Here is a 53832-nt window from a genome sequence, read left to right on the forward strand (position 1 = left end):
GGGCGGATCCGAGGCGGCGGCCCAGCAGGCCTACGAGGCGGCGCGCCGCGCGATCATCCGTTGCGGCGCAAATGGATACGATCTGCCCGACGAGAGTTACGATTACTGGAGACAGGTGGAACTTGTCTTCAACCCCGAGGGGATGCGCCTGCGATGATCCGCGTGCCGCGCCCCGTCCACCTATCGACCGACGCCGCGCCCGCGGCAGGAGGCTAGCTGTGCTGAAACGTGTCGCAATCCTGATCGCCGCCGCCTTCGCGGTCGTCCCAATGCCGGCGAGCGCGCAGTCGCCCGGCCCGCTGCGCCTGGAGATCACCGAGGGCGTGATCGAGCCGCTGCCCTTCGCGTTGCCGACCTTCATCGCGGCCGACGGACCGGCGGGCGAGGTCGCGCAGGACATCACCCGCGTCATCGCCGCCGACCTGCGCGGCACCGGGCTGTTCCGGCAGATCCCGCCCGACGCCTACATCTCGAACGTCACCAGCTTCGACAGCCCGATCCAGTATGCCGACTGGCAGGCGATCAACGCGCAGGCCCTGATCACCGGCGAGGTAGAGACCCGCGGCGACCAGATCGTCGTGCGCTTCCGGCTGTTCGACGTCTTCTCGAACGCGCCCCTCGGCGAGGGCCTGCAATTCGTGGGCGACGCCGACAGCTGGCGGCGCATGGCCCACACCGTCGCCGACGAGGTCTACGAGCGGATCACGGGCGAGGCGGGCTATTTCGACACGCGCGTCGTCTTCATCCACGAGGAGGGTCCGAAGAACGCCCGCCTCAAGCGCCTCGCGATCATGGATTACGACGGCGCGAACGTGCAGTTCCTGACGGACTCGCGCGCGCTGGTGCTTGCGCCGCGCTTCAGCCCGCAGGGCGACCGCGTCCTCTACACCAGCTACGAGAGCGGCTTTCCGCAGGTCTACCTGATGGACGTGGCCACCGTGACCCGCCGGCCGCTAGAGGCGATCCCGGCGGGCAACATGACCTTCGCGCCGCGCTTCTCCCCCGATGGCGGCCGCGTGGTCTTTTCGCTGGAGCAGGGCGGGAACACCGACATCTACGTGCTCGATCTGGCCACCGGCGAGCGCACGCAGCTGACCAACGCGCCCTCGATCGAGACGGCGCCGAGCTTTTCGCCGGACGGCCGCCAGATCGTCTTCGAAAGCGACCGCACCGGGAACCAGCAGATCTACGTCATGCCCGCCAGCGGCGGAGAGGCGACGCGGATCAGCCGCGGCACGGGCCGGTACGGCACCCCCGTCTGGAGCCCGCGCGGCGACTACATCGCCTTCACCAAGCAGGAGGCAGGCCGCTTCCACATCGGCGTGATGCGCACGGACGGCTCGGAGGAACGCCTGCTGACGGCCTCATTCCTCGACGAGGGTCCGACATGGGCGCCGAATGGCCGCGTGATCATGTTCACCCGCGAGACGGCGGGCACGGATGGCGCGCCGGCGGTCTATTCCGTCGACCTGACGGGCCGGAACCTGCAGCGGGTGGCGACGCCCGGCATGGCCTCGGACCCGGCGTGGTCGCCGCTGCAATGAGCCCCGCGCGGGCCGTGGACGTGGCGGCGCTCCGCGTGATAGCTTCCTTCAAAACCTGAACCCGAGGATACCGAGCGAATGTTCAACTCCAGCATCTCGAAGACCGGCGTGATCGTGCTGTGCGCCGCGCTGGCCCTGACCGGCTGTTCCCGCGGCATGATGGCGGGCGCGGGCGGCGCCGGGGCCGGCCTCGACGGCGCGGCCTCCGATCCCACCAGCCCGGCCTACTTCAACACCGTCGTCGGCGACCGCGTCCTGTTCCTTGTCGACCAGTCCACGCTCACGCCCGCCGCGATGGCGACGCTGGACCAGCAGGCCCGCTGGCTGATGTCGAACCCCGAATACACCGCCCTCATCGAAGGCCACGCCGACGAGCAGGGCACGCGGGAATACAACCTCGCGCTGGGCGCGCGCCGCGCCTCGGCCGTGCGCGACTACCTCGTGAGCGAAGGCGTCCCCGGCACCCGCCTGAGGACGATCAGCTACGGCAAGGAACGCCCGATCGAGATCTGCTCGGACGAGACCTGCTACATGCAGAACCGCCGCGCGGTCACGGTCATCTCGGCCGGTCCGGGGGTCTGATCCCATGCGCCGTCTCGCTTCGCTGGCGCTGTGCGCGGCGCTCGTGCTTCCGGGCGCCGCGTCCGCGCAGGACCGCACCCAGACGCTTGCCGACATCCGGCAGGAGCTGTCGGTCCTGTTCGTCGAGCTGCAACGGCTGGGCCGCGAGCTGAACACGACGGGCGGCGCGGGCGGCAGCGGCGCGAGCGGCTCGGCGCTTCAGCGCATGGACGCGATCGAGGCGGAGCTTCGGCGGCTGACCGCGCTGACCGAAGAGCTTCAGATCCGCATCGACCGCGTGGTGCGCGACGGCACGACCCGTGTCGGCGACCTCGAGTTCCGGCTTTGCGAGCTGGAGTCCGACTGCGATATCGCGACCCTCGGCGAGACGTCCAACCTCGGCGGCGTGGAGCCTTCGGGCGCGGCCCCGGTCCTGCCTCAGGGACCCGTCGCCGGCGACGGCGCCCCGCAGCTCGCCGTGGCCGAACAGGACGATTTCGACCGTGCGCGCGAGGCCTTCGAGGCCGGCGATTATGCCTCCGCCGCGTCGCTTCTCGAGGCCTTCACCCAGACCTATCCGGGCGGCCCCCTGAGCGCCGAGGCGCATTATCTGCGCGGCGAGGCCGAGGGGCAGCAGGGGTCGTGGAGCCGCGCGGCGCGCGCCTACCTCGACAGCTTCAGCGCCGCGCCCGACGGCGAGCGCGCGCCCTGGGCGCTGACCAAGCTCGGCCTTTCGCTGGGACGGCTGGGCCAGCTCGAGGAGGCCTGCGTGACACTTGACGAGGTGGGCTTGCGCTATCCCGGCAGCCCCGCCGTGCAGGAGGCCGAGGCCGGTCGCTTCAACCTCGGCTGTTCGTGAACGAAGCCGCCCTGCCGGACCGCTTCGCGGCCCGCATGGGCCAGCTTCTGGGCCCCGGATTTCCCGGCAGGATCGCGCTCGCCGTCTCGGGTGGGGGCGATTCCATGGCGATGCTGGCGCTTTGCCACGGCTGGGCGCGTCACATGGGCATCGCGATGGAGGTCGTGACGGTCGATCACGGCCTCCGCGAGGGGAGCGCGGACGAGGCCGCGATGGTGGCGCGGGAATGCGCCGCGCTCGGCCATCCGCACCGGACGCTTCGCTGGCATTGGGACGGGCAGGGCAACCTGCAGGACGCGGCGCGGCGCGCCCGCCTTGGGCTGATCGGCGACTGGGCGGGCGACGCGGTGGACCATGTCCTGTTCGCTCACTCCCGCGACGACGTGGCCGAGACGCTCCTGATGCGGCTCGAGCGCGGTTCGGGCGTCGACGGACTGTCCGCCATGGCGCCCCTGCGCCGCGTAAGCGTGGGCGGCGGCAGCTTCTGGCAGGTCCGCCCGCTGCTCGACGAACGGAGGTCCGACCTGCGCCGCCATGCCGAAACGCTCGGGATGCCGATCGCCGACGATCCCTCGAACGCGGACCCCCGTTTCGGCCGGGTCCGCGTCCGCAAGGCGATGGAGGCGCTGGGGCTGGATGTCGATGCTCTGGCCGAGACGGCCGCGCGGATGACCCGCGCGCGCGCCGCGCTCGAGGCGCGCACGGACGACGTCGCGTCGCGCATCGCGCGCGAGGGAACGGCCCTCGGACTTCCCACGGGGATCGTCGAGATCGACCGTGACGGCCTCTCGCAGGTCGAGCGGGAGACGCAGCTGAGGCTGCTTGCCCGCGCCATCGGCTGGGTGGGCGGCGCGGAATACCGCCCCCGCGCCTCGGCGCTGGAGGAGGTGCTCGACCGCGCGCTCGGGGGGGCGGGCGCGACGCTTCAGGGCGCGCAGGTCATCGTGCTGCGCGACGTGCTGTGCGTCCTGCGCGAGGCGCGGGCGGTCGCGGGCCATGACTGCGTCGCGGGGCGCGGGGCCTGGGACGGGCGCTGGCACCTCCGGGGTGCGCTGATCGAGGGGTTGAGCGTGCGCGCGCTGGGCGAGGGCGGCTGGCGGCAGGTCGGCGAAAGGCCCCAGGGCGCGCCGCCCCATGCCCTCGCCCTTTCGCTTCCGGCGGTCTTCGAAGGCGACCGCCTCGTGGCGTGCCGGCATCTCGGCCACGGGCCCGCACACGAAATCCGGCTCGTGCCGCCCCGAGGCCCTTTCGTCGCAGGGCCGAATCCGCATTGAAGTCGCGGCCCTCATGTCTATCTTTACAGGCAACGCAGGCGTCGTGGCGCCCGCTCACGGTTTTTGAGGAGACTTCCCTTGGGCAACGCGAGAAACGTCGCATTCTGGGTCATCCTGTTCCTGCTGATCCTGGCGCTGTTCAACCTGTTCTCAGGCGGTCAGTCGCAGATGAGCCAGCGTTCGGTGGCCTACTCGGACTTCATCCAGCAGGTCGAGAACGGCGAGGTGATGACCGCCACGCTCGACGGCGAGCGGGTGGAGTTCTCGACGTCCAGCGGCTCATTCTCGACGGTCGCGCCCTCTGACGCGAACACGACCGAGGCGCTTCTCCAGAACGACGTCCGCATCGAGGCTCAGCCGCAGGAGCAGTCGGGCTTCCTGAGCGTTCTTTCGCTCTGGCTGCCGGTGCTGGTGCTGATCGGCATCTGGATCTTCTTCATGAACCGGATGCAGGGTGGCGGCCGCGGCGGCGCGATGGGCTTCGGCAAGTCCAAGGCGAAGCTTCTGACCGAGAAGCATGGCCGCGTCACATTCGACGACGTCGCCGGCATCGACGAGGCCAAGGAAGAGCTCGAGGAGATCGTCGAGTTCCTGCGCAATCCGCAGAAGTTCTCGCGCCTTGGCGGCAAGATCCCCAAGGGCGCGCTGCTCGTCGGCCCGCCCGGCACCGGCAAGACGCTGCTCGCGCGCGCCATCGCGGGCGAAGCGGGTGTGCCTTTCTTCACGATCTCGGGCTCGGACTTCGTCGAGATGTTCGTGGGCGTCGGCGCGAGCCGGGTCCGCGACATGTTCGAGCAGGCCAAGAAGAACGCGCCCTGCATCGTCTTCATCGACGAGATCGACGCCGTGGGCCGGTCGCGTGGCGTGGGCTATGGCGGCGGCAACGACGAGCGCGAGCAGACGCTGAACCAGCTTCTGGTCGAGATGGACGGCTTCGAGGCGAACGAGGGCATCATCATCGTCGCGGCCACCAACCGCCCCGACGTGCTTGACCCCGCGCTGCTGCGTCCCGGCCGCTTCGACCGGCAGGTGCAGGTCCCGAACCCCGACATCCGCGGCCGCGAGCGCATCCTGGGCGTCCATTCGCGCAAGGTGCCGCTTGGCCCCGACGTGGACCTGCGGATCATCGCGCGGGGAACGCCGGGCTTTTCGGGCGCGGACCTCGCCAACCTCGTGAACGAGGCGGCGCTGATGGCCGCGCGCGTCAATCGCCGCTTCGTGACGATGGACGACTTCGAGAACGCCAAGGACAAGGTCATGATGGGCTCCGAGCGGCGCTCCATGGTCATGACCGAGGAGGAGAAGAAGCTGACGGCCTACCACGAGGCGGGCCACGCCGTCGTCGGCCTCAACGTCCCGCAGCACGATCCCATCCACAAGGCGACGATCATTCCGCGCGGCCGGGCGCTTGGCCTCGTGCTGTCGCTGCCCGAACGTGACCAGCTTTCGGTGTCCTTCACCAAGTACACCTCGAAGATCGCAATGGCCATGGGTGGCCGCGTCGCCGAGGAACTCGTCTTCGGCAAGGAGAACGTGACATCCGGTGCGGCGTCGGACATCCAGCAGGTGTCCAAGATCGCACGGGCGATGGTCACGCAATTCGGCTACGCCGAAGAGCTTGGCTACATCGACTACGCCAACGAACAGCAGAGCTATCTCGGGGCCTATGGCGGCGGCACGAACCACTCCGAGGAGATGCAGAAGCGCATCGACGCCGAGGTGAAGCGCCTCGTCGACACCGGCTACGAGACGGCCAAGCGCATCCTGACCGAGAAGCGCGAGGACCTCGAGAGGCTGGCGCAGGGTCTTCTGGAATACGAGACGTTGACCGGCGTCGAGATCATGAAGGTGATCAACGGCGAGCCGCTCAACCGGGGCGACGACAGCGACGACGCCTCCAAGCCCGGCGGCCCCTCGCTGACCGCGGTTCCGAAGACGCGCAAGCCCAAGTCGGACCCCGACACCGGCGGCATGGAGCCCGAGCCCTCCGCCTGAGGCGACCGGCACGACAACAGGAACAAGGCCCCGCTTCGGCGGGGCTTTTTCTTGCCCTGCGCCGCGCTTGACGGTTTCATGAACGCGACCGTGCCGCAGGAGGCTGCCGATGGATCTTTCCGTTCTGGGCGACATCGCCGACGTCATCGCGGCGCTCGCGATCATCCTTTCGCTGGTGTTCGTCGGCTACGAACTTCACCAGAACCGGACGCAGGCCGAACTGTCGAACTGGCGCGAGATCCTGCAGACGCTGGTCGACTACAAGGGGCTGACGAACGACCCCGAATTCGCCGAATTCGTGACCCGCGCCCACGCCGACTACGGCGACCTGAGCGAGGCCGAAAGGCTGCGCTTCGGCATGTATCTGGAGCAGGGGGTGCACATCATCGGCAACTTCCTGAAACACAATCAGGCGTTGCCCAAGAAGCTGGAAGGCCTCGAGGCGGCGGTCGCGAGCATGTTCATCGACATGCTGACCACGCCTGGCGGTGCGGCGTGGTGGGCCGAAAGCCGGTCGCGCGGGCGCTTCATGCCGGCGACCTACCGGACGGTGGACGACATCCTCGAGAAGGGCCGCCCGCCCGCCCGGTAGCTGCGCCGTCAGTCGCGGGTGTAGTGCTTGCGGGCCTCGCTCATGCCCTTCTCGAGGCTCTTCCACGCATCCTGGAAGTGCTTCTGCATGTCCTGCATCGCCGACATGTTGGCGCTGTTGATCTTCTCGAGATTGGCCTGCGCTTCCTGCCGCTGCTTCTCCATCGCTTCGAGATGGGACTTGAACTGCTTCTGCCCCTCGGCCGTCATCTTCTCGGCCTCGGCCTGCATCTTCTTCAGCTCGGCATTCCACTTGTCGAGTTGCGCCTTGGCTTCCTTGACGAAATCATCCTGTGCGCTCATGGCTGCTCCTTCGCATTGCACTGTTGCGTTCGGGGCCACTCTAGCACGTCGCGGTTGCAAAGGTGGCGACGAAAGCGCGCGGGGCGGCTCGCGCTTGCGGGCACGGGCGGCCTGAGGTCAATTGCGCCCGACCCGAAGCGCGAACGGAGACGACGCAATGCCCGCCCTGATCCCAACCGACCATGTCGCCGAAGTGACCTGGCTCGGCCTGAACGCCGACCGGAAGGCGAAGCTTTGCAGCGGGCCGGTCGAGGCGCTGCGCCTGACATTCGCGGGGCCCGAGGGAGAAAGCCACGCGGGCCTTACCCGCCCCTCCGACAGCCGGGTCGTCGCGCAGTATGCCAAGGGGACGGAAATCCGGAACGTGCGCCAGATCTCGATCCTGTCCGACGAGGACATCGCCGCGATCGCGGCGGCGATGGGCCTTGCGCGGCTCGACCCCGCGTGGTTCGGCGCGACGATGATCCTGCGCGGCATTCCCGATTTCACGCTGATCCCGCCTTCCTCGCGCCTGCAGGACGAGACCAGCGGCGCGACGCTGACGGTGGACATGGAGAACCTGCCCTGCCACCTCGTCTCGCGCGAGATCGAGGCCGTGCATCCCGGCTTCGGCAATGCGTTCAAGGCGGCGGCCCGGCATCGGCGCGGCGTCACCGCCTGGGTCGAGCGCGAAGGCGGGATCGCCCTTGGCGCGCGCTTGCGCCTTCACGTCCCCGCACAGCCGGCCTGGCCGCATTCCGCGACGCGCGCATAGGCCGCGCAGGCCGGGGACCGGCATAGGGGCGTACCCCGCCCCTTCGCGCGTCAGACGAGGCTGACGAAGGCGATGGCGGCTGACATTCCCATGACGACACCCCAGAAGACGAGCAGACCTGCGGCGGTCTTTACCATTGCGCTATCCTTCCATCCCCGTGACGTGCCCAGTGGCCTGCCTTGCAGTGGCCTGCCTTTCCGTGGCCTGACGTGTGACCCGGCACCGTGTCGGATGTCCCACGGAATTCTTAACGGTAGCTTTCGAGCGCGGCGGGAGTTCCCCTTCTCCACCGAAATTCCTGTGGACGACCCGGTCTGCGTGAAGTTGACGCGTTTGACGGGAAGTCGGGGGGAAGTGTCGCAATCGATCCTGTCGCCGCGCGCTGCGGCCGGTATAGGCCAATGGACAAGCACGACCTCGCGGAGGGGAGCCGCAGACCATGGCCTTCAAGACCGACATCGAAATCGCACGCGCTGCGCGGAAGAGACCGATCCAGGAGATTGGCGCGAAGCTGGGAATTCCGGCCGACGCGCTCCTGCCCTACGGCCACGACAAGGCCAAGGTCGGCCAGGACTTCATCGCGGGCCTCGCCGGCCGTCCCGACGGCAAGCTGATCCTCGTGACGGCGATCAACCCGACCCCCGCCGGCGAAGGCAAGACCACGACGACCGTCGGGCTTGGCGACGGCCTGAACCGGATCGGCAAGAAGGCCGCGATCTGCATCCGCGAGGCCTCGCTCGGTCCGAACTTCGGGATGAAGGGCGGGGCGGCCGGGGGCGGCCATGCGCAGGTCGTGCCGATGGAGGACATGAACCTTCATTTCACCGGCGACTTCCACGCGATCACGGCAGCGCACAACCTGCTGTCGGCAATGATCGACAACCACATCTACTGGGGCAACACGCTGGAGATCGACCAGCGGCGCGTGGCCTGGCGGCGGGTGCTCGACATGAACGACCGTGCGCTGCGCGATGTCGTGACCTCGCTCGGGGGCGTTGCCAACGGCTTTCCGCGCCAGACTGGCTTCGACATCACGGTGGCCTCGGAGGTCATGGCGATCCTCTGCCTCGCCTCCGACCTCAAGGACCTCGAGCGGAGGCTGGGGGACATGATCGTGGCCTACCGGCGCGACCGATCGCCGATCTTCTGCCGCGACATCAAGGCCGACGGCGCGATGACCGTGCTTCTGAAGGACGCGATGCAGCCCAACCTCGTGCAGACGCTGGAGAACAATCCCGCCTTCGTCCATGGAGGGCCCTTTGCCAACATCGCGCATGGCTGCAACTCGGTCATCGCCACGAGGACGGCGCTGAAGCTTGCCGACTACGTCGTGACCGAGGCAGGCTTCGGCGCCGACCTCGGCGCGGAGAAGTTCATGAACATCAAGTGCCGCAAGGCGGGCCTCGCGCCCGACGCGGTGGTGATCGTGGCGACCGTGCGTGCGATGAAGATGAACGGGGGCGTCGCCAAGGCCGACCTCGGCGCGGAGAATGTGAATGCGGTGAAGGCGGGTTGCGCCAACCTTGGCCGGCACGTTGAGAACGTGAAGAAGTTCGGCGTTCCGGTGGTGGTGGGCATCAACCACTTCGCGGGCGACACCGAGGCCGAGATCGCGGCGGTGAAGGACTACGTCGCGGGCCTGGGGGCGGAGGCGATCCTGTGCAGGCACTGGGCCGAAGGCGGCGCAGGCATCGAGGAGCTGGCGCACAAGGTCGTGGAACTGGCCGAATCCGGCGTGGCGGATTTCAAGCCGCTCTACGAGGACGCGATGGGCCTGTTCGACAAGATCGAGACGGTGGCGAAGTCGATCTATCACGCGGGTGAGGTCTCGGCCGACCGGAAGGTGCGCGACCAGCTGAAGGAGTGGGAGGACCAGGGCTATGGCGGACTTCCGGTCTGCATGGCCAAGACGCAGTATTCCTTCTCGACCGATCCCAACCTGCGCGGCGCGCCCGAGGGCCACACGCTGCCCGTGCGCGAGGTGCGGCTGTCGGCGGGCGCGGGATTCGTCGTGGCGATCTGCGGAGAGATCATGACCATGCCGGGCTTGCCGAAGGTGCCGGCATCGGAGACGATCCGCCTGAACGGGGAAGGCCTTATCGAAGGCCTGTTCTGAGACATGGCGCGGCGCTTGGCGGCGCGCCTTCGGGCCGCCGTCGAAGCAGCGTATTTGAAGAAAGATGAAGGAGCCGGGAATGGCCGCGACAATCATCGACGGCAAGGCCTTTGCCGCGAAGGTACGTGGGCGGGTCGCCGAACAGGTGGCGGCGCTGAAGGCCGCCCACGGCATCGTGCCGGGGCTGGCCGTCGTGCTGGTGGGAGAGGATCCCGCGAGCGAGGTCTACGTGCGCAACAAGGGCCGGCAGACCGCCGAGGCCGGGATGGCGAGCTTCGAGCACCGCCTTGCCGCGTCGACGCCCGAGGCGGAGATCCTCGCGCTGGTCGCGCGGCTGAACGCCGATCCGGCGGTTCACGGCATCCTCGTGCAGCTTCCGTTGCCCGGCCATTGCGACGCGGCCAAGGTGATCAACGCGATCGCGCCGGAGAAGGACGTGGACGGGTTCCACGTCTCGAACGTGGGCCTGCTTGCGACGGGCCAGAAGGCGCTCGTGCCCTGCACGCCCCTTGGCTGCCTGATGATGCTGCGCGAGCATCACGGCGATCTTTCGGGGCTCGAGGCGGTGGTCGTCGGTCGATCGAACATCGTCGGCAAGCCCATGGCGCAGCTTCTTCTGGGCGACAGCTGCACGGTGACGCTGGCGCATAGCCGCACCCGCGACCTTGGCGAGGTGTGCCGCCGGGCGGATATCCTGGTGGCGGCGGTCGGCCGGCCGGAGATGATCGGCGGCGACTGGGTGAAGCCGGGCGCGACGGTGATCGACGTCGGCATCAACCGCGTTCCCCATCCCGAGGACGCCACGAGGACGCGGCTTGTGGGCGACGTGCATTTCGCCAGTGCCGCCGAGGTGGCGGGCGCGATCACGCCGGTGCCGGGCGGCGTCGGGCCGATGACGATCGCCTGTCTCCTCGCCAATACGCTGACGGCCTGCTGCCGGGTGAACGGGCTGCCCGAACCCGAGGGGCTGACCGCCTGAGGAGCGTCGTGCGGGCTGTCAGGCGGGGATCATCGTGCCCTGAAGCAGCGCGACGTCCCTGCGCAGGCCGTCCCGATCCTCGGCCATGACGGTGGCGCGGACGATGACGAGCCTTCGGCCGGGCTTCACCACCTCGCCTACCGCGACGAGGCGGGCGCCGGCGGCGGGAGCGACGAGGTTGATCTTCATTTCCACGGTCAGCACTTCGCTGCCCTCGGGCATCACGCTGAGCGCGGAATATCCCGCCGCGCTGTCGCCGAGCGCGAAGCTGGCCCCGGCATGGGCGAAGCCGTGCTGCTGGCCGACGCGCGGGGCGATCGGCATGGACAGGACGACGCGGCCGGGCGCCAGCGTCTCGATCCGCGCCTCCAGCGTGCCCATCAGGCCCTGTCGCGCGAAACTGTCGCGGATGGCTGTTGCGCGGGCGGGGCTGAGCGGGGTCTCGCGGTCCATGGCTGCATGGGGCGCGGACGCCCTTGCGATGTCAACCTCGACGGCAACGCTTGCTTCGGCTTCATTGTTCTCTAGAAATAATGTTGCAGGGGTAACGAGTTGATCTGACATGGATTGGTCTGTGCGCATTCCGTTTTCGAGGCGGCATGGCACCTGGCTCGTTTTCGGGGCCGGGTGGGCGGTGTCGTCCGTCCTGTGCGCGCTCGTCGGTCCGGCGGGCACCTTCAGCGCCATGTCGTTCGAGCATCGGCTGGTCTATTGGGGCGGGCTCATCGCCGTCGGTCTCGCGATGGGCCTGGTCATCGGAAAGCTGGTCCCGAGGGTCGTGAGGCTTGGCGCGCCGGGTACGGACCTCGTGGGGGCGGCGGCCTTGTCGCTGACGCTTGGCCCGTCCGTCTGCGTGTTCAACGACCTGCTGCTGGGCCCTCACGTGATCACGTCCATGACCTTGCTGCATCATGTCGCCGCCGTCTTCGCCGCCTCGCTTCTGGTGGTGGTCGTGCGCCATCATGCGCGCATGCATGCCCTGCGTGCCGGACCGGCGGGCGGGGAGGAGGGCGATGCGGGCGGCCAGGGCGGCGTCACGGCCGGGGCCGAGATCCTCAGCGAGGCGGCGGAGTGGATCGGCGGCGACCTGCGCTGGGTCAGCGCCGACGATCACTACCTGCGCGTCCATACCACGCAGGGCAGCAGCCGCATCCTGATGCGCTTCGGCGATGCCCTTCGCGAACTCGCCACGCTGCCCGGCCTCAGGGTGCACCGGTCGCACTGGGTCGCGCTCGACGCGGTGAGCGAGGTCCGCCCCGCGGGGAAGCGGTATGTGGCCGTGCTGCAGGACGGCACCGAGGTTCCGGTCAGCCGGTCCTATCTGCGCGACGTGCGCGCGGCGGGACTTCTTGGCGACGACGAGGCATAGGCACCGCGACCGGAGGCTGTCCCAGCAGGATGGCGCGCGCGTCGTCCAGCATCAGCGCCTGAAGCTCGGGCGCGTCGCAGTGCAGCCCTCCCGTATAGGTGCCGTAGGCCGGCATCACGATCCGCGCGCGGTCGACGAGGAAACAGCGCCGCACGATGCCCCGCCCGCGCCCGGCTAGCCGGGCCTTCGGATGGTAATGCCCCGACAACTCGCCCTGCGCACCCGTGTCGGCGATATGCCGGAAGCTGAGCGGGCCGTGGCGCAGGATGGCGAGGTGCGTCCCGCCGAGGCCGATGGGGCCGGGGTCGTGGTTGCCCTCGATCCAGATCCAGCGCCGCCCGGCCATGAGCGGCGCAAGGTGGGCCGCGGTCGCGTCGTCGAGCGCATCGGCCGCGGCGGCATCGTCGAAACTGTCGCCGAGGCAGACGACCGTCCGCGCGCCGGTGGCGGCGATGTCAGAGGCGAGGCGGGTGAGCGTGTCGATCCCCTCGTAGGGCGGCAGCATCGGCCCGCCGCGGCGCGCGGCACGCTCGGATTTGCCCAGGTGCAGGTCCGACACGACGAGCAGGCTCTCGGCCGGCCAATGCAGCGCGCCGGACGGAAGCGCGTCGAGGGTCTCGCCGCGGAAGGTGAAGGCAAGGGCCTGGAGGCTGCTGGCGTTCATGTTCCGTTCACTGCCACGCCGGTGCGCCGGTTGCAACAGGCTCAGACGGGCTCCAGCCCCGCTGTCTGCATGAGGCGCGCGGCCTCCTCCTCCATCAGGCGCTGGCTTGCGAGGCCCTCGACCGGCACGCGGCCGGGTTCGAGGAAAAGCGGCGCGGCCAGCGGCGTGACCCGCGCGAGGCGGACGTGGTCGATCCTGTCGCCGATGCGCGACAGCATCTCCTCGATCCTGCCGAAGTCCACGAGGCCCCGCATCGCCTCGGCGCGCGTGATCTCCAGCATGACATGACCGGGATCGTACTTGCGCAGCGTGTCGTACAGGATGTCGGTGGAGAACGCGGTCTGCCGCCCGGTCTTGCGCTTGCCGCCCGGCATCGACCGGTCGATCAGCCCCGCGATGACGGCCGACCCCTTGAAGGTCCGTTTCATCACCGCGTTGTCGGCGAGCCATGTCTCCATCGTCTCGACGAGGTTTTCTCGGGTGAAGAGCGGCTCGGCATCCTCGACCGCGTCGAGGCCCCAGATCAGCGTCGCGTAGTCGGTCGCGACGAAGCCCATCGGGTTCAGGCCCTGCGCCTCCATCCGCTGCGTCAGAAGGAGGCCGAGGGTCTGCTGCGCGTTCTTGCCGGCGAAGCCGTAGGCCACCAGGTGCTCGCGCCCGTCATGGGGGAAGCTTTCGACCAGCAGCCGGTCGCGTTCGGGCAGCCGGCTCACCTCGCGCTGAAGGTGCAGCCACTGGCGGGTGTGGCCGGGCAGGTCCGGCCAGTCCTCGGCGCGGAACATCGTCAGGATGCGGTCGGAAAGCTGCGTGGAGGTGGCGAACTTGGTGCCCATGAAGGTCGCGATCTTGGGTTTCTGCCACGGCGTGCGCGTGACCTCGACCACCATCTCGCGCATCCCCTCGTAGCGCACGATCTCGCCGCCGATGAGGAAGGTGTCGCCCTTGCGGAGCATCGAGGCGAAGTATTCCTCGACCTCGCCCAGCGGCCTGCCGCCGCGCGACTTGTGAAGCCGCACGGCCATCTTGTCGGCGTCAACGATGGTGCCGATGTTCATGCGAATCTTCTGCGCCGTGCGCGGGTCGCGAAGCTGCCAGAGGCCATCGGCGCGCCGCATCAGCCTTTGCCACTGGTCATAGGCCCTGAGCGCGTAGCCCCCGGTGGCCACGAAGTCGAGGCAGCGGTCGAAGGTCTCGCGGTCCAGATCGGCATAGGCGCCGGTGGTGCGGATCTCGGCATGGAGCGTGTCGGCGTCGAAGGGACCGGCGGCGGCGCGGATCAGGATGTGCTGGCAAAGCACGTCGAGGGGGCCCGGCCCGCGCGGATCGCCGTCGAGGTCGTGTTCGCGCACGGCGGCAAGTGCGGCGACGCATTCGATGACCTCGAAGCGGTTGGCTGGCACGATGAGGGCCTTTGAGGGCGCGTTGTAGCGGTGGTTCGCGCGTCCGATGCGCTGCACCAGCCGCTTGACGTTCTTGGGCGCGCCGACCTGGATCACGAGGTCCACATCGCCCCAGTCGATCCCGAGGTCGAGCGTGCCGGTGCAGACGATGGCGCGCAGCTTGCCCTCGGTCATCGCGCGCTCCACGCGCTCGCGCTGCTCGCGGGCGAGCGCGCCGTGGTGGATGCCGATGGGAAGCTGGTCCTCGTTGGCGAGCCACAGGTGGTGAAAGAAGATCTCGGCCTGCGCGCGGGTGTTGTGGAAGATCAGCGTGGTGCGGTGCTTCTTCACTTCCTCCAGCACGCGCGGGATCGCGTAGCGCCCGCCGCCGCCGGACCAGGGCGGCGGTTCCGGCGTCGTCAGCATGGCGATGTCGGGGTCGGGCCCCGGATCCGCCATGAGCACGTCGCACGGATCGGGATGGCGCGCGAGAAGGCGGGCGATGGCCTCGGGGTCCTCGACGGTGGCCGACAGGCCCACGCGGCGCAGGCCGGGCGCGAGCGCTGAGAGGCGCGACAGCGCCAGCATCAACTGGTCGCCGCGCTTGGATTCGGCGAGCGCATGGATCTCGTCCACGATGACACGTTTCAACCCGGCGAACGTGCGGCCCGCATCCTCGTAGGAGGTCAGGAGGGCGAGGCTTTCGGGCGTCGTCAGGAGGATGTGGGGCGGGTCCGCGCGCTGGCGCCGCTTGCGGCTCGAGGGGGTGTCGCCTGTTCGGTCCTCGACCCGGACAGGCAGGCCCATCTCCTCGATCGGGCCGGTGAGATTGCGCCTGATGTCGGCGGCCAGCGCCTTGAGGGGCGAGATGTAGAGCGTGTGGAGGCCCGTGTGCGCGCCATCCGCAAGCTCGGCCAGCGTGGGCAGGAAGCCTGCCATCGTCTTGCCCCCGCCCGTGGGCGCGATGAGCAGCTGGCAGGGCCTGTCCGCCGCGTCGAGCATGGCGCGCTGGTGGGGATGGATCGCCCAGCCGCGCGCCTCGAACCAGCCGTCGATTTCGGGGGGAAGAAGGGTCATGCGCCGCATATAGGGCGGCGGGACCGGCGCAGCCATGGGAAGATGGCGGCCGAAGCGCGGTGCGGGCGCCGCCCGCGCCGCACCGCGCCGTGTCAGTGCACGATCTTCTCCTCGCGGACGTAGAGGTTCTCCCAGGCGCGGTCGATCAGGTCGGGGCGCAGCTGGTAGGGGATGCCCTCGAAGTCGCAGATCGCCTTGATCTGGTCGAGCAGGAAGGGCGCGTGGTAGTTCGCGTAGACGTTCTCGACCGCCGGATACTTCTTCTTGAGAAGGTGGATCAGCGATTCCTCGTTGAGGGGGACGCCCTTCTTGCGGGCGACCATCGCGAAGATCTTCAGGAATTCGCTCTGGTTCGGGCCATCGATCTTCACCTTGAAGAAGATCCGTCGCAGCGCGGCCTGGTCGAAGATCTCGTTGGGGTGGAAGTTGGTCGAGAACACCACGAGCGTGTCGAAGGGCACCTCGAACTTCTCGCCCGATTGCAGGGCGAGGATGTCGTATCCCGCCTCCATCGGGACGATCCAGCGGTTGATCAGGGCCTGCGGCGGCTCTTCCTGGCGGCCAAGGTCGTCGACGATGAAGACGCCGCCCGTGGACTTCAGCTGAAGCGAGGCCTGGTAGGTGCGGCTGACGGCGTTGTAGTTGAGGTCGAGCATCCTGAGCATCAGCTCGCCCCCCGTCATCACGGTCGGGCGGGTGCACAGCAGGTAGCGCGTGTCATGGCGGGCGGTCGCCTTGCGCAGCGCGCTGACGCCCCCGGCCTCCGGCCCCTCGACCTTCGTGTGCACGATGGGGTCGAACATGGTGATGACCTGTCCCGCGTAGCTCAGCGCATGGGGGATGTAGATGTGGTCGCCCATCGCGGCGCGGATACCTTCGGCGATGGAGGACTTGCCGTTGCCGGGCGGGCCGTACATCAGGACCGAACGCCCCGAGGACACCGCCGGCCCGAGCTGGTCGATCAGGCCCGCGGGCAGGATCAGGTGACCCATCGACCCTTCGAGGATGTCGCGCGTGATGCGGACGTTCCTGATCGACTGGCGTTCCACCTGGACGCGGTAATCCTCGAGCGGGACCGGCATCGCGCCGTAGTATTCCGACTGCGACAGCGCATCGAGGGCGCGGGCCTTGCCGCTGTCGGTGAGCTGATAGCCCATCTCGTTGCCGGAAGTCGCGTGCAGCGTTCCGGTGGCCTGCATCAGCCCCATCTCGCGCAGCATGTCGATGAGCTCCTGCGCGAGCGGCGCGGGAAGGCTGACGGCGGCTGCGATCTCGGAGGCGTTCTCGACGTTCTTGCGGAAGACCGTCTTCAGCAGGATGTCCCGCATCATGACGATCGTGAGGCCCGTATCCTTGAGTTTGCGCAGCGCGGGCGGTGCGAAGCTTTCTGGAAGTCCGGCTTGGGTGTTCATGGCGGTCGCGTCCCCATTCATGCAGCAGGGGGGAACCTGTCCGCCGATTTGGGCGAATTCACGGCGCTGTCGCGGAGAAACCCCGGCCCAAGGGACGCGTTCTGGCCTTGCGCTCAGAGGCCCCGGGACAGCCCGAGCGCAAGGTAGATCACCAGAGCGCCTGCCAGCGCCACGCCCATCGGAAAGAGCTTCCCGGCCTCCCACGAGGCCCAGTCGGCGGTCGCGCGGCGCACCGCGGGCACGCGTCCCGCGCCCCGATGCGTGATCCACGACGCGATCAGGACCAGCGAGAACAGCATGATGAAGAACAGGTAGTCGCCCGGCGCGACGAAGGGCGCCATCGCGGCGGCGAACTTGCTGTCACCCGCCCCCGCAAGCCCGAGCGAAGTGATGATGAAGCCCGCGATCAGGACGACCACCAGCTGAAGCAGGCGAAAGCCAAGCTCGCCCAGCGGCATGACGATCAGACCCGCGCCGAGGAACACCGCGAACAGCGCCAGAACCGCCACGTTGGGGATGCGCATCGAGCGCAGATCCGTCAACGCCACCCAGACGCAGATCGGCAGGGCGAGGGGCAGGAACCAGAGCGCTTCGGTGTAGCTCAGCGACAGGGTCATCGTCGGTCAGGCCTCCTGGTCCAGCGCGCGGAGGGCCCGGACGGCGGCGTCGAAGTGCTGGGGATGGGTGTCGATCGCCTCGGCCAGAAGGTTGCGCCCGGTCGAGACCTGGCCCTGCCGGATTGCCGCCAGCGCCGCGGTATGCAGAAGTTGCGCCCGCTCGATCTGGGTCATGCGCACCAGCGGCATCTGGTAGTTGCCCTGCGCGGCGCGGGCGAGAACGAGGTTGTTCTTGGCCGTGAACAGATCGGGGTCGTAGGTGATCGCCTCGAGGAACAGGTCCTCGGCGCCATCGTGGTCGCCGCGGGTCAACCGCGAGAAGCCCCAGTTGTTCAACACGCCGGCCGGGCGCGTCGTCAGGCCCGCCGCGGTCTCATAGAAGCTTTCGGCGCGATCCCATTCGCTGTTGGAATCGGCCACCATCGCTTCCAGCCGGTAGCGTTCGTAGGTCTCCAGCGTGGGGGGGATCAGGTCGAGCTGCGCCTCGGCCGCTTCCCAGTCGCCGTTGCGGATGAGCGCGTCGGCGTAGTCGAGGCGATCCTCCTGCGTGCCGTCCGGTCCTGCCACGAGGTCGGACCAGTAGGGCAGCGCCTCGGCCGCGCGTCCGGCGCGAACGAGGCTCTTGGCCAGCCCGCGCTTTAGATCGGGGCGATCGGGCTGCTCCTGAAGCGTGCGGCGGAAATAGGACACCGCCTCGTCGGGGGAGGCGGCGCTCAGCATCACGTCGCTGAGGTTCGTTTGGTCGATGACGTTCAACGGGTCGAGGGCGCGATCGACGTCGGAGCCACGGGTCTGATCGCAGGCGGCCAGGCCGATGACGGCCAGAAACGCCGGGACAATCCGGAGTACGGGGGACATGCTCTGCCTCATATCTGCTCGTCCGCTTTCACCCTGACGCCGCGAGGAGTTCGTAGACCCCCGGACCGCGACGGATCAGGTCGAAGCGGAATTCATTATTGTCCTCAACATACACGGCATCCTCCATTCGCGCGATAGCCAGCCGCAAGTTCTCGCGGATCGCGTCCGTACGGCCACTGTCGAGCGCGAAGGCCTGCTGGAAGACGCGCCGCGCCTCGCCGTATTCACGCCGTTCCATCAGCACGACGCCAAGATTGTTGAGCGCGGGCACGAATTCCTCGTCCTCGTCGAGCGCCTGGCGCAGGAGGTCCTCGGCCTGGCCGATGCGCCCGAGCCGGAGGTTCGCCGAGCCGATCGCGGACAGGACGTCGACGTTCAGCCCCAGCGACCCGGCCGCGCGGTAATAGGCCCTGAGCGCCAGTTCGTACTCGCCCGCGTCCATGAGGCGGTGGCCCACGATCAGCCCGTCGACGGATGGCGCCTCGGGGTCGAGGCCGGGGAACACGGGATCCGTATCCGAAAGCGGCGCCTGTGGAGTGCAGGCGCCGGCAAGCAGCAGCGTGGCGACAAGGGTCGCAAGGCGGGCGGCGGCGGGCACATGCCTCATGGCACGATCGGTCCCCTCGGGTTGGCTGCTCGGGCGGGGCCGGTTCGTCCGGCCCTCGCGCAGGGGGTTTGCGTCGCCGTCACCCTAGCGCGGATCGCCCGCGCCGTCTCCCCTCAGTTGCCGAGCATTTGCGAGATGCCGTAGACCGACGGCCCGATCAGGATGATCAGAAGCGGCGGCACACAGAACATCATCGTTCCGAGCGTCAGCTTCGTCGGCAGCTTGTTGGCCTTTTCCTCGGCGCGCATGACCCGCTTGTCGCGCATCTCTTCGGCGTAGACGCGCAGCGCCTCGGCGATCGACGTGCCGAAGGTGGCGGACTGGATCAGCGTCGTGACGAAGCTGTTGATGTCCTGCACGTCCACGCGCTCGCCCATGTCACGCAAAACGCTGGTCTTTTCCTTGCCGGCCTTCATCTCGTAGGCGACGACCTGGAATTCCTCGGCCAGCGCGGGGTAGGAGGTCTCGATCTCCTTGGCGACGCGGTTGATCGCCTGGTCCAGCGACTGGCCGGCCTCGACGCAGACAAGCATCAGGTCGAGCGTGTCGGGAAAGCCCTGGATGATCTCTTCCTGGCGCACCTGCAGACGGCGCTGGACCCAGTATTTCGGCGCGTAATAGCCGACGCAGCCCGGCAGCAGGACCGCCACGATCGACGCCTGCGCCGAGCCGCCGCCCGCGATCAGGATGTAGAGCGTGCCCAGAACGAGGCCGCCGATGCCGCCCACGAGCTGGAGGAAGTGGAACATCTGCACCGCGCCCTTCGAGCGGTAGCCGGCGCGGATCATCGTCAGCTGCGAGGCCGACAGCTCGTCCTGGTCCTGCGGCTGGAGATACTGCGCGAACCTCTCAAGGCGCTGGTCCTTGCCGCCGACGCGCAGACCGCGCGCCTTGGCCTTCTTGGGCTTGCCCTGTTCCGGATCGTCGGCGTTCAGCTTGCTGAACGGATCCTTGTTGGGCTTCAGGGCGGCGGGCAGGACAACGACGATCAGAAGAACGCCGAGGAGGCCCACGACCACCATCGGTGCGAGCTCGCCGAATTGCGCGGTCAGCCATTCGTTGCCGAGCTCGAAATATGTGCGGATCATTTCCATCGTTCGTGTGCCTGCTCAGACCTTGATGTTAACCAGAATGCGCATGAAGATTATGTTCACGACCAGCATGACGGCCACGACCGCGCAGGCCGGGATGAAAGCGGGCGTGCCGACCACGTCCGCGTAATAGTCCGGCTGCATCACGTTGATGCCGACGAGACAGACGATCGGGAAGGCCGACAGGAAGGTGCCCGAGAACTTGGCCTCGGCGGTGATTGCCTTGACCTTCCGGAACAGCTTGAACCGCGCCCGGATCACGTTCGCGAGGCCCTGCAGGATCTCGGCGAGGTTGCCGCCCGAGGTCTGCTGGATGCCCACTGCGACCGCGAGGAAGCGGAGATCCTGGATGTCGAGGCGGTCGGCCATGGCGCGGATCGATTCCGAGACGTCGCGGCCGTAGGCGGCCTCGTCGGCGATGATCCCGAGCTCCGAGGCGAGCGGGTCCGACATCTCGCGCGCCACGGTATGGACGGCCGAGACGAAGGGATGGCCCACGCGCAGCGAGCGGACCATCAGCTCCACCGCGTCGGGCAGCTGCTCCTCGAGGCGGGCGATGCGTTTCTTCGCCTTCGACGCGACCCACTGGTAGACTGCGCCGACGCCCATCGCGACCGACACCAGAAGCCGGATCGGGAACGAGGCCGTGGTCAGCACGCTGAGGGCGAGGAAGATGACGACGGTCAGGACCGCCATCACGGTCATCAGCTGCTCGGGCGTGAAGGCGATGTTCGCCTTCTGCGCCTTGTCGGCGATGAGCGAGTAGAACGGCACCCGCACCTTGCCCTTGTGCTGCGACATCTCCTTGCGCAGCTGGGCCAGCACGTCCTCGCGGCTTGCGCCCTGTTCCAGCATGGACAGGCGCCGGTTCACGCGGGCGTTCAGGCTGATCGTCTTGCCGAAGACGGCGAGGTAGACACCCTCGACCAGCAGGATCACGGCGACGAAGATGCCGATGTAGATGAGCGGTTCGATCGAGAGCTGCATGTTCGCTTACTCCGCGGCGACGGGTTCGTAGATGGCCGCCGGCAGGTCGTAGCCCCACTGGCGGAAGCGCTCGGCGTAATGCGAACGGACGCCGCAGGCCGTGAAATGGCCCATGATCGTGCCGTCCGGCTTCAGGCCGGTGCGCTGGAAGCGGAAGACCTCCTGCATCGAGATCACCTCGCCCTCCATGCCGGTGACCTCGGTGATCGACACCATGCGGCGCGATCCGTCCTGCAGGCGGCTGGCCTGCACGATGAGGTTCACGGCGCTCGCGATCTGGGCGCGGACGGCCTTGATCGGCATCTCGATGCCGGACATCGCGACCATGTTCTCGAGGCGCGAGCAGGCGTCGCGGGCCGAGTTGGCGTGGATCGTGGTCATCGACCCGTCGTGGCCGGTGTTCATGGCCTGAAGCATGTCGATGACTTCCTCGCCGCGCGTCTCGCCGACGATGATGCGGTCGGGACGCATCCTGAGCGCGTTGCGCAGACAGTCCCTCTGCGTGACCGCGCCCTTGCCCTCGACGTTGGGCGGGCGGCTTTCCATCCGGCCCACGTGAACCTGCTGCAGCTGAAGTTCCGCGGTGTCCTCGATCGTGAGGATGCGTTCCTTGTTGTCGATGAAGGACGACAGCGCGTTCAGCGTGGTCGTCTTGCCCGAACCGGTGCCGCCCGAGACGATGACGTTGAGGCGCGTGGCGACGGCGGCCTGGATGTAGGCGGCCATCTCCTCGGAGAAGGCGCCGAACTTCACCAGGTCGTCGATCCCGAGCTTTTCCTTCTTGAACTTGCGGATCGAGACGAGCGACCCGTCCACGGCGACCGGAGGCACCATCGCGTTGAAGCGCGAGCCGTCCTTGAGGCGTGCGTCCACGTAGGGGTTCGATTCGTCCACGCGCCGGCCCACGGCCGACACGATCTTGTCGATGATCCGCAACAGGTGGCGTTCGTCCTTGAAACGGATCTCGGTCAGCTCCAGGCGGCCCGCACGTTCCACGAAGATGCGGTTCGGGCCGTTCACCAGGATATCGTTGACGTTGTCGTCCTTCAGAAGCGGCTCGAGCGGGCCAAGGCCCGTCACCTCGTCGAATAGCTCGACGTTGAGCATCTGGCGGTCTTCGCGGTTGAGGACCACGCCCATGTCGGCCAGCTGTTCGCTGGTGATGGCGTTGATCTCGGCGCGAAGCTCGCTCTCCTTGGCGCCCTCGAGCGCGGAGAGGTTGAGGTTGTCCAGAAGCCGGTGGTGCATCTCGGTCTTCAGCTCGTCCAGCCGGTGGCGCCGCTTGGCGTCCTTCTCGTCGCTGGCGCCGCTGAGGTCGGCCTTGGGCACCGCGGCGAGCGTCTGGGGCTTGCGCGCGACCTTGGGTGCATGCTCGGGACCCGATGCCTCGACCGCGGCCTCGGGGGGCCTGGCGGGCGCCTCCGGGGACGCGGTATCCGCCGGGTCGGGCTTGGAGCCAGGTTTGCGGTATTTCGAGAACATCTGGACTGTCTTTCCTTACTTTCGGGCCTTGGCGTCTTCGACCATGGCCTCGTGAAGGCCCTTTGCGAGCTTCGCGATCTCCTTGCGGAGCGGGTTCTTCTTTGCCGATTCGGCCAGCGTCTGGCCGTTGTCGCCGGCCTGCTGGACCGGCTTGCCGCCGTCGGGCAGGTGCGTCTTGATCTCGACCCCGAGGCTTTCGGCAAGCTTCTTGGCCCGGCCCTTGCCGGTCAGGTCCATGCCGCCGGGGGCGCGGTTGAGGACATACTGCACCTTCTCCAGCGGCAGTTCCTCGGCGCGGAGCGCCTTGATGAAGCGCATCGCGTCCTGCGCCGACCGGAGGTCCAGCTCCATCGTGGCGAAGAAGATGTCGGAACGGTTCAGGACGGCCTCGCTCCAGACCACGAGGCTGCGGGGCATGTCGACGATCACGATGTCGAAGCATTGCTTGGCGAGCGACAGGATCGCCTCGACCTCGGCGGGGCCCATGATGTCAAGCGGCAGGATTTCGGGCGGGGCGGTGAAGACCGACAGCTTTTCGCCGTAGCCCACCAGCGCCTGCCGGAAGGCGTCGGCGTCCATCGTGTGGGCGTCTTGCAGGAATTCCACCACGATCTCGCGCCGGGGCAGATCGAGATAGGTCGCGACGCTGCCGTATTGCAGGTCGAAATCCATCAGGCACACGCTCAGCGGCCGCTTCCTGTCGGCGGTGGCGAGCTCCCATGCGAGATTGACGGCCAGCGTGGTGGCGCCGGTGCCGCCCGCAAGGTTCTGGACCGCGAAGATGGCGCCGCGGCCCTCCATGGCGGGCTTCGTGTCGGGCGCTTCGGGCGCGTTGCCGGCCCCGTGCGCGCCGCTGTCGGGGCTCATGTTGCGGATCCGGTCGACCGCGTCGTGCAGCGCGCCGTCGGACAGCGGGTAGGGCAGGAAGTCGTCCGCGCCGAGCCGCAGAAGCTGGTGCAGCGTGCCGGGCGATACGCCGTCGGCCACGATGATGACGCGGATGCCGCGTGTCTTTGACGTGCGGATCACCTCGCCCAGCATCCCGACGTCGGCCTCGTCCTCGGCCGTGATCGCGAGCGCGATGAAGACGAGGTCGTCGGCCTCGGGCTGCTGCAGGAAGGCGCGCGCCTCGTCGAAGCCGAGATCGCCCCAGCCTTCGCCCAGTTCGGCCTCCATGTCCTCGATCAGAAGGTCGAAGCGGTGCACGTTGCGCGAAACGGTGCAGGCGACGATCGCCGCCGGTTCTTCGGATTGCAGGGCCAGTCCGCTACTCATTCCTCGTCATCCCAAAGCCTTGCCCGAATCGTCTCGGGGCGTGTTCTGACGGAGGCGGCGATGTCCGGCCCCCGCGGCCTATCCCTTGCCGCGGACGAGATGACGCCGACGGGCAGGGACCGTGCCACAGGCGAAGCTGACCCTCAAAAAGGGCAACAATAGGACCAAAAAACGGGATTACGTTTACGCATCACGGGTATTTCGTCGGCGTCCGGGGCGCCGCGGCGCGGGGACGGAACGAAAAAGGGCCCGACGATGCGGGCCCCTTCCGGGTCTTTCGGGGTCGTGGACGGGCCTGCCGTCCTAGCCGCCGCCGCCCGCATCGCCGGGCGCCGCGGATGTGACGTAGTTGCGCTGAACGATCCGAGCGTATTCGCCGTTCAGAACCATCGGGTGGGTCTGGACGAAGCCCGAGACCTCCGTGACCGTGCGCCGGTTCAGAGGCTCGCGTTCGGTGGTGGCGACGACGGGCTGCGTTTCACCCAGCGAGACCAGCGCCTGAAGGCGCGAACGGTCGACGCCCTGGCTCACGATGAAGTTGACGGCCGCCTGCGCGCGGCGCAGGCCGAGCCGGTAGTTGTAGGCCTGGCTTCCGACGAGGTCGGTGTGGCCGTAGACGGTGAAGCGCACTTCGGGGAAGTGGCGGATGAACGCGGCCTGCTCGGTCAGGATGGCGCGCGCCTCGGCGTCGAGCATCGCCGAGTTGAAGGCGAAGTTGATCGTCGTCGGCACCCGCTCGGCGAAGCGCTCGCCGAGGACTTCGGCATAGGTCAGCTCGCCGTTCTGGAGCATGATGTTGGACATCGTGGGGTTGCCGAAGCCGCCCTCGTCCAGTTCCGATCCGAGGTCGCGCCGGTCGTCGAAGATCTCTTCGCAGCCCGCGAGCGTGACGATGAGGCCGAGGGCCATTCCGCCCGCCGCCAGACGGCGGAGCGCCTGTCGGGCGGGGGTGGGTGCGAGACCGCTCTGTCGCTTGAGATTGGGCATCTGTCCTCTCCTCAATCCATCACGTAGCCGTAGGAGCCGGTGAAGTCCTGCTCGGCCACGTCACCTGCGGCGGTGCCCGAACGGGGTCGTCCGGCGGTCCGCCCGTGCAAGAAGAGATCGGCCTCCGTCGGGATGGCGACGCGATCCGTCGGAAGCGCCAGCGCCTCGCCCCGAACCGGGTTCACGAGATGCGCCGTGACGATGATGACAAGCTCCGTCTGCTCGCGCTGGTAGTTGGCCGAGCGGAACAGCGCGCCGAGGATCGGCAGGTCGCCAAGCCAGGGCACCTGTCCGACGCTGTCGCGGAAGTCGTCCTGCAGAAGACCCGCGATCGCGAAGCTCTCTCCGTCGCGAAGCTCGACCGTGGTGCTGGCCCTGCGGGTGTTGAGCGACGGGATTTCCGCCCCGCCGCCGAAGGCGACCGTGGGGCCGATGGACGAGACCTCGGCGTTGAGGTTGAGATTGATGATCTCGCCTTCCACGACGGTGGGCGTGAACTGCATGTTGACGCCGAAGGGCTTGAACTCGACGCCGACGCCGTTGTCGCCCTGCACCGGAACCGGGTATTCGCCGCCCGCGAGGAAGTCCGCGGACTGCCCCGACAGCGCGGTGAGGTTGGGTTCGGCAAGCGTGCGGACCATGCCGTTGCTTTCCAGCGCCTCGATCAGGATGCCGATCTGCGCAGAGCCTGCGCCGAAGGCGATCGACAGGGCGCCGGTGCGTCCGTCGACCGAAGCGGGGCCGAGGTTGGCCTCGGAGGGCGCGCCGAGCGAGCTGAGCGCGTTCGTGCCAAGGGCGGCATCGCTGCTGCTGACGCCGAGCGAGGTCGAAAGCTCCTGCCGCACGGTGCGCTGCATTTCGGCGAAGCGCACCTGAAGCAGAACCTGCTGCGTGCCGCCGACCATCATCAGGTTGGAGACGCCGCCGGGCGCGTAGCGCTCGGCCAGCTGCATGGCGCGATCGACCGCCTGCCCCGAGCTGACGGTGCCCGAAAGCACGATGCCGTCGTTGGCGGTGCGCACCTCGACGGGTTCGCCGGGAAGGATCTCGCCAAGGCGCTCGCGCAGTTCGGCGACGTCGGGGACGACCTGGATCTCGACATTGGCGATCAGGTTGCCCTCGGCGCCGAGCAGGGTCATCGTCGTGCGGCCGGGCGCGCGTCCGAGGATGTAGATGGACCGCTCCGACAGCGTCGCGATGTCCGCGATCGCCGGGTTGGCGACGGAAAGTTCGGCGAAGAGCATGTCGCTCTCGACCACGACAGCCCTGTTCATGGGAACGCGAAGGGTGGCCGAAGTCGCCCCTTCGAGCACCCGCAGGGTCTGAGCCGTGCTGGGCGCCGGCTGCGATAAGACCGCACCAAGCCCTAGGGCCATTGCGGCCAGGAATCTCGTCAAGCTCATGATGATCCTGCCTCTATGCCTCGTTAAGGGCGTTGTCCGCATGGCCGCCCATTTTGTCCACCTTGCCTCAGTTCAGGTTTTCACGCAAGAATCTGTTACTTGCGGCAAGTTCTTTATGTGCCAATTCGACAACGCTTCCCATTTATCCACAGGATTGGCCGTCGGAATTCCATCCACAGGCGGACATGAAAAACCCCGGCGCGAGTTGGATCGCGCCGGGGTTTTTCAGTGTTTCGCCGTGCGCCGGACCGGGTCCGGACGACGTATTGTCTACATCAGTTGGTGCAGGGCACCTGGGTCACGACGACCTCTCCGCCCCGGCGCGCACGCACGGTGCAGACCTGGGGCGCGGTGCTCTGGACGACTTCCTCGGCCCCCAGAAGCTCGCTCGTCGAGACCTCGACCGCGTCCGAGATGCTTTCGTCGCCCACGCCCACGAGCGCCAGCGTCAGGCCGCCACTGGCCTGGGCCTGGGTCAGCGCGCCGATGTCGCCGGGCGCCGCCATGACGGTAATGGTGCGCGCGATGGTGGGGTTGTTGCGGTCCTCGTCGGCGATCTGGTCGATGGCGATGATCTGCACGTTAGAACGGATCAGGCGCGTGACGCGCTCGCCGTCACGGCCGTTGCCGGTCCAGTAGACGTCGACGCGGTCGCCGGGACGCAGGAAGCCGGAGACGCCCGAGGTCACGTCGACGCGCAGCGCAAGCGCGCGCATCCCCGCCTCGAGCCGCGAGGCCACGCCCGCGTCCTCGCCGGGGGCCGTCACCTTGGAGATCAGGATCGGCTCGCTGGCCTCCATCATCCGCAGCACGATGCGCGGCTCCTGGGTGTCGGAGGGGAAGAGGTCTTCGGCGCTGGTGAAGGCTCCGAAGGGCACGTGATCGGCGGGCCAGCGGATGGCGCGCACGTCCTCCTGTCGCAGCGGCTCGCCATAGCGGATCTGGCGCGTCACGATGAAGACGTCGGTCGTCGGCACGATGGCGTCGCTCTGCTGGGCCAGCGCTGCCTGATACTGGTCGAAACGGTCCTTCGCGGCAGTCACCGCAAACGCGGCAAGGCCGACGCCGACCATGAGGACCAGGACGAAAATGATACGCATGTCGGCACCCTCTGGTTGCTGTTCATCGCCGCGTCATGCGGCCTGTTGCGGCGCAGGCAGCCCATCCGCCCGCGCGACGCATTTCTCTGTCGGCGAGGTTTCGCCGATAAATCGGGCGAAATTTTGGTCGGCCCCCGGAAAAGCCGAGGCCGGCGAACGGGAAGGGCCCCGGAGTGTGTCCGGGGCCGCGACCCTGTGCCGGCGGACCCGCGCCCTTACGGGGTGGTGGTCGTCGTGGTGCCGCCGCTCTGGTTGGCGTCGTCGAAGGGGTTGCGCAGCGGGTCGGTGCTGCTGAGCGTGGACGAGATGTTGCCGGAAAGATCCTCGATCCCGCCCGAGACGACGGCCATGACGGCGAGGCCGAGGCCGACGATGGCAGCCGTCAGCACGACCCAGTCGACCGTGACGGCGCCGGCTTCGTCGGAAAGAAAGGATCTGATCTGGTTGATGGCCATGGAAACACTCCTGCTGATATGTGAGATGGCGGTTCGGCCGTCGCGGTGCCGGCCGTCGAGGTCGGCGGGCAGGGCGGGACGGGCCGGGCGCGTTCTGCACCGGCGCCTTGAGCGCGAGGAACACAGACGGGCCGCGCGGGGCAGGAATGTGACGGAGCGGGGACGCGATGGGCGCCTTCCGGCAGGATTTTAGATTGATCTGAAAGGCGAGCCGGGGGCGCCGGGGGACGACGACCTCCGGGACGACGAAAGCCGCCACGCGGTTGCGGGCGGCTTCCGGGGCGGCACATGCCGCGAGTTTCTGGACGTGCCGGCCGCGTTTCCGGATGTTCGGAGCCTGCGGCTGGACGGGCCTTCTACTGGAAGGCGGTGGTGATCGTGACGTCGTCGTTCAGCGCGCTGTTGATCTCGGTCGCCACATCGCTGATGCCGCCCGACACCAGGACCGTGACGGCCATGGCGAGGCCCACGATCGCGGCGGTCAGCACCACCCAGTCGACGGTGATCGCGCCCGTCTCAGACGCGATGAAGCGCTTGAGATGCGACATGCGTTCAGTCCGTGACACTGAAGGTCGTGTTCACCGTCGACTGCGTGAGCGCGGTGTTGATGTCGCCGGCCACGTCTTCCAGGCCACCCGAGATCAGTGCGAAGACGGCAAGGCAGAGCCCCACGAGCGCGGCGGTAAGAACGACCCAGTCGACGGTGACTGCGCCGGCTTCGGACACAAGAAACTTTTTCATGTTATTCATTTTCAAATCTCCAAATCCCGATTTTCCGAAACGTGATACTCGCTGAAGGGGAGTGTACGTCGCGGCCCCGGCATTACGATGTTGTGAGACTAAGGCGGCAATTTGGCACGATATCGAAATCAATTGGATGCAACTCTTGGGTGGCGGCGTGCTTGCGGGGGGTGGGCTGCCAGGATCGGCGACAGGCCTTAAAAGTTGAAACGCCGCATACGGAATGCGGCGTTTCACAAGAGCGATGGATCCTGATTGCGATCCCCGGCCCGCGGAAATGCGGCCGGAGGCTGCAGTCAGTCCGTGACGCTGAAGGTGGTGTTGACGGTTGTCTGCGTGAGAGCGGTGTTGATGTCGCCTGCCACGTCCTCGAGGCCACCCGACACGACGGCCATGACGGCCAGGCCGAGGCCGACGATGGCTGCGGTGAGCACGACCCAGTCAACCGTCACGGCACCGGATTCGGACTTTGCGAAGTTCTTCAGAAGAGCGGTCATTGTACAATCTCCAGTTTGATCGCTTTGGTCTGTTCAGGTCGGTCGGGCAGCTGAAGACCCCTTTCCTCACCGAAAGATGCACCTTTGGTCGCGTCGAAAACGGGCGGGAATTGGGCGGTGATGAGAATTTTAAGAGAATTCTCGCCGCTTGTTTTGCCGGCCGGGCGCAGGCATGATCGCGTCAGGATCCCTCTGCGGACCCCCGAAGCGGACGCGAGAGACGTCGCGCACGGGGCCGGACGGGCCAAGGCAGGCAGCAAGGCAGGGGCCCGCGACCCTCCGGACGATCCCGGGGATGCGGGCGGACGCATGAAACAGGCAATGGCTTTTTGCGCAGCGATGGTGCTGCTGGGCGCGGTGGCGCTTCCGTCCGTGGCATCCGCCGAGGAAACCGGACATATTTTCAGGCGCGTGACGGTGCCGGGGCCGGGCCATGTGGGGCCGCGGATCGATATCCAGATCCGTCCCGGCGACAACTTCACCACGCCCGACCCCAACGCGATCGCGGCCCGCCCGCCGGTTCCCGAGGCCTCGCCCGATCCTGTCGGGCAGGATTCTGTCGGGCCGGAGACGGCCGATGGCTTCGCGGACTGGTTCTGGACGCGGGTCAGCCCGTCGCTTCCCGCAGACACCGCGCGATACTGGTCGGCCGAGGCGCTGTTCGAGGACGGCCCCCGCGAGGCGCAGGCCGTCACCCCGAGGCTTGCCCATGTCGCCGGAATCGCCGAGGCGCATGGCCGCGAACTGCTGGCGGCGACCGTCGGCACCGCGGTCTCGCCCGCCTTCGCGCTCGCCATCATCGCGGTCGAAAGCGCGGGCCGCGCCGAGGCCGTCAGCCACGCTGGCGCGCAGGGCCTGATGCAGCTGATCCCGGCCACGGCGGACAGGTTCGGCGTGGCCGATCCCTTCGACCCGGCCCAGAACATCCGCGGCGGGGTGGCCTATCTCGACTGGCTGATGAACGAGTTCGACCGCGATCCGGTGCTGGTGCTTGCGGCCTACAACGCGGGCGAGGGCGCGGTGATCAGGTCGGGCGGCGTTCCGAACTACGAGGAGACGCGCAACTACGTGCCGCGCGTGCTGGCGGCCTGGCAAGTGGCGCGCAGCCTGTGCCGCACCCCGCCCGAGCTCGTCTCGGACGGTTGCGTGTTCCAGCCGATCGCGGTGCGCTAGGTCACGCGAAGACGTCGGCCCATTCGGGGTGCCGCCGCAACTGGGCGCGCACGAACGGGCAAAGCGGCGTGATTTTCACGCCCTCCGCCCGCGCATCGGCGACCAGACGCTCCACCAGCCGCAGGCCCGCGCCGCTTCCGCGCATCGCGTCCGGCACGCCGGTGTGATCGGCGATGATGTGGGTGGGCGACAGGATCGAATAGGTCAGCTCCGCCTCGGCGCCATTCTCGGCGAGGACGTAACGCCCCTTCGATCCCGTCGTCTCCCTCGTGATCTCAGACAATGGTGGCTTCCGTCGCGGCGCGCAGGTCGTCGTGGCTGACGCCCGGGGCGGTCTCGACGATCTGCAGCCCCTTGTGCGCCACGTCGAGCACGCCGAGGTTGGTGATGATCCGGTCCACCACGCCCTTGCCCGTCAGCGGCAGGGTGCATTGCTTCAGCACCTTGGACGCCCCGTGCTTGTTCTGGTGGTCCATCACCACCACGACGCGCCCGACGCCCGCCACGAGGTCCATCGCGCCGCCCATGCCCTTCACCAGCTTGCCGGGGATCATCCAGTTGGCGAGGTCGCCCTCCTCGGAGACCTCCATCGCGCCGAGGATCGCCATCGCGATCTTGCCGCCCCGGATCATCCCGAACGAGGTGGCGCTGTCGAAGTAGGACGTGTGCGGCAGCTCGGTGATCGTCTGCTTGCCGGCGTTGATCAGGTCGGGGTCCTCGTCGCCCTCGAAGGGGAAGGGCCCCATGCCGAGCATCCCGTTCTCGGACTGAAGCGTGACGGTGACGCCCTCGGGGATGTAGTTCGACACCAGCGTGGGAATGCCGATGCCGAGGTTGACGTAGGTGCCGTCCTCCAGCTCCTGCGCGGCGCGCGCGGCCATCTGGTGACGGTCCCAGCCCTGTTTCACTTCGGTCGTCATGGCTCAGGCCTCCTCGCGCTTGCGGACGGTCCGCTGTTCGATCCGCTTCTCGTGCGCGCCCTGGATGAGCCTGTGCACGTAGACGCCGGGCAGGTGGATGTGGTCGGGGTCGAGCGAACCCGTGGGCACGATCTCCTCGACCTCCATTATGCAGGTGCGCCCGCACATCGCGGCGGGCACGTTGAAGTTGCGCGCGGTCTTGCGGAAGATCGCGTTGCCGGTCTCGTCGGCCTTCCATGCCTTCACGATGGAGATGTCGGCGAAGATGCCGCGCTCCATGATGTAGGTCTCGCCGTCGAAGTCCTTGTGCTCCTTGCCCTCGGCGATGACGGTGCCGACGCCTGTCCTGGTGTAGAAGCCCGGGATGCCCGCGCCGCCCGCCCGCATCCGCTCGGCGAGCGTGCCTTGCGGGTTGAACTCGATCTCGAGCTCTCCCGAGAGATACTGGCGCATGAACTCGTCGTTCTCGCCGACGTAGGAGGACATCATCCTGGCGATCTGGCGGGTGTCGAGCAGCTTGCCGAGGCCGAAGCCGTCCACGCCGCAATTGTTCGACGCGATGGTAAGATCCTTGACGCCGCTCTTCACCAGCGCGTCGATCAGAAGCTCGGGGATGCCGCAGAGGCCGAAGCCGCCCGCCGCGATCAACATGCCGTCCTTCAAAAGCCCGTCGAGCGCCTCGTCGGCCGAGCCGTATACCTTCTTCATGGGCCCAATACCTTCTTCATGGGATCGCGTTCCCCCCTTTCGAAAATCGTCGGCACCGTGGCGCGGCAGGCAGGCGAAGTCAACGCGGATGGCCGGCGCGCGGGGCCGTGCCCCCGCGCCGTCGTTCAGTAGCCGAAACCGGCCTCCATGTCGCCGATCCATGACGACACGAACGCGTCGAAACGCGGACCCGGCTGCTGCGCCTCGATCCGGTTGGCGAGCGGGTCGGGCGCGGTGATCGCGCTGCCGGCCAGCGTCTCGATCACGGCATGCCCGCAGAATGGAACATGCGCCTCGGAATAGCCGCCCTCGTGCACCATCACGAGGCGCCCACCGCAGAGGTCGGCCGCCGCCTCGACCATCATCTCGGTCATCGCGCGGAAGGTGTGGGAGCCCGCCATCATCCGGCTCAGGGGATCGACGGCCGATGCGTCGTAGCCGCAGGCGACGATGATCACGTCGGGCTCGTAGTCGGCGAGCGCGGGCATCACGATCCGCTCCATCGCCTCGAGGTAGCAGGCATGTCCGCCCCCCGGCGGAAGCGGCACGTTGACGTTGTATCCCTCGCCCGCACCGGTTCCCCGGTCGCCCGCGTCGCCGGTGTCGTAGGGATAATTGCGTTCCTGATGAAGCGAGATCGTCAGCACGTCGTCGCGGTCGTAGTAGATGGCCTCGGTTCCGTTGCCGTGATGCACGTCCCAGTCGATCACCGCGACGCGCTCCGCCAGCCGCGCCTCGAAGGCCGCCTCGACGGCCACGGCGATGTTGTTCAGCAGGCAGAAGCCGTTGGGGAAATCGGGCAGGCAATGGTGGCCGGGCGGCCGCGAGAGGGCGTAGGCGTTCGCGATCTCGCCCCTGAGTGTGGAAAACAGGGCCTGCTTGGCGAGCCCCGCGGACAGGCAGGCGATGTCGTAGCCGTCCGGTCCGAACGGCGTGCGAAGGCCCAGCTCGCCTCCGCCCTCGGCGGCCGCGGCCTTGAACGCGTCGATATAGTCGGGAGTGTGGACGCGCAAAAGATCGCCCTCGGTCGCGGGCTCGGCGGTGCGCGCGTCCAGCTCGCGCCAGAGGCCCGTGACTTCCATGAGGTTCTTCAGGCGGCGCTTCGTCTCGGGGTTCTCGGGCAGGCCGCCCCCGACCGCGGGCTGCACGAGGCCGCCCACCGGAAGCAGGAAGGTGAAGTTGCCGCCCGAATGCCAGAAGCAGCGTTCGTCCCAGAAGAACCCTGTCGCCATGTGCCTGTCTCCTCGTCTTTCGGCGGATCATTTTCGGCGGACTATGGCAGGCCGTCCCGCGGTTGAACACCGGTGGCTGCGCGCGGCTGGCCCTGCGTCTCAGCCGTTGTTCCGCACGAGGCGATAGACGCCCTCGGGCAGGTCCAGCGCGGCGGCGAGGTCCTGAAGCTGCGTCATCGACAGGGTGATCTTCTGCATCTGTTCGGTCCGGGCGTCGAATTGCTCGACCGTGATGCATTCCTCGAAGGCCGTGATGATCACGTCCTCCTGCAGCGGCGTCCCGTTCTCGTCCACGAGGGTGACGACCGTGGCGTCGAAATCGTGCTCGATGGTGAACATGGCTGCAAGCCTAGGGGGGCGTCCCTTCGCCCGCAAGCGCCATGCGCCGCTTGTGCCGCCGGTAGAGCCACGGCGCCGCGGCGCGGTTGTAGGCGAAATCGGCCAGCGCCCGAAGCCCCGGAAACCGGATGATCCGCGCAAGCCAGCCGTAGCGCGGCAGGCGTTCCCAGATGAGCGCGAAGGCCTCGACGCCCGACACGATCCGCCCGTCGGGCAGCATCGCGTGCATCCGCCGCATCGCCTGATCCTCGCTCAGCGCCCAGGCGTCCAGATCGGCCGCGTTGAGGTCGTCGAAGCGAAGCGGCGCACCTGCCTCGGCCGCGCGCCTGCGGTAATGCGAAATCTCTGCGCGGCACACGGGGCAGGCTTCGTTGTAGAGGATGCGGATCTCGTTCATGCGCGGGAAGCCTAGCGCGCGCGGGGCGCGCGACCACCGTCCGTCACGGTTTCGAAAAGCCGCTGGACCTGACCCTGCGCGGTGCTAGCCTGAAGACGCACCACGCGCCCCTGTGGCGCGCGACCCTGAAGGTTCGTTTCCATGCGTTCTCGCCTGTCCGCTGCCCTCGTGCTTTTCGCGCTGGCGTTGGTCTCGGCCTGCGGCGAGGTGCCGGCGGCAAGGCCCGCGGAGCAGCCTGCCTTCGCGCGCCCGCCCGCGCTCGCTCCGCAGGCGTTCCTCGACGTGGCCCAGGACGTGGAGCCGGTGGCCGAAGCCGTCTGCCGCGCCGAGACGCCCGATCAGAACTGCGATTTCGCGATCCTCGTCGACCGCGACCCCAATGCCGGGGTCAACGCGTTCCAGACCGTCGACCGCGCCGGGCGGCCGGTCGTGGTGCTGACGCTTGGCCTTATCGCGATCCTCGAGAACGAGGCGGAACTGGCCTTCGTGCTGGGGCACGAGGCGGGGCACCACATCGCGCGCCATATCCCCGAACAGCGGCAGCAGGCGGAGGAGGGCGCGCGCATCTTCGGCGAGATGGCGATCTCGCGCGGGGCGAGCGAGCGCGACGTGGCGCGCGCGGCCGAGCTGGGGGCCTTCGTCGGCGCGCGCAGCTACTCGCGTTCCGCCGAGCTTGAGGCGGACGCCATCGGCACCGTCATCGCCTTCCGCGCGGGTTACGACCCGGTCCTTGGCGCGCGCCTGTTCGCGCGGCTGCCCGAGCCGAGGATGCGCCTTCTGTCCACGCATCCGCCCAATGCGCAGCGCATGGACGTCGTGCGCCGGACGCTGGCCGGTCTCGGCGCGGGGGGATGAGCGCTTGATCTGCGTCAAGGCGGCGCGCGGCGTGGCGCGGCACGGTCGAGGGCGGATGACCTAACGCTGACCGTATCCCAGGGGGCCGGACGATGCAGGGCGACAAGACGCTGAAGACCCACGAGACGCTGATGGACCGGATGGCGCGGACCCTCGGCGCCGACCTCGACGAGGCGGAACTGCGCGGCGACCTTGCCCCGGAGGAGCGGTTCGACATGCTGCTGTCCTGCACCGGCTGTTCGGATCCGCAGGGCTGCGCGCACTGGCTGGAGCGAACCGAGGCCGCCGAGGCCGCGCCCGGCTTCTGCCGAAACTCCACTCGGCTGGCCGAACTGGCGGGCCACGAGTGACGGCCGCGCCCGCGAGGACCAGCCCGGGGGACCGCGAATGACCCGGCATCGCGTGCGCCCGCTGGGCCGCGAAGGGCGGCACTACTGGCTGGCGCTGAGCATGGCGCGCGCCACCGGCGCGGACCTTCAGCGCGCGCTGGATGAGGGCCGCATCACCCACGGGGACTGGGCCTCGGCCGTGCAGACCTGCCGTGGCTGTTCATGGGCCGAAGGATGCGAATGCTGGCTTGGGTCCCGTGATCCGGCAACGGCCGCCGACGTCCCGCAGGCCTGCCCGAACGCCGGCCTTCTCGAACGCGTTCTTGCTGGCGCTACTCAGCCGGCGGACCCCGTCTCGTCCTGACACCAGCCTGCGGCCTCGGGCGTCGCGGCGACCTCGTCCCAGGTGATCACCGGCAGATCGTAGGGATGCGCGCGTGCGATCAGGGCCACGAGGGCGCCGCGCCGTGCCTCGGTCGTCTTGAAGGTCAGCGCCACCTCCGTCTCCTCCTGCACCTCGCCCTGCCAGTGGAACAGGCTGACGATGCCCGGCGTGACGTTGGCGCAGGCCGCGAGCCGTGCCTCGAGCGCGGCGCGGGCGAGCGCGCGGGCATCGTCGAGCGTGGCGCAGGTCGTCGTGACGTGGATCATGCGGACAGCCTAGCACGGACCGCGCCTGCCCGTCAGCGGGCGATGCGGCCCCAAAGGTCGTAGTCCGAGGCCTCGTCCACGTCGACGGTGACGATGTCGCCGGGCGCGAGCCCCTCGAAGCCATCGTCGATGAAGAGGTTTCCATCGATCTCGGGGGCGTCGGCCCGGGTGCGGCAGGTCGCGCCCTCGTCGTCCACCTCGTCCACGAGCACCTCCATCCGCTGTCCCACCTTCGCGGCGAGCTTGGCCTCGGAGATGGCCTGCGCCTTGGCCATTAAACGGTGCCAGCGCTCGTCCTTGATCTCGTCGGGGACATGGTCGGGCAGGGCGTTGGACCGGGCGCCCGCGACGTTCTCGTAGCGGAAGCAGCCGACGCGGTCCAATTGCGCCTCGTCCATCCAGTCGAGCAGCGTCTGGAACTCCTCCTCCGTCTCGCCGGGATAGCCGACGATGAAGGTCGAGCGCAGGACGATCTCGGGGCAGTCCCTGCGCCATGCCGCGATCTCGTCCAGCGTGCGCTCTGCCGCGGCCGGCCGCGCCATGCGCCGAAGCGTGTCGGGATGGGCGTGCTGGAAGGGGATGTCGAGGTATGGAAGCAGGCCGTTCGCCGGATCGGCCATCAATGGCACCAGATTGCGCACATGGGGGTAAGGGTAGACATAGTGCAAGCGAACCCACGCCCCGAGGGTCGAAAGGTCTCTGGATAGGTCGAGAATTGGAAACTTGCTGTCGCGGCCCTTCCAGTCCGTCCCATAGGCCGAGGTATCCTGCGAGATCACGAGGATCTCCTTCACGCCGGATTGCACCAGTTTCTCGGCCTCGCGCATCACGGCGGCCATCGGGCGCGACCGAAGCCGCCCGCGCATGTCGGGAATGATGCAGAAGCGGCACTTGTGATCACAGCCTTCCGAGATCTTCAGGTAGCTGTAGTGGCGCGGCGTCAGCTTGATCCCGGCAGGCGGCAGGAGGTCCACGAACGGATCGGGCGACGGCGGGACAGCGGCATGGACCGCGTCCAGCACCTGTTCGTATTGCTGCGGTCCCGTCACCGCCAGGACCTTCGGATGCGCCCCGGTGATGTATTCGGGATCGGCGCCGAGGCAGCCGGTCACGATCACCCGCCCGTTTTCGCGCAGCGCGTCGCCGATCGCCCCGAGGCTTTCGGCCTTGGCGCTGTCGAGGAAGCCGCAGGTGTTCACGATCACCGCGTCCGCGCCCGCGTAGTCGGGGCTGATGGCGTAGCCCTCGGCGCGCAGGCGCGTCAGGATGCGCTCACTGTCGACCAGCGCCTTGGGGCAGCCGAGGCTGACCATGCCGACCGTGGGCTGGCCGGGGCGGGCGTCCCCCTCGATGCGCGCGCGCGGAGCGAGGTCTGGGCGGAGGTCTGGCGGGTTCTGGCTCATGGAGTGCGCACATAGCGGCTTCGCGGTGCCACGAAAAGGCGTCTTGGACGGGCGGGGCGGGGATCGCGGCCCTCAGGCCCGGGCGCGCGACCGCGCAACGCGGCCGCGCGGCGCCGCTTTTGGATGCGGCCTCCCGCGAAATGTGCCTTACTGGGCGCAAACATATCAAAGAGCGGAACCATGCGCTGGATCATCAGGATCATCGGCGCCGCCCTTGTCGCGGCGCTTCTTTTTGCAGGCGCGTTGTTCGCCGTGCCGGCCGAGCGCGTGGCGGCGCTTGTCACCGAGCGGATCGCCGCTGCGACGGGGCGCGAGGTCGTGATCACGGGGCAGGTGCGCCCGACCCTCTGGCCCAGCCTCGGCGTGAGGGCCGAGGGCCTTCGCGTGGGCAATCCCGACTGGGTCGAGGCCGGGCCGATGCTTGCGGCGGAAAGCGTGCATGTCAGCCTCGAATGGGCGCCGCTCCTGCGGGGGGAGATCCGGCTGGACCGGGCCGAGATCGATGCGCCGGACATCACGCTGATGCGGGCCCCCGACGGCCGCGTCAGCTGGGACTTCTCGGGCGATGCCGGGGCGGGCGATGACGCGCCTTCCGGCGGCGGCGCGCTTCGTGGCGGGAGCGCGCGCGGGGCCGGCGCGATGGCCATCGGCTTCGACCGCGCGGAAATCGTCGGCGGCCGCCTGCACTGGATCGACGGCGTCGCGGAAAGCTCCGTGGTTCTGACCGGGGTGGACGCCGTCCTGTCGCTGCCCTCGCCGACCGCGACGGCCACGATCGCGGGCTCGGCCGAGGTCGAGGGCGTCGCGGTTTCGCTCGATCTTTCGCTCGAGGGGATCGCGCCGTTCCTCGCGGGCGAGGTGCGGCCCACCGCCGTCAGCCTCGCCTGGCCCGGCGGGCGCGCCGCCTTCGATGGCAGGCTTGCGATGACCCCCGCGTTCGACGGCGTCTTCGACATCGAGGCGACCGATCCTTCCCCGATCCTGTCACTTGCGGGCGCGGCGATGCCCGGGCTTCCGCAAGGGCTGGGCCGCGACCGGATCGAGGCGGTCGGCCAGCTCACGCTGACGACCGACGGCTCGGTGCACCTGCGCGACGGAAGGCTGGCGCTCGACGACAACGTCGTCGCGCTCGCGCTCGACGTGACGCCGGGCGAGGAGCGTCCCTTCGTGCGGGGCACCGTCACGGCGGATGCGCTGGCGTTCGGGCCAGCCGCGGCCGGTGCAGGTGGCGGCGCGGGCGGCGGCGCGGCCGCGCCGGACGGCGGCGATGGATGGTCCACCGATCCCATCGACGTCTCCGGCCTGTTTTCCGCCGACGCCGAGGTCGCTCTGCGGCTCGGTTCGCTCGGGATGGGCGCGGCCGAGGTCGGCCCGGTCGAATTGAACGCCACGCTTTCGCGCGGACGGCTGGTCCTGGACATCGGCCGCATCGGCGTTCATGGCGGGCGGCTCGCGGGGCAGTTCGTCGTCAACGGGCGCTCGGGCCTTTCGGTGGGCGGCGACCTGATCCTGACCGAGGTTCAGCTCAACCCCCTGCTGACGCGCTTCGCGGGCTTCGACCGGCTGGAGGGAAACGGAAGCGCCAGCCTGCAGTTCCTTGGCGTGGGCAACGACCTGGCGGCGATCATGTCGGGGCTGCGCGGCGAGGGCGACATGGCCCTGGGCGCCGGCGCGATCCTCGGCCTCGACCTTGCCGGGATGGTCCGCAACTTCGACGCCTCCTTCCGCGGCGAGGGCGCGCGCACCGTCTACGACAGCATCAGCGCGAATTTCAGCATCGCGAACGGCGTGCTGTCGAACGACGATCTCTTTCTCGACGCCCCGTGGGGCACGGTGCGCGGTGCGGGGACGGTGGACCTTGGCGCGCGGACCGTCGATTACCGCGTGATCCCCGGCGTTCTGCGTAACGAGGCGGGCCAGAGCGGCGTGGAAGTGCCGGTTCTGGTCACCGGGCCGTGGTCGCGCTTGCGTTTCCGTCCAGACCTCGAATACCTCGCCGAGCAGGAGTTTCTCGAGCAGCGCGACCGCATCGCCGCCGAGGCGCAGGAGCGCCTTCAGGCCGAGCAGGAGCGGATCGAGCAGCAGGTGCGCGACCGCGCGAACGAGCTTCTGGGCACCGGCATCGAGGCCGGGGACGGCCAGGCCGAGATCGAGGGCGCGTTGCAGGACCGGCTTGCGAACGAGGTGGAGAACGTGCTTTCGAACCTCCTCGGCGGGGGCTCACGGCAACCGGCGGACGATCCCGCCACGACGGAGACTGGACAATGATCTTGCGAGCGATGGCGGCGGCTGGCGTCCTGCTTCTTGCGGCATGCGGCGGGCCGGACGTCTCCTACAGCGAGAGGTCGCAAGGGGCCGGCCTCTACCCGGGCGAGACGCCGCAGATGCGGGCGCTGGTCGAGCGATACGCCGACGTCCACGGCGTGCCCGAGGCCCTGCTGCACCGCGTGATCCAGCGCGAGAGCGACTATCGCGCGGACGCCCGCAACGGTCCCTACTGGGGCCTGATGCAGATCCTGCCGCAGACAGCGCGCTCCATGGGCTTCGCGGGCGAGCCGCAGGACCTGCTCGATCCCGAGGTCAACCTGACCTATGCCGGCCGCTACCTGCGCGGCGCGTGGCTGGTGTCGGACGGCGACATGGACGACGCGGTGATGTGGTACGCCCGCGGCTACTACTATGAGGCCCGCGACCGCTGCCTTCTGGTCGAGACGGGCCTCAAGGACCGTGAGATCGCGCGTCACTGCCGCTAGGCGGGGCTGTCGGCCAGCGCGGCCGCCGGTCCCGGCGCGCCCGTGTCATGGGCCGGGGTGGCCCGAAGGACGTTGCGCCCCGGCGATCGTGAACAAGGCCGCGCGGGAACGCCCGCGATCCGCCAACGTCGCGCTTTCCTCGGGGTGGACCCGGCAGGCCCGGACCGGCCAGCGTCGCAAGCAGGCGAGGCGCAGGCCGGTGGCTGCCTCAGCGGCGCCTGTCGCGGCGTGCACTCATCGGCTGGAAGGCGACGCCCACATGCGCCTCGCAATAGGGTTTGCCCTGCTGCACGGGCAGGCCGCAGAAGTAGAAATTCTCGGTCGCGGGATCGCCGATCGGCCATTTGCAGGTCCGTTCGGTCAGTTCCATCAGCGTCAGACGCTTTGCGTGGCGTTCCACCTCGCTCTGCTTCTTGAGCGCCTCGGGACTGATCTCGTTCGTCGAGGGCTGCGGCGGGAGCGGCTGCCCCGCAGGCACGATCGGCTTGCGCAGCGGCGTTACGTTCGAGGGTTTCGGCGTCTCGGCCGCAGGCGCCGCGACGGTCTCGGCCTCGGGCTCGGGGTCCTTCGGCACGGGCTTGGCGGCGGCGGGCTTCGCGGGCTTGGCGGCCGGTGCCTCCTCCGGCTCCTTCGCGGCGGTCTTGCCGTTCGTCGCGCCGTTGCCGTTGCCGCCGGCGCGGTTCGACAGGCCGAGGCGATGCACCTTGCCGATCACCGCGTTGCGGGTCACGCCGCCCAGTTCCTTGGCGATCTGGCTGGCCGACTGCCCTTCCGACCACATCTTCTTCAACGTCTCGACCCGTTCGTCGGTCCAGGACATGCCAATCTCCCGTTGCTGACCCCCGGACGGGGTGCGTTCCAGACCTGCCATATGGCGATCCCCGCGCCCGGATGAAACCCCCATTCTAGGCAGCCGCCGCCGGGTGGCAAGCACCCGCCCGCCCGGACTTGCGCCGAACATGCATCGGGGCCACGTCAGGTTCATGCGACGGCCTCTGACATTCCGCGCCCTGACCGCCGGTCCCGGCCCGGTCCCGGCTGGCGCGGACGTCTCCGGGATTGCCGCGCATCTCGCCTTGCATCCCGCCATTCCGGGGGCCGTCGCAGGCTGGACCACGGCCGGACGTCATGCGCTGGCGGTGGCCGGGTTGCGGCGGCAGGGCGGCGGCGCGGCCGTCGAGCCAGGGGACCGCTGGCACATCGGCTCGCTCACCAAGTCGATGACCGCCACGCTTGCCGCGCGGATGGTCGAGGCGCGCGCCATCGACCGTGACGCGACGGTGGGCGCGACGCTCGGGGCCTCCTTCGACATGGACGACGCATGGCGCGATGCGACGCTTGTCTCGTTCCTGCGCCACGCCTCGGGGATGCGGGCCAATATCGGCCTCGCGGGACGCCTTCGCGTGGGGCGGGGGCCGCGCGCAGACTACGTGGCGCGCGTACTCGCCCAACGACCGCGCGGACCGCGCGGCGGCTTTCTCTATTCCAACGCGGGCTACGTTGTCGCCGGGGCCATGCTCGAGGCCGCGGGACGCGCGCCCTGGGAAGACCTTGTGGCGCGCGACGTTTTCGCCCCGCTCGGCCTTGCGAGTGCCGGCTTCGGCGCGCCTGCGGGCGCCGGGCCGCGCGGCCACCGCCTGACGCCCTTCGGCGGGTTGCGCCCGGTCGCGCCGGGGCCGCGGGCCGACAACATCCCCGCGCTCGGGCCCGCGGGGCGCGTGCATGTCTCGGGCGGCGACATGCTGCGCTACCTGCGTGCGCACCTGCTGGGCGAGGGCCCGTTCCTGTCGCGCGAAAGCTGGGGTCGGCTCCACCGCGCGGAGGGGCCGGGCCGTTATGCGCAGGGCTGGGCCGAGGTGGACGGCGTGCTGCGTCATTCGGGGTCGAACGGCTACTGGTTCGCGCAGATGCGCCTCTGCCGCGCGGGGGGTGCGGCGGCGTTCGTCGCGGTCAATGCAGCGGCGATGGGCCTCGTGCGGCGGCCCGTGGAGGCGGCCGCGGACGCGGTTCTCGCCGATGCGCTCAGGGCCGCGCGCGGCGGCGGTTGACCGCCTCGCGCCAGGCCAGAAGTGCCGCGCCGGCGACGATGACGGCCGCGCCGGCCGCGCTTGCCGCGGTGGGCACCACTCCGAAGAGAAGCCCGTCATAGAGCGCGGCGAAGACCAGCGTGAGGTAGGAGAACGGCGTGACGAAACTTGCGTCAGCCCGCCGCATCGCGTTGACGAAACAGGCCTGCGCGCAGGCCATCGCCACCCCGAGCGCCGCCAGGCCAGCCCATTGGCCTGGCGTGGGGGCCTGCCAGACCCAGAAAGCCGCGGCGCCCGCGATCGCGACGCCGATGGAATTGTTCACGAACAGGATCTGCAGCGGCGCCTCGCGCCCGGCGAGCCGCTTGATGAAGATCAGCTCCAGCCCCATCGCCAGCGCCGCGCCAAACGCGAAAAGAGCGCCGGCCTCCATCGCCTCGGTTCCCGGACGGATCAGGATCATCGCGCCCAGGAAGGCGATGGCGGCTGCGAGCCAGCGCCAGGGCCCCACCCTCTCGCCGAGAAGGGGCACGGCGAGGATCATGCCGAAGACGGGATTGAGAAAGCTGATCGCGGTGGCGTCCGACAGGGGGATCATGGCGGCGGCCGTGAACATCAGCGTGACGCCCGCCCAGCCGCAAAGCGTCCGGGCGAGGTGGGTGCGGACATGCGGCCGGGTCATGCGCGGGCGCAGGACGGCGACGGCCATGGCGATGGCGAGCCATGCGAAGGCGAAGCGCCCGAGGCTCACCTGCAGCGGATGGAGCGGCGCGCCGAGGGCCTCGGTCCCGAGCGCCTTGGCCAGCAGCGTCGTGGCGGCGATGAAGGCCGTGGCGCAAAGCATGAAGGCCACGGCGCGCGCGTGATCGGGCGCGACGGCGTCCTGCGGGACGGCGGCGGGCGGAACGGCGGACTGGATCGGGCCGCGAGCGGTCATCCCCGGCACGCGAGAGGCAGGCGGCGCCGGGAGAGGGGCGGTCGCGATGCGGCAGGCCTAGGACAAGAGGAGAGGCCGTGACCATCGGCATGGAGCCTGTCCGCGCCCGGGCCACGCGATCGGCCGGGGCGCGCGGGAAGGCCGGCCCCCGCCGGCGGCCGCGTGCGGGAGGGGCGATGAGGCGGGCGGCGGCACGGACGTGACCCGGCCGGGGTCTCGCGCGCTGCGCCGTCGGGGGGCCGGGCGAGGCGGGAGGCGTTCCGGCCGGGCGTCATCCGCGGCCAAGACCGGCGCGGGGCCGCGTTGCGGTCCGGCCCCGGCGCGGCATCGTCCGGCACCGCCGCCCGCGCGCCTGGCGCCGTCACACGCCGAGGCACCAGCGCAGGATCGCCTTCTGCGCGTGCAGCCGGTTCTCGGCCTCGTCGAAGACGACCGATTGCGGTCCGTCCATGACGGCGCTCGTCACCTCCTCGTCGCGGTGCGCGGGCAGGCAGTGCATGAACAGCGCGTCGGGTTTCGCGTGCTTCATCAGCGCCTCGTTCACCTGGTAGGGGCGAAGCTGGTTGTGGCGCCGCTCGCGGGCGGACTGGCTGTCGTGCATCGAGACCCAGGTGTCTGCCACGACCAGATCGGCGCCCTCGACGGCCTGCGCCGGGTCGCGGACGATCTCGATCGTGGAGCCTTTCGCCCGCGCCTCGTCGAGGAACACCCGCTCGGGGTCGAGCGTCTCGGGGCCGCTGAAGGTGAGGTCGAAGCCGAACTGTCCGGCGGCGTGGGCGAAGCTTGCGAAGACGTTGTTGCCGTCGCCGCACCACGTCACCTTCCTGCCCGCGATGGGACCGCGATGCTCCTCGAAAGTGAGGACGTCGGCCATGATCTGGCAGGGATGGGTGCGGTTCGTAAGCCCGTTGATGACCGGCACCGTGGCGTATTCGGCCAGTTCCAGCATCACGTCCTCCTCGAAGGTGCGGATCATGATGAGGTCGACGTAGCGCGACAGGACACGGGCGGTGTCGGCGATCGTCTCGCCGTGGCCGAGTTGCATCTCGGAGCCGGAAAGGACCATCGTCTGCCCGCCCATCTGGCGCACGCCCACGTCGAAGGAGACGCGGGTGCGGGTGGAGGGTTTCTCGAAGATCAGCGCGACCATGCGGTCCTTCAGGGGCTGCTCGTCGTCGGGGGCGCCCTTGGGGCGGCCGGCGCGTGCGGACTTCATCGCGGCCGCGCTGTCGATCATCGCCCTGAGCGCGCCGGGGTCGGTCTTGTTGATGTCGAGGAAATGGTTCATGCGCATGGTCTTTCTTGCGACGGGCGGAGCGAGGGGGCCGTCTGCCCCCTCGCGCTCCCCCGAGCGGTATTTGGGGAAAGATGAAGGGCTATTCGGCGGCGATGCGTCGTTCCAGCGCGGTCGCGGCGGCGTCGAGGCGGGCGACGCCCTCGGCGATCTCGGCGTCCGGTATGGTGAGCGCCGGCAGGATGCGCAGCACGTTGTCGCCCGCGGGCACGGTCAGAAGCTCGGCGTCGTGGGCGGCGGCAACGACGTCGGTGTTGGTGACCTTGCACTTCAGGCCGAGCATCAGGCCCGATCCGCGCACGCCCTCGAAGATCTCGGGATGCGCGCCCACGAGCCCTTCGAGCCGCTGGCGCAGGTATCCCGCCTTGCGGTTCACATCGTCGAGGAAGCCCGGTTGCGTCACCTCGTCCATCACCGCCGCGCCGACCGCGCAGCCCAGCGGGTTGCCGCCATAGGTCGAGCCGTGGGTGCCCGCGGTCATGCCGCGCGCGGCGTCCTCGGTGGCGAGAAGCGCGCCGATCGGGTAGCCGCCGCCGATGCCCTTGGCGACCAGCATGATGTCGGGGACGATGCCGGCCCATTCATGTGCGAAGAGGCGCCCCGTCCGGCCCATTCCGCACTGGATCTCGTCGAGGATCAGCAGAAGCCCGTGCTCGTCGCACAGGTCGCGCAGGCCCTTGAGGCAGACGTCGGGCAAGGGCCGGATGCCGCTTTCGCCCTGGATCGGTTCGACCATGATGGCGCCGACATCGGGGGCGGCGGCGGCCTCGCGCAGCGCGTCGTGATCGCCGAAGGGCAACTGGCGGAAGCCCGGCAGGAGCGGGCCGAAGCCCTTGGTCAGCTTCTCCGAGCCCGCCGCCGAGATCGCGGCGATGGAGCGGCCATGGAACGCGCCCTCGAAGGTCAGGATGGTGGTGCGCTCGGGGGCATCGCTTTCGAAGCGGTACTTGCGCGCCATCTTGACGGCGAGTTCGGTGGCCTCCGTCCCGGAATTGCAGAAGAAGACGGTGTCGGCGAAGGTGTGCTCGACCAGCCGCCGGGCCAGCGCCTCCTGTTCGGGGACGGTGTAGAGGTTGGAGGTGTGCCACAGCCTCGAGGCCTGTTCGGTGAGCGCCCTGACCAGCGCGGGATGCCCGTGGCCGAGCGCCATCACCGCGATGCCCGAGGCGAAATCGAGGAAACGTCGGCCGTCTGCCTCCACCAGCCAGGATCCTTCGCCCTTGACGAAGGAGAGCTTTGCGCGCGTGTAGCTGGGCAGAACCGGCGAGATCATCGGGAAGGCTCCTCGGGGTTGGACAGAGGCCATCGGCTTGGCCGAAAGCGCGCCGCAAGTCAATTCGCGGGGCCTGATGGCGTCAAGCAGCATCCATGATGAGACAGGTGGTCGAGCCTGTCGCGAAGGGCCGTCCGGTCGTGGCGCAGCAAATCTCGCCCATGGCGACGGCGGTGGTGCGCCCGCCGTGGACGACGCGGCCTGTGGCGATGACGGCGTGCCCCTCGGGGATCGCGCGCACCAGGTTCACCTTGTATTCGAGCGTGGTGTAGGCGCGACCGGGGGCGAGGCCTGTCATCACGGCGCAGCCCATGCAGCTGTCCAGAAGCGCGCCGTACCAGCCGCCGTGCACGCCCCCCATCGGGTTGAGATGCTCGAAGAGGGGCGCGCCGTGAAACACGGCCTCGCCCTTCGAGACGTCCGACAGCCGGAAGTTCAGGAGCTTCGCGATCGGGGCCTGCGGCAGCGTCCCCTCGGCGACCCGGCGCATCGCGTCGAGGCCCGACATCGAGGCGAGCGTCGCGGGGTCCGGGAGATCGCCATGCGTGGCGACGAAGAACGGCTGTGGCATCGGGGGGCCTTCGGGCTGGCGCGGCATCGCCCGCAGGCGAGCACGGCCGCGCCGCGAAGGCAAGTCCGGCTCAGGCGACTTCTGACAGTTCCACCTTCGGGGTCACGCCGAGCGCGGCGCAGACGTCGCGGGTAAGGTCCGGCGAGTTCAGCGTGTAGAAGTGCAGGTCCTCGACACCGCCCTCCATGAGTTCGGTGCACAGCTCGGTGCACAGCGCCGTGGACAGGAGCCGCTCGCGGTCGTCGCGGACGGCCGCCTCGTAGGCTTCGTCGACCCAGGCGGGGATTCGCGCGCCGCAGCTTTCGGCGAACTTGCGGACGCCCTTCCACGAGTTGATCGGCAGGATGCCCGGAATGATCGGCGCGTCGATGCCCGCGGCCGCGCAGGCGTCGCGGAAGCGGAAGAAGGTCTCGGCCTCGAAGAAGAACTGCGTGATCGCCGAGCTGGCGCCGGCGTCGATCTTGCGCTTGAGGTGGTCGACGCAGTCCTGCATCGAGCGCGCCTCGGGGTGGGGGTCGGGGTAGGCGCCCACGCTGATCGCGAACTTGCCGGTCACGGCCAGCGCGCGCGTCAGCTCGACGGAATCCGCGAAACCCTCGGGGTGCGGAACGAAGCGGCCCTGGCCCTTCGGCGGGTCGCCGCGCAGGGCCACGATCTGGGTGACGCCGGCCGCGGCGTAGCTGTCCGCGATCTCGAGGGTCTCGGCGCGGGTGGCGTCGACGCAGGTGAGGTGCGCTGCGACCGGAACGCCGTAGTTCTTGTGGATCGTCCGGACGGCGTCATGCGTCAGCGCCCGCGTGGTGCCGCCCGCGCCGTAGGTGACGGAGACGAACCCGGGATCGAGCGGAGCGAGGACGCCCAGCGTCTCCCACAACCTGAAAGAGGCCTCGAGCGATTTGGGGGGGAAGAACTCGAACGAGACGCGGGGGGAGGGCATGGCGATTCCAGTCCTTGAAATGACGCATCAGGATGTCGCATAGAGTAGAGCTTGCGGCAATTTCATAATCCTCAAGATCAATATGAGCCTGACATGCATATCGAGTTCCGCCACCTGAGGACGATCCGGGCGATCCACGAGGAGGGCGGCCTTGCGCGGGCGGCCGAGCGGCTGCACATCACGCAGAGCGCGCTGTCCCACCAGATCAAGGGTCTCGAGGACCAGGCCGGGGTCGAGCTGTTCGTGCGCCGCGCCAAACCCATGCGCCTGTCCTCGGCGGGCATGAAGCTTCTGCGGCTGGCCGAGGACATCCTGCCCCGCCTCGCCGCGCTGGAGGAAGAGTTCGAGGGCCTGCGGTCGGGCAAGTCGGGGCGGCTGCACATCGCCATCGAATGCCACGCCTGTTTCGATTGGCTTCTGCCGGTGCTGGAGGCGTTCCGCATGTCCTGGCCCGAGGTCGACGTGGACATCCGCCCCGGCCTCCAGTTCGAGGCTCTTCCGGCGCTGCTGCGCCAGGAGGTGGACCTTGTCGTGTCGTCGGACCCCGAGGACCTGTCGGGCGTCGATTTCACGCCGCTCTTCGATTACGAGCCGGTCTTCGTCTGCGCCGCCGACCACCCGCTTGCGGGCCGGGAATGGATCGAGGCGGCGGATTTCGCCGACCAGACGCTCATCACCTATCCGGTGGAGCGCGCGCGCCTCGACGTGTTCAGCCAGCTTCTGTTTCCCGCGGGCATCGAGCCCCGGACGGTGCGGCAGGTCGAGCTGTCGGCGGTGATGCTTCTGCTGGTCGCCTCGGGGCGCGGCGTGGCCGTCCTGCCCGACTGGGTGGTGCGCGATCCGCGCACGCCGGGCTCCATCGTCACGCGCCGACTGACCGAGGGCGGGATCACCCGTCGCCTCTATGGGGCGACGCGGGCCGAGGACACGGGCAAGCCGTTCATGTCCCATGTGCTGAAGCTGTGCCGCACCGAGCCGCCGAAGCTGCAGCGCAGGCATGAGGCCGCGTAGGGGCGATGGATCTGCTGACCTTCGACAACCCTGTCTTCGCGGTCTATGCCGTCGCCGCGGCGCTCGGCGTGCTGAAGGTGATGGGGCAGGGTTGGGTGACGGTCTGGCGGATGACGACGTCCGGGGGCGGCTACGCAAGCCCCGAGGATGCGCGGCCGGGCCTGCTCAACCGGGCGCCCCGCGCGGGACAGCTCGACCCGGTGGACGAGGTCGAGCGGTCGCGGCGGATGCACCGCAACGACCTGGAGAACATTCCCGGCTTCTGGGTCGCGGGCCTCCTGTTCGTGCTGACCGGGCCGCCGCTGTGGCTGGCTTGGCTGACCTGCGGCGGCTTCGTGCTTGCGCGGGCGGGCCATGCGTGGGCCTACGCCGCCGCTCGGGGTCACGAGACACGGGCGACCTTCTACACGGCCGGGTCGCTCGTCGTGATCTACATGGCGGTGCACGTTCTGGTCGCGGCACTGGCCTGAGGGCCCGAGGCCTGCGCGTGGCAGGACCCGTGCCGCACGGGGCCGCGCGCGCCGCCGCGCCGCATCGCTCGCCTCTCCGCGTTAGGCCAGTGCCTCGAAGGCGTCTCGCGCCGCGACCTTGGCAAGTCCCCCGCTCTCCACTATAGCGCCCCGGCATCTCCCCGAAGGACCGACACCATGCAGGGCTCCGCCAATCTCAACATCATGATCAAGGCCGCCCGGAAGGCCGGGCGCAGCCTCGTGAAGGACTTCCGCGAGGTGGAGAACCTCCAGGTCTCGGCCAAGGGGCCCGGAGACTTCGTGTCGCGCGCGGACCGCGCCGCCGAGGAGATCCTCAAGACCGAGCTGATGGAGGCGCGTCCCAACTACGGGTTCCTCGGCGAGGAGGGGACGCAGATCGAGGGCAAGGATCCGACGCGGCGCTGGATCGTCGATCCGCTGGACGGCACGACCAACTTCCTGCACGGGATGCCGCATTGGGCGGTGTCGATCGGACTTGAGCACAAGGGCGAGATCGTGGCGGGCGTCGTCTTCGATCCGGCGAAGGACGAGATGTTCTACGCCGAGAAGGGCGCGGGCGCATGGCTGAACGACAGCCAGCGGCTGCGCGTCTCGGGCCGGACGAACATGATCGAGTGCGTCTTCGCGACCGGCATCCCCTTCGGCGGCGCACGATACCTTCCCGCCACGCTTCAGGATCTCGCGCGGCTGATGCCGCGGGTGGCGGGCGTGCGGCGCTGGGGGTCGGCGGCGCTCGACCTCGCCTATGTCGCGGCGGGGCGCTACGATGGCTACTGGGAACGCGGCCTCCATCCGTGGGACATCGCCGCGGGCATCTTGCTGGTGCGCGAGGCCGGCGGCCTTGTCGCGCCAATCCGCGAGGCGCAGGACATCTTGGCGGACGGCCAGCTTGTCGCGGGCTCGGGCGCAATCTTCGACCGCTTCGCCGAGGTGATCCGGGAGCGGCCAGAGAGCTGACCCTGGGGGCACGCCTCGACACCTGACGACGCCGCGCGGCCCTCCGCCGCCATGCATCATGCGATCTTCGATGCGGACGGCGCAGGCCCTCAGGCGCGGCCCTGCCGCTTCCTCTGGGGCTGCAGCTGCTGCGCTATGCCCGCCAAGGCGAGGTAGGCCGAGGTGATCGCCACGATGAGCGTCAGGACCGGGTTCGAGGCGAAGTCGGTCCACGCGGCCCAGCCGATTCCCCCCGTCCAGATGATCGCGGCCGCCAGCGACAGCGGCCGCCAGCGCGCGGTGCGCACGGGGTGGATGAACTTCAGCGGCAGGAACATCGCCGCCGTCAGCACCACGACCAGCGCAAGCGTCACCCACCAAGGCGGCGCGATGACGAGGAACGCAAGCACGGCCATGTTCCAGCATCCGGGGAACCCCGAAAAGCTGTTGTCCTCGGTCTTCATCCGCGTGTCGGCGAAGTAGATCGCGCTTGCGAAGGGGATCAGCAGGACCGCCAACCACCCCGACCAGCCCGGCAGAAGCCCCGAGGCATAGAGCGCATAGGCCGGGATCACGACGTAGGTGAGGAAGTCGATGATCAGGTCCATGAGCACGCCGTCGATCTCGGGCGCGTTGCGCTTCACGTCGTAATGGCGCGCAAGCGGCCCGTCGATCCCGTCCACCACGAAGGCCACGGCAAGCCAGATCGCCATGCTCGCCCAGTTCTGCTCGAACGCCTCGTGCAGCGCCAGCATGGCGATGGACGCGCCGATCGCGGTGAAGAGGTGGACGGAAAAGGCCGACATGCGGGGGGTCATGGGGCGGCGTGATGCCCGCTTGCCGAGGCGTTTGCAACCGTTGCGTGACGCTTCGTGCCGCGGGTCATCCGGCGGACCGCGCCCGCGGATGGGCCGAGGCGTAGACCTCCATCAGCCGCGCGGTGTCAACGGCGGTGTAGGCCTGTGTCGTGGAAAGGCTGGCGTGGCCCAGAAGTTCCTGGATCGCGCGCAGGTCTCCGCCGGCGTCCAGAAGATGCGTGGCGAAGGAGTGGCGCATCGCGTGCGGCGTGGCGGTCGCGGGAAGCCCAAGCTGCATCCGCGCGCGTTCCATCACCCGCGCGACGTGGCGCGGTCCCAACGCGCCACCCCGGATGCCGCGGAAGATCGGCGTGCCGGGCGCCAGGTCATGCGGGCAGAGCGCGGCATAACGGTCGACCGCGGCGCGCGCCGCGGGCAGGACCGGCACCTCGCGGTCCTTGCCGCCCTTGCCGCGGATGCGCAGCGTGTCGGGCAGCGGCAGAAGCCGAGCGTCGAGGCCGAGCGCCTCGGAAATCCTCAGCCCGCAGCCGTAGAGCAGCGTGACGACCGCGATGTCGCGGGCCGAAACCCAGTCGCGCGCGTCCTGCATGCCGACGCCAGACAGCATCTCGCGCGCGCCGTCCTCGCTCAGCGGGCGCGGAAGGCGGCGCTGGTGACGGGGCGCGCGCATCGACAGGACGGCCGTCGCGTCGAACCCGTCGCGCTCGGCCCACCAGCCGTAGAAGGACTTCACCGACGAAAGCGCCCGCGCAAGGGACCGCGCGCCCACGCCCCGGCCGCGTTCGGCCGCCATCCACGCCCGGATGTCGCGCGCGCCGAGGCCGCGAAGCTCGGCCGGGCCCGGCGCGCCGCCGAGATGGCCGGCCTGGAACGCGAGAAAGCCCGTGACGTCGCGCCCGTAAGCCCCGATCGTGGCCGGGGCGCGGCCGCGCACTCCGCGCAGATGCGCGAGCCATGCTTCCAGGAGATCGCGTGCGGCGGGGGTGAGGGCGAGGCTCATCGCCCCGGCCTCAATCGAGCCAGCGGCGCATGAGGCGTTCGAACGCGCCCGCGAAGAAGGTCAGAAGGTCGGTGCCCTGCGTCGGGCGGAACTGGTGGGGATGCTCGGAGCCCATCACCAGAAGGCCCGGCAGGCGACCGGCGCCGAGGTCGAGCTGCAGGAGCGCCTCGGACTTGATCCAGTCCGCCGCGTCGTCGCCGAAGATGCGGTAGGAGCCGCCGGTGATCTGGCGCAGCGTCACCTGCCGCGAGGGCACGTCGCGGCCGCCGGTGACGTAGTCCCGCACGAAGCCCGGGCGCACCACGGTAAGCACGTCCTCCAGCTTCTGAACGCGGGGTGCCTCGGTCTCGGTCGCCTCGGCGGATTCCAGAACCAGCCGGATGCGGTCGACGCGCAGGATGCCCGCGACATCGGTGCCGAGCGCGCTCAGGAAGGCGGTGAAGTCGTGATGGTCGAGCAGGCTCAGCACGGCCCGGTGCACCTGGTTGGTGCCCGCGAGATTCTCGTAGGCGGCCGCGATCACCGAGCGATGCGTGTCCTCCAGCCGCTCGAGCCGGTTCTGGAGCCGCTCCATCGCGATGCCGCGCATGTCCACGATGTTGCCGCCCATCTGCCGGTCGTTCGCGGAGATGAGGGCGCGCATCAGGTCGCGGTCCTCGAGGATGAGTTCGGGGTCGGACAGCACGCGCGCGCGCCAGTCTTCGATGAAATCCTGCCGGCTGCCGGCCTGTTCGCTGCTCACGGAATCTGCCTCGCACGTTTTTTTCGCATTGTTGCCCCGAGGGCTACCACGAGCCGCGCGCCGCCGGGAAGGCTTTTCCCGCGGGCGCCACACGCGGGCCGCCCCCTGTTGGGCAGGGGACACAGGCCGGCGGCGCGGGGAGGGCCCCCTGCGGGTGCCAAAAAGGTCCGGCCGGTTTGCTTGCGGGACACTGCGACCGAAAACGGACCTTGGCGGGTGCATCGACGAAACGGGCGGACCCGTGAGCGCGCGTTCGCGAAACGCCCGTTCCCGCCGGTGACGTTGCAGAAGACCGGATGCGGCCCTAGATCGCCCGGATTGACGCCGCTGGAGGTCCTTTCCCGTGTTCGAAACCCTGTCCCTCTACCTCGGTCCCGAGATCGGCCCGCGCGCGGCCTCCGTCTGGCTGGGACTTGCGCTGGGCCTTGCCTTCGGCGCGCTCGCCTTCCTCACGCGGTTCTGCCTGCGCCGCGCGCTCGTCGGCCCCAGGCACGAACGGCGCGCGGCGCGCGGCGTCTGGGCGCTCGCCTTCGCCGTCGCGATGATCGGCACGCAGGCGGCGGTCGCCGCGGGGTGGATCGACTTCGGCGCGCACCGCTTCCATGCGGCGTCCCTCCCGGTCCTGCTGCTGGTCGCGGGGGGACTTCTGTTCGGCGCGGGGGCGGTTCTTGCGCGCGGCTGCATCACGCGCCTCACGGTGCTGACGGGCGGCGGCAACCTGCGCGCGCTCTCGGCGCTGTTCGTATTCGCGGTGGCGGCCCACGCGACGCTTCAGGGTGCGTTGACGCCGGTGCGCACTGGCCTCGCGTCGGTCACGGTCGATCCGGGCGCGGTATCGCTCGCCGGTCTGCCCGGTGGCGCCTGGACCTGGACCGCCGCGCTTGCCGCCGCGGCGCTGGCAATCGCGTTCCGGTCGGGCGCTGGCCGCTGGAGCCTTGCGGGCGCGGCGCTTCTGGGTGCCACCGTTCCGGCGGGCTGGATCGGCACGGGCTATCTTCTCCATGACGAGTTCGACCCCATCGCGCTCGAAAGCCTGTCCTTCACGGCGCCCTGGGCCGACACGCTGTTCTGGTCCATCGCCTCGACGCTGCGCGCGCCGGGCTTCGGCGTGGGTCTGATCGGGGGCGTTCTGGCCGGATCATTCGCCGCCGCGCTCCTGTCGCGCCGGTTCGCGTGGGAAGGCTTCGAGGGTCCCGCGCAGATGGGCCGCTCGCTGTCGGGCGCGGCGATGATGGGCGTGGGCGGCGTTCTTGCGGGTGGCTGCACGGTGGGTGCAGGCCTGTCGGGCATCCCGACGCTGTCGCTGGCCGCGATCCTCGCCTTCGGGTCGATCGTCGCGGGCATCCTCGCCGCAGGCGCGCTCGAGGCGCGTGCGGGCCGCGGGGCGCGCGGGCTCGTCGCGGCGGAGTGAACCGCCCCCCGGAAAGAAGAAGGGCGGCCTTGAGGGGCCGCCCTTCTTCGTTCCGGGATGGCGTTCAGAGGATCTTCTGACCCGTCTTGGCCCAGTCCTTCAGGAACCCCTCCAGGCCCTTGTCCGTCAGCGGGTGTGCGGCCATCGAGTGGATCACGCCCGGCGGCGCGGTGATCACGTCGGCGCCGATCAGGGCGGCCTGCTTGATGTGGTTCACCGTGCGGATCGAGGCCGCGAGGATCTCGGTGTCGTAGGAGTAGTTGTCGTAGATCTGGCGGATCTCGGCGATCAGGTCCATGCCGTCCACGTTGACGTCGTCGAGCCTGCCGATGAAGGGCGAGATGAAGGTCGCGCCCGCCTTCGCGGCCAGCAGCGCCTGGTTCGCCGAGAAGCAGAGCGTCACGTTGACCATGAAACCTTCGTCGGTCAGCGCGTTGCAGGCCTTCAGGCCTTCCCACGTCAGCGGCACCTTGATCGCGATGTTGTCCGCGATCTTCGCCAGTTCCTTGCCCTCGGCGATCATGCCCTCGGCGTCCATCGCCACGGTCTCGGCCGAGACGGGGCCATCGACGAGCTGGCAGATTTCGGCGGTGACCTCCTTGATGTCGCGGCCGGATTTCATGATGAGGGATGGGTTCGTGGTGACC

59 protein-coding genes (2 of these 59 cut by a window edge) are annotated in these 53832 nt (G+C 69.0%); 22 read left to right on the forward strand and 37 right to left on the reverse strand.

From position 1 onward, the window contains the following. The 7 genes from P6F26_RS07185 to P6F26_RS07215 form a co-directional block, all read left to right on the forward strand. On the forward strand, nucleotides 1–157 hold the final stretch of the coding sequence (locus P6F26_RS07185; protein WP_278027984.1) for a hypothetical protein. 959 nt of this gene lie to the left of the window's left edge; only the last 157 of its 1116 coding nucleotides appear in the window; its start codon lies beyond the left edge, outside the window; its stop codon occupies nucleotides 155–157. Between the two features lie 112 nt (nucleotides 158–269). Then, on the forward strand, nucleotides 270–1544 hold the full coding sequence (tolB, locus tag P6F26_RS07190; RefSeq protein ID WP_278028102.1) for a Tol-Pal system beta propeller repeat protein TolB: 1275 nt from the start codon (nucleotides 270–272) through the stop codon (nucleotides 1542–1544). Between the two features lie 78 nt (nucleotides 1545–1622). Next, nucleotides 1623–2126: a peptidoglycan-associated lipoprotein Pal gene (pal, locus tag P6F26_RS07195; RefSeq protein WP_278027985.1), complete on the forward strand. Its 504-nt coding sequence runs from the start codon at nucleotides 1623–1625 to the stop codon at nucleotides 2124–2126. Nucleotides 2127–2130: 4 nt separating this feature from the next. Next, on the forward strand, nucleotides 2131–2964 hold the full coding sequence (ybgF, locus tag P6F26_RS07200; RefSeq protein WP_278027986.1) for a tol-pal system protein YbgF: 834 nt from the start codon (nucleotides 2131–2133) through the stop codon (nucleotides 2962–2964). Then, nucleotides 2961–4238, forward strand: a complete 1278-nt coding sequence (gene tilS, locus P6F26_RS07205) for a tRNA lysidine(34) synthetase TilS (protein WP_278027987.1) — start codon at nucleotides 2961–2963, stop codon at nucleotides 4236–4238. Before ybgF ends, tilS begins: the two co-directional genes overlap by 4 nt. Before the next feature lie 78 nt (nucleotides 4239–4316). Next, nucleotides 4317–6233, forward strand: a complete 1917-nt coding sequence (ftsH, locus tag P6F26_RS07210) for an ATP-dependent zinc metalloprotease FtsH (protein ID WP_278027988.1) — start codon at nucleotides 4317–4319, stop codon at nucleotides 6231–6233. 109 nt (nucleotides 6234–6342) lie between these two features. Then, nucleotides 6343–6825: a hypothetical protein gene (locus tag P6F26_RS07215; protein ID WP_278027989.1), complete on the forward strand. Its 483-nt coding sequence runs from the start codon at nucleotides 6343–6345 to the stop codon at nucleotides 6823–6825. A gap of 8 nt (nucleotides 6826–6833) precedes the next feature. Here P6F26_RS07215 and P6F26_RS07220 read toward each other — a convergent pair whose 3' ends face one another. Beyond that, complete coding sequence (locus tag P6F26_RS07220; protein ID WP_278027990.1) at nucleotides 6834–7127, reverse strand: sll1863 family stress response protein; 294 nt, start codon at nucleotides 7125–7127, stop codon at nucleotides 6834–6836. 157 nt (nucleotides 7128–7284) lie between these two features. Here P6F26_RS07220 and P6F26_RS07225 point away from each other — a divergent pair, with 157 nt between their 5' ends. The 3 genes from P6F26_RS07225 to folD all read left to right on the forward strand — a co-directional run bounded on the left by P6F26_RS07225 (nucleotide 7285) and on the right by folD (nucleotide 10976). Next, the gene (locus P6F26_RS07225; RefSeq protein ID WP_278027991.1) at nucleotides 7285–7881 is read left to right on the forward strand and encodes an MOSC domain-containing protein; all 597 of its coding nucleotides are present in this window, start codon (nucleotides 7285–7287) and stop codon (nucleotides 7879–7881) included. A 439-nt stretch (nucleotides 7882–8320) separates the two neighbouring features. Beyond that, nucleotides 8321–9997 (forward strand): formate--tetrahydrofolate ligase, encoded by a 1677-nt coding sequence (locus P6F26_RS07230; protein ID WP_278027992.1) that lies wholly within the window; start codon nucleotides 8321–8323, stop codon nucleotides 9995–9997. A gap of 79 nt (nucleotides 9998–10076) precedes the next feature. Next, the gene (folD, locus tag P6F26_RS07235) at nucleotides 10077–10976 is read left to right on the forward strand and encodes a bifunctional methylenetetrahydrofolate dehydrogenase/methenyltetrahydrofolate cyclohydrolase FolD (RefSeq protein WP_278027993.1); all 900 of its coding nucleotides are present in this window, start codon (nucleotides 10077–10079) and stop codon (nucleotides 10974–10976) included. 18 nt (nucleotides 10977–10994) lie between these two features. Here the strand turns inward: folD and P6F26_RS07240 are convergent, their stop codons facing one another. After that, nucleotides 10995–11429, reverse strand: coding sequence for a PaaI family thioesterase (locus P6F26_RS07240; protein ID WP_278027994.1), 435 nt, complete (start codon nucleotides 11427–11429; stop codon nucleotides 10995–10997). A gap of 109 nt (nucleotides 11430–11538) precedes the next feature. Here P6F26_RS07240 and P6F26_RS07245 point away from each other — a divergent pair, with 109 nt between their 5' ends. Then, nucleotides 11539–12345 (forward strand): LytTR family DNA-binding domain-containing protein, encoded by an 807-nt coding sequence (locus P6F26_RS07245; RefSeq protein ID WP_278027995.1) that lies wholly within the window; start codon nucleotides 11539–11541, stop codon nucleotides 12343–12345. On the opposite strand, the gene pdeM is transcribed toward P6F26_RS07245, so the two are convergent. From pdeM to P6F26_RS07330, 17 genes are all read right to left on the reverse strand, one after another. Further along, nucleotides 12284–13009, reverse strand: coding sequence for a ligase-associated DNA damage response endonuclease PdeM (gene pdeM / locus P6F26_RS07250; protein ID WP_278027996.1), 726 nt, complete (start codon nucleotides 13007–13009; stop codon nucleotides 12284–12286). The genes P6F26_RS07245 and pdeM overlap by 62 nt on opposite strands. Before the next feature lie 41 nt (nucleotides 13010–13050). After that, nucleotides 13051–15465, reverse strand: coding sequence for a ligase-associated DNA damage response DEXH box helicase (locus P6F26_RS07255; RefSeq protein ID WP_278027997.1), 2415 nt, complete (start codon nucleotides 15463–15465; stop codon nucleotides 13051–13053). Nucleotides 15466–15557: 92 nt separating this feature from the next. Beyond that, entirely contained in the window at nucleotides 15558–16877 is a 1320-nt protein-coding gene (locus P6F26_RS07260; RefSeq protein WP_278027998.1) for an ATPase, read from the reverse strand. Between the two features lie 113 nt (nucleotides 16878–16990). Continuing rightward, nucleotides 16991–17494, reverse strand: a complete 504-nt coding sequence (locus tag P6F26_RS07265; RefSeq protein ID WP_278027999.1) for a prepilin peptidase — start codon at nucleotides 17492–17494, stop codon at nucleotides 16991–16993. Between the two features lie 6 nt (nucleotides 17495–17500). Next, nucleotides 17501–18352, reverse strand: a complete 852-nt coding sequence (locus P6F26_RS07270) for a tetratricopeptide repeat protein (RefSeq protein WP_278028000.1) — start codon at nucleotides 18350–18352, stop codon at nucleotides 17501–17503. A gap of 28 nt (nucleotides 18353–18380) precedes the next feature. Continuing rightward, nucleotides 18381–18959, reverse strand: a complete 579-nt coding sequence (locus tag P6F26_RS07275) for a tetratricopeptide repeat protein (RefSeq protein ID WP_278028001.1) — start codon at nucleotides 18957–18959, stop codon at nucleotides 18381–18383. 113 nt (nucleotides 18960–19072) lie between these two features. Further along, nucleotides 19073–20053: a type II secretion system F family protein gene (locus tag P6F26_RS07280; protein WP_278028002.1), complete on the reverse strand. Its 981-nt coding sequence runs from the start codon at nucleotides 20051–20053 to the stop codon at nucleotides 19073–19075. 15 nt (nucleotides 20054–20068) lie between these two features. Then, entirely contained in the window at nucleotides 20069–21037 is a 969-nt protein-coding gene (locus P6F26_RS07285) for a type II secretion system F family protein (protein WP_278028003.1), read from the reverse strand. Between the two features lie 6 nt (nucleotides 21038–21043). Next, nucleotides 21044–22519 carry a TadA family conjugal transfer-associated ATPase gene (locus P6F26_RS07290; RefSeq protein WP_278028004.1) on the reverse strand — a complete coding sequence of 492 codons (1476 nt, stop codon included), beginning with the start codon at nucleotides 22517–22519 and terminating at the stop codon, nucleotides 21044–21046. Nucleotides 22520–22534: 15 nt separating this feature from the next. After that, nucleotides 22535–23794: a CpaE/TadZ family protein gene (locus tag P6F26_RS07295; protein ID WP_278028005.1), complete on the reverse strand. Its 1260-nt coding sequence runs from the start codon at nucleotides 23792–23794 to the stop codon at nucleotides 22535–22537. Nucleotides 23795–24097: 303 nt separating this feature from the next. Next, nucleotides 24098–24703 (reverse strand): OmpA family protein, encoded by a 606-nt coding sequence (locus P6F26_RS07300; RefSeq protein WP_278028103.1) that lies wholly within the window; start codon nucleotides 24701–24703, stop codon nucleotides 24098–24100. Between the two features lie 89 nt (nucleotides 24704–24792). Beyond that, nucleotides 24793–26184, reverse strand: a complete 1392-nt coding sequence (locus P6F26_RS07305) for a type II and III secretion system protein family protein (RefSeq protein WP_430736728.1) — start codon at nucleotides 26182–26184, stop codon at nucleotides 24793–24795. A gap of 275 nt (nucleotides 26185–26459) precedes the next feature. Beyond that, nucleotides 26460–27284, reverse strand: a complete 825-nt coding sequence (gene cpaB, locus P6F26_RS07310) for a Flp pilus assembly protein CpaB (protein ID WP_278028006.1) — start codon at nucleotides 27282–27284, stop codon at nucleotides 26460–26462. Between the two features lie 215 nt (nucleotides 27285–27499). Beyond that, nucleotides 27500–27739 (reverse strand): hypothetical protein, encoded by a 240-nt coding sequence (locus P6F26_RS07315; protein WP_278028007.1) that lies wholly within the window; start codon nucleotides 27737–27739, stop codon nucleotides 27500–27502. Between the two features lie 356 nt (nucleotides 27740–28095). Further along, the gene (locus tag P6F26_RS07320; RefSeq protein WP_278028008.1) at nucleotides 28096–28287 is read right to left on the reverse strand and encodes a hypothetical protein; all 192 of its coding nucleotides are present in this window, start codon (nucleotides 28285–28287) and stop codon (nucleotides 28096–28098) included. Nucleotides 28288–28291: 4 nt separating this feature from the next. Next, the gene (locus tag P6F26_RS07325) at nucleotides 28292–28480 is read right to left on the reverse strand and encodes a pilus assembly protein (RefSeq protein ID WP_278028009.1); all 189 of its coding nucleotides are present in this window, start codon (nucleotides 28478–28480) and stop codon (nucleotides 28292–28294) included. Nucleotides 28481–28776: 296 nt separating this feature from the next. Beyond that, a complete protein-coding gene (locus P6F26_RS07330) occupies nucleotides 28777–28977 on the reverse strand; it encodes a pilus assembly protein (protein ID WP_278028010.1) in 201 nt (66 codons plus the stop codon). Nucleotides 28978–29298: 321 nt separating this feature from the next. On the opposite strand from P6F26_RS07330, the gene P6F26_RS07335 reads away from it, so the two are divergent. Continuing rightward, nucleotides 29299–30150 carry a lytic transglycosylase domain-containing protein gene (locus tag P6F26_RS07335; protein WP_278028011.1) on the forward strand — a complete coding sequence of 284 codons (852 nt, stop codon included), beginning with the start codon at nucleotides 29299–29301 and terminating at the stop codon, nucleotides 30148–30150. Between the two features lies 1 nt (nucleotide 30151). Here the strand turns inward: P6F26_RS07335 and P6F26_RS07340 are convergent, their stop codons facing one another. The 6 genes from P6F26_RS07340 to P6F26_RS07365 form a co-directional block, all read right to left on the reverse strand. Next, entirely contained in the window at nucleotides 30152–30433 is a 282-nt protein-coding gene (locus tag P6F26_RS07340) for a GNAT family N-acetyltransferase (protein WP_278028012.1), read from the reverse strand. Then, entirely contained in the window at nucleotides 30426–31070 is a 645-nt protein-coding gene (locus tag P6F26_RS07345) for a 3-oxoacid CoA-transferase subunit B (RefSeq protein WP_278028013.1), read from the reverse strand. Before P6F26_RS07345 ends, P6F26_RS07340 begins: the two co-directional genes overlap by 8 nt. A 3-nt stretch (nucleotides 31071–31073) precedes the next feature. Beyond that, a complete protein-coding gene (locus tag P6F26_RS07350; protein WP_278028014.1) occupies nucleotides 31074–31778 on the reverse strand; it encodes a CoA transferase subunit A in 705 nt (234 codons plus the stop codon). A gap of 125 nt (nucleotides 31779–31903) precedes the next feature. Further along, a complete protein-coding gene (locus tag P6F26_RS07355; RefSeq protein WP_278028015.1) occupies nucleotides 31904–33010 on the reverse strand; it encodes a class II histone deacetylase in 1107 nt (368 codons plus the stop codon). Nucleotides 33011–33109: 99 nt separating this feature from the next. After that, a complete protein-coding gene (locus P6F26_RS07360; protein ID WP_278028016.1) occupies nucleotides 33110–33349 on the reverse strand; it encodes a hypothetical protein in 240 nt (79 codons plus the stop codon). A gap of 10 nt (nucleotides 33350–33359) precedes the next feature. Continuing rightward, nucleotides 33360–33746, reverse strand: a complete 387-nt coding sequence (locus P6F26_RS07365) for a thiol-disulfide oxidoreductase DCC family protein (protein WP_278028017.1) — start codon at nucleotides 33744–33746, stop codon at nucleotides 33360–33362. Nucleotides 33747–33887: 141 nt separating this feature from the next. Here P6F26_RS07365 and P6F26_RS07370 point away from each other — a divergent pair, with 141 nt between their 5' ends. The 3 genes from P6F26_RS07370 to P6F26_RS07380 all read left to right on the forward strand — a co-directional run bounded on the left by P6F26_RS07370 (nucleotide 33888) and on the right by P6F26_RS07380 (nucleotide 35294). Continuing rightward, nucleotides 33888–34601 carry a M48 family metallopeptidase gene (locus P6F26_RS07370; RefSeq protein ID WP_278028018.1) on the forward strand — a complete coding sequence of 238 codons (714 nt, stop codon included), beginning with the start codon at nucleotides 33888–33890 and terminating at the stop codon, nucleotides 34599–34601. Between the two features lie 92 nt (nucleotides 34602–34693). After that, nucleotides 34694–34951 carry a DUF6455 family protein gene (locus tag P6F26_RS07375; protein ID WP_278028019.1) on the forward strand — a complete coding sequence of 86 codons (258 nt, stop codon included), beginning with the start codon at nucleotides 34694–34696 and terminating at the stop codon, nucleotides 34949–34951. A 37-nt stretch (nucleotides 34952–34988) separates the two neighbouring features. Beyond that, a complete protein-coding gene (locus tag P6F26_RS07380) occupies nucleotides 34989–35294 on the forward strand; it encodes a DUF6455 family protein (RefSeq protein ID WP_278028020.1) in 306 nt (101 codons plus the stop codon). On the opposite strand, the gene cutA is transcribed toward P6F26_RS07380, so the two are convergent. Both cutA and rimO read right to left on the reverse strand, forming a co-directional pair. Then, the gene (gene cutA, locus P6F26_RS07385) at nucleotides 35267–35581 is read right to left on the reverse strand and encodes a divalent-cation tolerance protein CutA (RefSeq protein WP_278028021.1); all 315 of its coding nucleotides are present in this window, start codon (nucleotides 35579–35581) and stop codon (nucleotides 35267–35269) included. The genes P6F26_RS07380 and cutA overlap by 28 nt on opposite strands. A 32-nt stretch (nucleotides 35582–35613) precedes the next feature. Further along, nucleotides 35614–36984, reverse strand: coding sequence for a 30S ribosomal protein S12 methylthiotransferase RimO (gene rimO / locus P6F26_RS07390; RefSeq protein WP_278028022.1), 1371 nt, complete (start codon nucleotides 36982–36984; stop codon nucleotides 35614–35616). A 180-nt stretch (nucleotides 36985–37164) separates the two neighbouring features. Here rimO and P6F26_RS07395 point away from each other — a divergent pair, with 180 nt between their 5' ends. Then, complete coding sequence (locus tag P6F26_RS07395; protein WP_278028023.1) at nucleotides 37165–39252, forward strand: AsmA family protein; 2088 nt, start codon at nucleotides 37165–37167, stop codon at nucleotides 39250–39252. Beyond that, nucleotides 39249–39737, forward strand: a complete 489-nt coding sequence (locus P6F26_RS07400) for a lytic transglycosylase domain-containing protein (protein ID WP_278028024.1) — start codon at nucleotides 39249–39251, stop codon at nucleotides 39735–39737. Before P6F26_RS07395 ends, P6F26_RS07400 begins: the two co-directional genes overlap by 4 nt. 208 nt (nucleotides 39738–39945) lie before the next feature. Here the strand turns inward: P6F26_RS07400 and P6F26_RS07405 are convergent, their stop codons facing one another. After that, the gene (locus P6F26_RS07405) at nucleotides 39946–40557 is read right to left on the reverse strand and encodes a GcrA family cell cycle regulator (protein WP_278028025.1); all 612 of its coding nucleotides are present in this window, start codon (nucleotides 40555–40557) and stop codon (nucleotides 39946–39948) included. Nucleotides 40558–40720: 163 nt separating this feature from the next. Between P6F26_RS07405 and P6F26_RS07410 the strand changes: the two genes are divergently transcribed. Continuing rightward, a complete protein-coding gene (locus P6F26_RS07410; protein WP_278028026.1) occupies nucleotides 40721–41785 on the forward strand; it encodes a serine hydrolase domain-containing protein in 1065 nt (354 codons plus the stop codon). On the opposite strand, the gene P6F26_RS07415 is transcribed toward P6F26_RS07410, so the two are convergent. The 5 genes from P6F26_RS07415 to metF form a co-directional block, all read right to left on the reverse strand. Beyond that, nucleotides 41760–42608, reverse strand: coding sequence for a DMT family transporter (locus P6F26_RS07415; RefSeq protein ID WP_278028105.1), 849 nt, complete (start codon nucleotides 42606–42608; stop codon nucleotides 41760–41762). The genes P6F26_RS07410 and P6F26_RS07415 overlap by 26 nt on opposite strands. Nucleotides 42609–43062: 454 nt before the next feature. After that, the gene (gene argF / locus P6F26_RS07420; protein WP_278028027.1) at nucleotides 43063–43989 is read right to left on the reverse strand and encodes an ornithine carbamoyltransferase; all 927 of its coding nucleotides are present in this window, start codon (nucleotides 43987–43989) and stop codon (nucleotides 43063–43065) included. A gap of 88 nt (nucleotides 43990–44077) precedes the next feature. After that, entirely contained in the window at nucleotides 44078–45268 is a 1191-nt protein-coding gene (locus tag P6F26_RS07425; protein WP_278028028.1) for an aspartate aminotransferase family protein, read from the reverse strand. A gap of 82 nt (nucleotides 45269–45350) precedes the next feature. Then, the gene (locus P6F26_RS07430) at nucleotides 45351–45839 is read right to left on the reverse strand and encodes a PaaI family thioesterase (protein ID WP_278028029.1); all 489 of its coding nucleotides are present in this window, start codon (nucleotides 45837–45839) and stop codon (nucleotides 45351–45353) included. 70 nt (nucleotides 45840–45909) lie between these two features. Beyond that, a complete protein-coding gene (gene metF / locus P6F26_RS07435) occupies nucleotides 45910–46776 on the reverse strand; it encodes a methylenetetrahydrofolate reductase [NAD(P)H] (RefSeq protein WP_278028030.1) in 867 nt (288 codons plus the stop codon). A 93-nt stretch (nucleotides 46777–46869) separates the two neighbouring features. On the opposite strand from metF, the gene P6F26_RS07440 reads away from it, so the two are divergent. The 3 genes from P6F26_RS07440 to P6F26_RS07450 all read left to right on the forward strand — a co-directional run bounded on the left by P6F26_RS07440 (nucleotide 46870) and on the right by P6F26_RS07450 (nucleotide 49235). Further along, nucleotides 46870–47787 carry a LysR family transcriptional regulator gene (locus P6F26_RS07440; RefSeq protein ID WP_278028031.1) on the forward strand — a complete coding sequence of 306 codons (918 nt, stop codon included), beginning with the start codon at nucleotides 46870–46872 and terminating at the stop codon, nucleotides 47785–47787. 5 nt (nucleotides 47788–47792) lie between these two features. Then, nucleotides 47793–48257, forward strand: coding sequence for an MAPEG family protein (locus tag P6F26_RS07445; RefSeq protein WP_278028032.1), 465 nt, complete (start codon nucleotides 47793–47795; stop codon nucleotides 48255–48257). Between the two features lie 177 nt (nucleotides 48258–48434). Further along, the gene (locus P6F26_RS07450) at nucleotides 48435–49235 is read left to right on the forward strand and encodes an inositol monophosphatase family protein (RefSeq protein WP_278028033.1); all 801 of its coding nucleotides are present in this window, start codon (nucleotides 48435–48437) and stop codon (nucleotides 49233–49235) included. A gap of 89 nt (nucleotides 49236–49324) precedes the next feature. Here P6F26_RS07450 and P6F26_RS07455 read toward each other — a convergent pair whose 3' ends face one another. The 3 genes from P6F26_RS07455 to P6F26_RS07465 all read right to left on the reverse strand — a co-directional run bounded on the left by P6F26_RS07455 (nucleotide 49325) and on the right by P6F26_RS07465 (nucleotide 51774). Continuing rightward, nucleotides 49325–50032, reverse strand: a complete 708-nt coding sequence (locus P6F26_RS07455) for a CDP-alcohol phosphatidyltransferase family protein (protein WP_278028034.1) — start codon at nucleotides 50030–50032, stop codon at nucleotides 49325–49327. Nucleotides 50033–50096: 64 nt separating this feature from the next. After that, nucleotides 50097–51032 (reverse strand): tyrosine recombinase XerC, encoded by a 936-nt coding sequence (locus P6F26_RS07460; protein WP_278028035.1) that lies wholly within the window; start codon nucleotides 51030–51032, stop codon nucleotides 50097–50099. A gap of 10 nt (nucleotides 51033–51042) precedes the next feature. Continuing rightward, complete coding sequence (locus P6F26_RS07465; RefSeq protein ID WP_278028036.1) at nucleotides 51043–51774, reverse strand: DUF484 family protein; 732 nt, start codon at nucleotides 51772–51774, stop codon at nucleotides 51043–51045. Between the two features lie 343 nt (nucleotides 51775–52117). Here P6F26_RS07465 and P6F26_RS07470 point away from each other — a divergent pair, with 343 nt between their 5' ends. Beyond that, nucleotides 52118–53185: a YeeE/YedE family protein gene (locus P6F26_RS07470; RefSeq protein ID WP_278028037.1), complete on the forward strand. Its 1068-nt coding sequence runs from the start codon at nucleotides 52118–52120 to the stop codon at nucleotides 53183–53185. A 64-nt stretch (nucleotides 53186–53249) separates the two neighbouring features. Here the strand turns inward: P6F26_RS07470 and fsa are convergent, their stop codons facing one another. Then, nucleotides 53250–53832, reverse strand: partial view of a fructose-6-phosphate aldolase gene (gene fsa, locus P6F26_RS07475; protein ID WP_278028038.1) — the 3' portion only. It continues 71 nt past the right edge of the window; the window shows 583 of its 654 coding nt (coding positions 72–654); its start codon lies beyond the right edge, outside the window; it ends in the stop codon at nucleotides 53250–53252.

The organism is Roseicyclus salinarum, from assembly GCF_029624655.1.
GTDB lineage: Bacteria > Pseudomonadota > Alphaproteobacteria > Rhodobacterales > Rhodobacteraceae > Roseibacterium > Roseibacterium salinarum.

Excerpts from the sequence above, each read along its gene's own strand:
- P6F26_RS07425 (WP_278028028.1), bottom strand. The coding sequence starts at position 45,268 with ATGATCTCGCCGGTTCTGCCCAGCTACACGCGCGCAAAGCTCTCCTTC.
- P6F26_RS07240 (WP_278027994.1), bottom strand. The coding sequence starts at position 11,429 with ATGGACCGCGAGACCCCGCTCAGCCCCGCCCGCGCAACAGCCATCCGC.
- P6F26_RS07290 (WP_278028004.1), bottom strand. The coding sequence starts at position 22,519 with ATGTTCTCGAAATACCGCAAACCTGGCTCCAAGCCCGACCCGGCGGAT.
- P6F26_RS07450 (WP_278028033.1), top strand. The coding sequence starts at position 48,435 with ATGCAGGGCTCCGCCAATCTCAACATCATGATCAAGGCCGCCCGGAAG.
- P6F26_RS07365 (WP_278028017.1), bottom strand. The coding sequence starts at position 33,746 with ATGAACGAGATCCGCATCCTCTACAACGAAGCCTGCCCCGTGTGCCGC.
- P6F26_RS07345 (WP_278028013.1), bottom strand. The coding sequence starts at position 31,070 with ATGACGACCGAAGTGAAACAGGGCTGGGACCGTCACCAGATGGCCGCG.
- P6F26_RS07460 (WP_278028035.1), bottom strand. The coding sequence starts at position 51,032 with ATGAGCCTCGCCCTCACCCCCGCCGCACGCGATCTCCTGGAAGCATGG.
- P6F26_RS07260 (WP_278027998.1), bottom strand. The coding sequence starts at position 16,877 with ATGAACACCCAAGCCGGACTTCCAGAAAGCTTCGCACCGCCCGCGCTG.
- P6F26_RS07265 (WP_278027999.1), bottom strand. The coding sequence starts at position 17,494 with ATGACCCTGTCGCTGAGCTACACCGAAGCGCTCTGGTTCCTGCCCCTC.
- P6F26_RS07295 (WP_278028005.1), bottom strand. The coding sequence starts at position 23,794 with ATGAGTAGCGGACTGGCCCTGCAATCCGAAGAACCGGCGGCGATCGTC.
- P6F26_RS07375 (WP_278028019.1), top strand. The coding sequence starts at position 34,694 with ATGCAGGGCGACAAGACGCTGAAGACCCACGAGACGCTGATGGACCGG.
- tolB (WP_278028102.1), top strand. The coding sequence starts at position 270 with ATGCCGGCGAGCGCGCAGTCGCCCGGCCCGCTGCGCCTGGAGATCACC.
- pdeM (WP_278027996.1), bottom strand. The coding sequence starts at position 13,009 with ATGAACGCCAGCAGCCTCCAGGCCCTTGCCTTCACCTTCCGCGGCGAG.
- P6F26_RS07400 (WP_278028024.1), top strand. The coding sequence starts at position 39,249 with ATGATCTTGCGAGCGATGGCGGCGGCTGGCGTCCTGCTTCTTGCGGCA.
- P6F26_RS07410 (WP_278028026.1), top strand. The coding sequence starts at position 40,721 with ATGCGACGGCCTCTGACATTCCGCGCCCTGACCGCCGGTCCCGGCCCG.
- P6F26_RS07230 (WP_278027992.1), top strand. The coding sequence starts at position 8,321 with ATGGCCTTCAAGACCGACATCGAAATCGCACGCGCTGCGCGGAAGAGA.
- pal (WP_278027985.1), top strand. The coding sequence starts at position 1,623 with ATGTTCAACTCCAGCATCTCGAAGACCGGCGTGATCGTGCTGTGCGCC.
- P6F26_RS07280 (WP_278028002.1), bottom strand. The coding sequence starts at position 20,053 with ATGGAAATGATCCGCACATATTTCGAGCTCGGCAACGAATGGCTGACC.
- P6F26_RS07245 (WP_278027995.1), top strand. The coding sequence starts at position 11,539 with ATGGATTGGTCTGTGCGCATTCCGTTTTCGAGGCGGCATGGCACCTGG.
- P6F26_RS07360 (WP_278028016.1), bottom strand. The coding sequence starts at position 33,349 with ATGTTCACCATCGAGCACGATTTCGACGCCACGGTCGTCACCCTCGTG.
- P6F26_RS07415 (WP_278028105.1), bottom strand. The coding sequence starts at position 42,608 with ATGCTTTGCGCCACGGCCTTCATCGCCGCCACGACGCTGCTGGCCAAG.
- rimO (WP_278028022.1), bottom strand. The coding sequence starts at position 36,984 with ATGAGCCAGAACCCGCCAGACCTCCGCCCAGACCTCGCTCCGCGCGCG.
- P6F26_RS07445 (WP_278028032.1), top strand. The coding sequence starts at position 47,793 with ATGGATCTGCTGACCTTCGACAACCCTGTCTTCGCGGTCTATGCCGTC.
- P6F26_RS07275 (WP_278028001.1), bottom strand. The coding sequence starts at position 18,959 with ATGAGGCATGTGCCCGCCGCCGCCCGCCTTGCGACCCTTGTCGCCACG.
- P6F26_RS07305 (WP_430736728.1), bottom strand. The coding sequence starts at position 26,184 with ATGAGCTTGACGAGATTCCTGGCCGCAATGGCCCTAGGGCTTGGTGCG.
- P6F26_RS07405 (WP_278028025.1), bottom strand. The coding sequence starts at position 40,557 with ATGTCCTGGACCGACGAACGGGTCGAGACGTTGAAGAAGATGTGGTCG.
- P6F26_RS07320 (WP_278028008.1), bottom strand. The coding sequence starts at position 28,287 with ATGTCGCATCTCAAGCGCTTCATCGCGTCTGAGACGGGCGCGATCACC.
- P6F26_RS07455 (WP_278028034.1), bottom strand. The coding sequence starts at position 50,032 with ATGACCCCCCGCATGTCGGCCTTTTCCGTCCACCTCTTCACCGCGATC.
- P6F26_RS07370 (WP_278028018.1), top strand. The coding sequence starts at position 33,888 with ATGCGTTCTCGCCTGTCCGCTGCCCTCGTGCTTTTCGCGCTGGCGTTG.
- folD (WP_278027993.1), top strand. The coding sequence starts at position 10,077 with ATGGCCGCGACAATCATCGACGGCAAGGCCTTTGCCGCGAAGGTACGT.
- P6F26_RS07215 (WP_278027989.1), top strand. The coding sequence starts at position 6,343 with ATGGATCTTTCCGTTCTGGGCGACATCGCCGACGTCATCGCGGCGCTC.
- P6F26_RS07220 (WP_278027990.1), bottom strand. The coding sequence starts at position 7,127 with ATGAGCGCACAGGATGATTTCGTCAAGGAAGCCAAGGCGCAACTCGAC.
- metF (WP_278028030.1), bottom strand. The coding sequence starts at position 46,776 with ATGCCCTCCCCCCGCGTCTCGTTCGAGTTCTTCCCCCCCAAATCGCTC.
- P6F26_RS07335 (WP_278028011.1), top strand. The coding sequence starts at position 29,299 with ATGGCTTTTTGCGCAGCGATGGTGCTGCTGGGCGCGGTGGCGCTTCCG.
- P6F26_RS07355 (WP_278028015.1), bottom strand. The coding sequence starts at position 33,010 with ATGGCGACAGGGTTCTTCTGGGACGAACGCTGCTTCTGGCATTCGGGC.
- P6F26_RS07300 (WP_278028103.1), bottom strand. The coding sequence starts at position 24,703 with ATGGCCCTCGGCCTCATCGTCACGCTCGCGGGCTGCGAAGAGATCTTC.
- P6F26_RS07255 (WP_278027997.1), bottom strand. The coding sequence starts at position 15,465 with ATGACCCTTCTTCCCCCCGAAATCGACGGCTGGTTCGAGGCGCGCGGC.
- P6F26_RS07315 (WP_278028007.1), bottom strand. The coding sequence starts at position 27,739 with ATGGCCATCAACCAGATCAGATCCTTTCTTTCCGACGAAGCCGGCGCC.
- P6F26_RS07330 (WP_278028010.1), bottom strand. The coding sequence starts at position 28,977 with ATGACCGCTCTTCTGAAGAACTTCGCAAAGTCCGAATCCGGTGCCGTG.
- P6F26_RS07350 (WP_278028014.1), bottom strand. The coding sequence starts at position 31,778 with ATGAAGAAGGTATACGGCTCGGCCGACGAGGCGCTCGACGGGCTTTTG.
- ybgF (WP_278027986.1), top strand. The coding sequence starts at position 2,131 with ATGCGCCGTCTCGCTTCGCTGGCGCTGTGCGCGGCGCTCGTGCTTCCG.
- P6F26_RS07270 (WP_278028000.1), bottom strand. The coding sequence starts at position 18,352 with ATGTCCCCCGTACTCCGGATTGTCCCGGCGTTTCTGGCCGTCATCGGC.
- P6F26_RS07395 (WP_278028023.1), top strand. The coding sequence starts at position 37,165 with ATGCGCTGGATCATCAGGATCATCGGCGCCGCCCTTGTCGCGGCGCTT.
- P6F26_RS07440 (WP_278028031.1), top strand. The coding sequence starts at position 46,870 with ATGCATATCGAGTTCCGCCACCTGAGGACGATCCGGGCGATCCACGAG.
- P6F26_RS07225 (WP_278027991.1), top strand. The coding sequence starts at position 7,285 with ATGCCCGCCCTGATCCCAACCGACCATGTCGCCGAAGTGACCTGGCTC.
- cpaB (WP_278028006.1), bottom strand. The coding sequence starts at position 27,284 with ATGCGTATCATTTTCGTCCTGGTCCTCATGGTCGGCGTCGGCCTTGCC.
- argF (WP_278028027.1), bottom strand. The coding sequence starts at position 43,989 with ATGAACCATTTCCTCGACATCAACAAGACCGACCCCGGCGCGCTCAGG.
- P6F26_RS07285 (WP_278028003.1), bottom strand. The coding sequence starts at position 21,037 with ATGCAGCTCTCGATCGAACCGCTCATCTACATCGGCATCTTCGTCGCC.
- cutA (WP_278028021.1), bottom strand. The coding sequence starts at position 35,581 with ATGATCCACGTCACGACGACCTGCGCCACGCTCGACGATGCCCGCGCG.
- P6F26_RS07430 (WP_278028029.1), bottom strand. The coding sequence starts at position 45,839 with ATGCCACAGCCGTTCTTCGTCGCCACGCATGGCGATCTCCCGGACCCC.
- P6F26_RS07380 (WP_278028020.1), top strand. The coding sequence starts at position 34,989 with ATGACCCGGCATCGCGTGCGCCCGCTGGGCCGCGAAGGGCGGCACTAC.
- P6F26_RS07325 (WP_278028009.1), bottom strand. The coding sequence starts at position 28,480 with ATGAAAAAGTTTCTTGTGTCCGAAGCCGGCGCAGTCACCGTCGACTGG.